The sequence below is a fragment of the Flavobacterium sp. genome (assembly GCF_047602195.1).
Lineage (GTDB): Bacteria > Bacteroidota > Bacteroidia > Flavobacteriales > Flavobacteriaceae > Flavobacterium.
In genome coordinates this window covers 288357-346027 of record NZ_JASGHW010000004.1, presented here as the reverse complement: position 1 = coordinate 346027, position 57671 = coordinate 288357, and the positions used below count along the sequence as shown (strand labels likewise).

Sequence of the window (57671 nt, the reverse complement as noted above, 5' to 3'; positions counted from 1 at the left end):
TTTGAACATTTCGCATTCCTATATCGGGGACCTGACCGTGGAACTCGAAGGTCCATTTGCCTTGGGCTTTCCGAGGATTACCTTGCTCAACGAGCCTTGTGGGGACAACCAGAACATCAACTGCACGCTCGACGATTCGGGGGGCGATTTGATCTGCAACGCTACCGCGCCGGGGATTTCCGGAACCTTGGCGCCTTATCAGGACTTGGGCTTCTTCAACAACAAACCTGCCGATGGCACCTGGACGATTTATGTCACCGACCCGCACATGGGCGATGGCGGGGCCGTTACTTTTGCCGCGCTTGATTTCTGTACCGTGCAACCGGCCTTGGGCATCAAAGAGAACAACCTGTCGCAGGATTTCAGCGTGTACCCGAACCCGACCCAAGGCATGCTGAACGTTCGCCTCAATGATGCGGTTCAAGGGACGACCAACCTGAGTTTGTTCGACATTCAGGGAAGAACGATTTTGACCCGAGCAAACATTTCGCATTCGGAGACCTTGCATATTGAAAACCTTCAGGGCGGCGTGTATTTGCTGTCGATTGAAAACGGCAAGCAGAAAACGACAAAGAAAATCGTTTTGAATAAATAAGAACCGCGATGGGACGTCCGCGTTAGGGATAGAGGCAAGCACCGTGTGCAGCCGATAGCCCGGCACGAGGCACGAGGGCAACGCCCAAACAAAAAATAACAATCGGAAGTGAAACCTGTTTTTTGCTTCCGATTTTTTTATAGGTGAAGGATTTCTTCCTCGATGAGCAGGTCTTCGCGGCGCAATCTCAGGAAAACCTGTGCCGTGGCGACGACGTCTTTTTCGCAATAGGTGACGATGCGGTCGATGTCCTTCTCGACATAGAACACGTGTCCGACCTGGCTGCCGTCGATGTCGCCTTTGGAAGACGGAATCCCGAGAATTTTAGTGAGCAGTTTGAGCGAGGTAAAATGTTTGTAGTCCCGAATTTCCAGAGATCGAGCGTGTCGAGGTGCGGGATTTCCCAAGGTTTCTTGCCAAACAGGTTGAGTTTGTCGGGAATCGCGATCTGGTTAATGATCATGCGGCGCGCGATGAACGGGATGTCAAATTCCTTGGCGTTGTGGCCGCACAACAAATGCTGCGGCTGGTTGAAATGGTTGGCGAGCAGGTTGCTGAAATCCTTGAGAATCTTGACCTCGTCGCCAAAAAAAGAAGTCACGCGGAAATGCCGGATGTCGCCCTTGAGCGTAAAATAGCCGACCGAAATGCAAACAATCTTGCCGAACTCGGCCCAGATGCCGGCGCGCTCGTAAAAGTCTTCTGGGGTGAACTCGTCACGGCGTTGGTATTGGGTTTTTTGTTCCCAAAGCTGTTTCCATTCGTCGTCGAGGTTGTGGTAGTTGTCCTCGTTGGGCACCGTTTCGATGTCGAGGAACAGGATGTTGTTGAGGGGAATTTTGTGGATCATGGCGTGTAGTTTTTGGTTATTAATTGGCTTTTAGAAGTTGCAATTTAGTGATTTTTCTTTTTCCTAGGGTGCGTCGGATTTATTAAATTGCGGCAAATTCCGGTTATGACAGGCGATGTAAAACTTTTGGTCAAGAATATGGTGTGCCCGCGGTGTATCCTGTCGGTCCAGCAGATTTTGGACGGCCAGTCGATTGTGTACGACAAAGTGGAATTGGGCGAAATCTTCCTGCCCCAGCCCATCAACGAAACCCAGACGAAAGCCTTCCGCGAGGCACTCGGCACAATCGGGTTTGAACTCATCGAGACACGCGTCAACAAGATCGTGGCCGACATGAAACTGGCCGTCTCCGATTACCTCAACACCATTGCCGACCGCAAGCAAAACCTTTCTGCCTTGATTACCGACCGTCTGGCATACGATTACAGTTACCTGAGCGATTTATTTTCGGGAATCGAGGGCAAATCGGTCGAGCAGTACTTTATCGAGCTGCGCATCGAGCGCGTCAAGGAATTGATTGTGTACGACCAGTTGACTTTTACCGAAATTGCCTTCCGCACGGGTTTTAGCAGTGTGCACCACCTTTCGTCCCAGTTCCGCAAAAATACCGGGCTGACGCCGTCGCACTTCAAGAAAGTCGGTACCCTCAAACGCCGATCGATCGACGGAATCTAAAATCCAAAAATTATATACATCTTTCCCTTTTTCGCATACGACGGCAGGCCGGTGGTGGGTCTATCTTTGCCTTATCAATTTAAACCCATACATCATGTCAACCACAAAGAATTCCTGCGGAAAGGAGAACTGCTCGTGTAAAACCTGCCGTTGCCGGTCAAACTTTTTGAGCCTGATACTGGCCAATTTCAATCGTTAAACCTTTAATTTTTAAAAAAATGAAAACAACAAAAAAACCAGGGTGCGGCAATCCGAACTGTACCTGTGAAAATTGCAACTGCGGATCGAACTGTAGCTGCGGAAACTAAACGCAACAATCATCAATCAAACAAAAGGGAGGCCAAGGTCTCTCTTTTTTATTTGGGCTGCCCGATCAGGGTTTCAATCCGTTACGCGGTAATCGATGATGAAATCTTTGGCGGACGGTTCAAAATGAATTTCTTGGAGCATCCTTTGGGATTTTTGGGTTTTGGGAATGCCGCTGCACCATTTCCTTCATTTCTGCGTATCTTTAATCGATCAAAACAAGGCCATGAAAACTAAACTGACCCTCGCCATCCTGCTGCTGGCAACCGCAACGAGCTGGAATACCATCGCCCCCAAATGGCGGATCGACCGCAACGAAAACTTCATCCTGTTCTATACCGATTCGGATGCAGACCAAAAGAGCGCCCATAAAAAGCTAATCGTCGACGGAATCATTGCGGTCAACCAATTTTTCGATTCCGGATTCAAGAAACAGTTCAAGGTCTATGTGCATCCGAGCCGCCATTCGCTGGACAGCACCTGGCGAAAAGACTGGAAAATGCCCGATTTCAAATCGGAATGTTGGATGGTGGCCAGTGGGGTCGCGACCAAACTGGATTGGCTTTCCCCGAAAGTGTGGGACCAACACGCCTGCGAACACGTCTATGCGGACACCCAAAAAACCCAACAATTGATCACACATGAGCTCGTGCATGTCTTTCACGGCCAACGCAACGCCAGTCCCGATTTTAGCCAAACCGAAGGCATCGATTGGTTTGTGGAAGGGCTGGCGACCTATGCCTCGGGCCAATGCGACGCCAATCGATTGAGTGAAGTCAAGAAAGCGCTGCAGGAAAATAAAATCCCCAATAGCCTCGACGATTTTTGGAGCGGCAAGATCAAATACGGGCTTTCGGGTTCGATGGTGATGTACATCGAACGAAAGTACGGACGCGAAAAACTGATCGGACTTTTGCCGTACAGTAAAAAATCGGAAATCCTGGCCGCGCTCCATACCTCCGAGGCCGAATTACTCGCCGATTGGAAAAGATTCATCCAAATTTTACCCTGAAAACTTCGAACCACCGCTTTTTATCCACTATTCACCGCATTTCTAACATTCTTTTAACAATTCGTCACATTTTTAATTACATTTGTTGTCCCGCCATATTCTAACCTGAATACCAACAAATTACCACACATCCATGAAATTGGTGAGATACATCTGTGCATTGGCCTTTCTGCTGGGCGGGGCCATAGAAACCACGGCGCAAAACAATTGGGACGGCGACAATCCGTTGGGCAATTTTACTTGGTGCAGCAATTGGTTTGCAGATACTTGTCCGGCGACCTGGAACAACACCACCGACCTGAACTTTAATTTCCGCAACAATGCTGCGCAAACCACGCTTTATTTCGATTTGGGCGGATGGCGCAATGTCAGGAACATCACTTTCGCCAATACCTTTGCCGCCGGACTTCCGTTCGACAGCGACGGCAACGGATTTGATTTCTACGGAAAGATTGAAAACTATACCGCCAATTACACGCAAACCTTCAACCTTCCGGTCAGCGGAAGAAGCGCGACGGCGATTGAGATCAATCCAGTCAATGGCCCAATGGTGTTCAACCAACCCATTTACAATCCGAACAACACCAACTTCCAGGTTTGGGGCAACAATGGCCGAAAACTCACGCTCAACAATTATCCTGCGGGCAATGCCGCCACACAATTGGCCATCAAGCAGTATTCGATTGTGGAAGTCAACTATAACAACGCCGCTTCGCTTTCGGGCGGTTATGTGGTCGAAAGCGGTGAGCTTTGGGTCAATTCGGCCGGCGTGATCCAAGGTCCGATACAGGTCGGCAATGGAACGGCCAACTTCAATAAGATTTACATCAGCCATGCCTCGACCGCCACGACGGTGGCCAATACGATCACAGTCCCGACCAATTCGCCGAACGCGACAATCGGATCGCTCAATACCTCGGGGATACATACCTATTCGGGCGCAATCAACCTCAACAACAATGATGTCACAATCGATCCTTTTGGCGGCGGTTTCGTTAATTTTACGGGCGCGATTTCGGGAACAGGTGGCATTAGAAAAATCAGTACGGGAACAGCAACGCTGTCGGCTTCGAATACCTATACCGGAAATACCGTCCTCAACGCAGGTACGTTGCGGTTGGGCAACGACAATGTGATTGCCGATGCCAGCAACCTCACCTTCAATGGCGGGATTTTCAATACCAGCGTCGGTTATTCCGATACGGTGGGCACCTTGGCGCTGACCGGTAACACCATTGTGGCATTGGGTCTGAGTTCGCATACCCTGAATTTTGCAGCGAGCAATGCCGTGGCATGGACGGCGGGCAGGACTTTGACGGTCACGGGTTGGATTCCGGGTTGCAGCAATGGCCGCATTTTCTTTGGCAATTCGGCTACGGCACTGACTGCCGCCCAATTGGCACAGATTACTTTTTCGGGTTATCCGGCGGGGGCGAAACTAACCGCGGCGGGTGAACTGATTCCGAACAACATTGTTTTGCAGGCCACCGGCGGCACGACCCTCGGGGCTTATGCCACATTGCGCGCGGCCTTTACGGCCATCAACTCGGGGACACATACCGGCGTGATTTCGATCCATGTGGCCGACGACACTACCGAAACACTGGTCGCCCAATTGAACAACAATGCGGCGGCGACCTCGGTGTTGATCCAACCGACCTGTGGGCCCAAAACCATCACGGGCAGTTTTGCGGGCGGGCCTTTGATCGATTTCAATGGCGCCGACAATGTGGTCGTGAACGGCATCAATTCGGGGGGCACGAGCTTGACGATTTCCAATACGAATACGTCGAATACTTCGGGCACATCGACCATCCGTTTCCAGACCGATGCGACCAACAACACCATCACCAACTGTACGGTTTTGGGGTCGTCTTCCTCGACGACAGGCACCAACGGTGGGAACATTTGGTTCGGTTCGAATTCGGCCTTGACGGGCAATGACAACAACACGGTTTCGAATTGCAACATCGGACCGGCCGGGGCCAACCGTCCGAGCAAAGGGATTTATTTTTCGGGGACGCTCACGACCGGCCTTGAAAACAACAACATCACCATCACCAACAACAAGATCTATGACGTGTTCAGCAGTACGGTCAATTCGGCCGATATTGAAATCATCAATGGTTCTACGGCCGTCACCATCACCAACAACCATTTTTACCAAACGGGTGTGCGGTCGATTGGTGCCTCGGTAGCCCATTCCTCGATCAGGATTGTCAATGCCAACGGAAACGGTTATGTCATCACAGGCAATACCATTGGGTATTCGAACAGCAGCGGGACGGGAACCAGTTCGTATGTCTACTCGGGAGGATTCAACTTTACGCTGTACGGCATCAGCATTTCTGTTGGAAGTACCACCGCAACGAGCATCCAGGGCAATACCATCGCGGGAATTTCCGAATCGGTTTCCCTAACCGCCAACGCCACTGTTTTTTCAGGGATTGCCGGTTCGGGTTATCTGAATATAGGCGATGTGACCGGAAATACAATTGGCTTGCCTGCTGCACCGATCAATGTTTCCAATACGGGCACTTTTAGCACCATCTTGAGTGGTATCAGCATCAGTTCATCGGCAGCGGCTGTAAACATACAAAACAATACACTCCAATCAATCAATTTGAGCGGCGATCCTACCACAATCCTGACCCTTAACGGGATTACGATCAGCGGTTCAGCGGTATTCAATGTAACCGGCAATACGATTGGGAACATGGCAGTCAATGGCGCGCTCTCTATAGGTTCTACGCCCGGTTCTACTGGGGTTGTCTCCTTCCGGGGCATCACTTCATCGGCCACGGGCAATGTGACCATCGGTGCAGCGGGTGCGGGCAATGCGATCCAGAATGTGCTGATTTATCCGACCGCCAACAACAACGCCCGCGGAATCGAGGCAACCGGGGCCAACGCCACAACCAACATTGGCTACAATACGATCAAAGGTTTCAATATCGCCAGTACCACGGCTACGGGTTCTCTATTTGCAGGCATTGTCAGCAGCGGGGCGGTCACCGGCGCGGTGAACATTTCGAACAACCAACTGGGGGACAGCAGCAACGGATTCATTTCGTACGGAGCCGCGTGTTCGGGGGCGTTCAACGGCATCTCGGTCTCGAGTGCCCCGAACAGCGCCACGCTGACGATGAACAACAACGATATCCGTGGCATTTCGTATGCTTCCACGGCGACCTCGGCCCACAACTACCTGAGCAATTCGGCGCCTGCCGGGGCGATTGCCATTGAAAACAATACCTTTACAAATCTGTACGCCAACACAACCGGCACCACCACATTCATCACCAACAGCGCCATTTCCCCTGCGACGGGTTCCAAGAATGTCAACAACAACCGCATTGTAGGAACTTTTGGCAAGGCGGCCGGTGGCGATCTTACGCTTTATTCCGATACGGCCAGTTCGGTACTCGGGGCAGTGGCCATCAACAACGGCAATGATTTCTCGAACATCACCGTGGCGGGTTCATCGGCCATCCTGGGTTGGCGCAACATCGAAACCAACAGCGTCAAAACCATCACCGCCAACGTGTTCAACAACTGGACCGCGGGCACCGGTGCAATCACTGCCTTCAACAGTACACAGTTCCGCGGCAATTCTTCGGTATCCAATAACACGATGTTGAACTATACCTCGGGCGGCAACGTCATCGGCATCAATGTAGGCACCACTGGAAACGCTACTTTGCTCGACGTATCGAGCAATACCATCAGCAATTTGAGCTCAGCCGCCGTCGTGTCCGGGATTGCCAATGACCAACCTGCCACCACATTGGCCGTCACGACCAACAACAACAATATTTCGGGTTTGAGCAGCAGCACGGCGAGCAACGTCTACGGCATGCGGGAGTCTGCGCTATCGGCCTCCAAGACCATTTCGGGAAATACCGTCAACAATTGTTCGAGCCTCGGTGTGCTTTGGGGAATCAACACCGGCAATGGCGGAAGCATTTCGGTGTCGAATAATACGGTTTCGAACCTTTCTACCAGTGGCGACAACAGGGTCTTGGGTATTTACGCCGGGTTATCCGCGTCGACAAATATCAGCATTACAGGAAATACGATCAGCGAAATCACCAATACTTCTACCGGATCGAGCGCGCGCGTCCATGCCCTCGAAGCCGCCGGTACGGCTCCGGCCACCATCAGCAACAACACGATTTTTAATTGTTACAGCGCCGGTGTCAATGCCACGACTTCTTTGATTGGCGTGTATTTGGGCAACACCAACGCCACTTCGACCATCCAAGGCAACACCATCCACGGCCTCAGCATCACCAACAATACCGCCACGCCGATTGGGCTTACGGCCATTTTTACCAATGCGACGAGTTCGGGCGGGACGATTGCCAAGAACCGGGTTTATGGGCTTTCCAACGCCACGACCATTGAAACCAGTTCGGTGATCGGATGTGTGCTGACGGGTGGAAACTGGACCCTGGCCAACAACATGATTTCGATTGTCAACAACGATATGGCTTCGGCCAGTGGAATTTCGGAGATCAACCTGTCCGGGACGCGCAAATATTTCTACAACAGCATCTACATCGGCGGAACCAGTCCTGGGCCGAGTCTTTCCAACGGCATCGGGTCTTTTGGGAATTCAGAATTCAAGAACAACATCCTGTACAACAACCGCAGCTCCTCCGATAAAAATTACGCGTTGGCTCTGCTCGGTATTTCTGGATTGTCGAGCAATTACAACATTTTCTACAGCCTCAATCCATCGACCGTGGTGCTCATGGGCAGTGACCGAAGTTTTCCGCAATGGCAAACACTTTCGGGAGGCGATGGCAATAGTTTTTCAGGAAATGCCATCTCATTTGTCGATGCCAACACTGCCGACCTGCATATTTTGGGCGGTTGTACCGATGCCGAATCGGGCGGGATTCCGGTGGCCGTCACCGACGATTACGATGCCCAGGCCAGACATGCATCGACACCCGACATCGGCGCGGACGAGTTCACGGGATCCAAACCCGCCGACGTGACTTGCCCCAATACGGCCGTTTGCCTGGGCAGCAGCACAGTTTTGAATGCTGCCAGTTCTGATGCAACGTATACCTATACCTGGAGTCCGGCGACGGGTCTGGACACTACGACAGGCGCCATCGTCAATGCGAACCCGACCGCAACAACAACCTATTTGATTACCGCGACTTCCCCATCGGGATGCGTCAAGACCAAATATGTGACCGTGACCGTGCATCCGTTACCGGCACCCATCAGCGTGGCGCCACCGGTCATTACGGCCTGTCTGAACACCATACAATCGTTTACCGCCAGCCCGGTAGGCAACAGCAGCATTACTGTTGGCCAACAAACCGGAACCTCGCTCGCGGCCAGTACACCTTATCGTCAAGGGATTTCCACAAGTGAATCGCGTGTGCAATACCTGATCACCAAGGCCGAAATGAATGCGATGGGAATGTTGTCTGCGGCCAAAATCACATCGATTGGTTTTACGGTTTCCTCAACCGGTTTTGGCGCGATGCCGAGTTATACCATCAGTATGGCGCATACGGCTGCGACTTCGTTGACCAATACTTATATTGCGACTGGGTTCACCACGGTATTTACGGCCACTAACCTCACACCCACCTCGGGACTCAATACGCATATCTTTTCGACCCCATTCCAATGGGACGGTGTTTCGAATATTGTCCTCAATATTTGCCATACGGGCCCGGGTGGCATCGCCAGTAATGTCTACACGACTACCTTTACCAGCCCGATGACCACTTCTGGGATTGCGACGGGCCAATGTGGGATCGCCACAGGTACGACCAACTTGGTGCGCCCGTTGATTACCATCGGTTGCGAAAACCAGATCACCTGGTCCCCGATCACCGAACTTTATACCGATGCCGCAGCGACCGTTCCTTATGTGGCCAATACGCATTATCCTACGGTTTATGTCAAGCCTTCGGCGCCACGTGTCTACACGGCAACACTTACCGCGATGGCCACGGGATGTACGGTGACCGCAACGGGAACTTTTACCACCGCTGTTTCGACTTGGGATGGAACGGCCTGGTCACCATCGGTACCGACCGGTGGTACGAGCCTTAATTTCACCGGCAGTTATTTCTCTACGGGCGATCTCTCGGGATGCAGTTGTACGGTCACCAGTGGCGACGTCATCATCAACGGACCGCATGCGATGACACTGACCGAAGGATTGACGGTCAATTCAGGACCCGGAGTCTCGATGACATTTTTAGACACCTCGAGTTTGTTGCAGACCAACGATGCGGCAGTCAATTCGGGTATAATCCGAATGGAGCGCACGACCCAACCGATGTACCGCTACGATTTTACCTATTGGGGTTCGCCAATGACGCTCGGATCCAACTTTACCTTGGGCCAATTATCGCCGTTTACCTTGGCTGATAAATATTTCAGTTGGACACCAACGGTCGGCAACAGTTTCGGAACCTGGATCCATGAAACTACTGCTACGGTCATGGTTCCGGCCAAAGGATATATCGTTCGGGCACCGCAAACTTTTTCGATGAACCCGCTCGTAAAAACTCCTTATACGGGACCATTCGAAGGGACACCCAATAACGGCATCGTGACGATTCCGATTTACCATGGCACCGTACCATCGCCGAATTACAATGACGATTACAACCTGCTTTCGAATCCATATCCGAGTGCGGTTGATGCAGAAAAATTATTAAGCGACCCGCTAAACGTTCCCGTACTCGACGGTACGATTTATTTCTGGACACACAATTCGCCTGTTGCGGCTGCGAACCCCGATCCTTTCTACGGCGATTTCATCTACAATTACAACGCAAACGACTATGCCTCGTGGAACAAGCTCGGCGGAACTGGAACGACTTCGGCCGCCGGAACCGGGGGCATGGTCCCGAACGGATTCATCGCAGCGGGCCAAGGTTTTTTCACCAGAAGTGCCGGCGCGGCTTCGGGGGCTGTGGCGACTTTCAACAATTCGATGCGTGTGGCCGGGAACAACGGACAGTTTTTCAGGAATGCCCATCCAAATGGCGATTTTGAGAAACACCGCATCTGGCTCAACTTGGTCAGCAACAATGGGTCGTTCAACCAGATTTTGGTCGGCTATGCCGAAGGTGCAACGATGGACTGGGACCGAAGCTACGACGGTGCTTATTTTTCAGAAGTCAATACCATCGAATTTTATTCGGTCATCCCGAACCACAAATTGGTCATTCAGGGCCGTGCCTTGCCGTTTAGCAATGAAGACTTGGTTCCTTTGGGATTCAAGACCGCGGCAAACAATACATTCTCGTTCCGGATCGATCATTTTGATGCGCTTTTCGAAAATCAGGACATTTATATCGAGGACCTGTTGTTGGGCATCGTACACGATTTGAAACAAAGTCCGTATACTTTTACCTCCGAAGCCGGGACCTTCGACACGCGTTTTGTACTGCGCTTCACCGACACGACTTTACAAAACAGCGAATTCCTTGCTGCCCATCCATTCACCGCATTTACCAGCAAAAGTCAACTGTATGTCGAAAGTGCCAAAGCAATCGAAAGCGTTTCCGTATTCGATATTTCGGGCAAACGCTTGATGCAATTTTCCGCCGATAAAAATAAAAAGTCCATCCAACGCGATTTTGCGATGGCCAATGGTGTTTACCTGTTGAAGATTGAATTCTCGGACGGCACGACTGCAACGGCGAAAGTGCTGCATTGAACCATCGGATAAAAAAAGAAAAAGGCACCCAAACGGTGCCTTTCTCTGTACATATCGGTTTTGATTTTACTTCAAATCGTATCGGTCGGCTTCCATGACCTTCGCCCAGGCTTTGGCAAAATCCCGGACGAATTTCTCCGCCGCATCCGAACCCGCATAGACTTCGGCGACGGCACGCAATTCAGAATTCGAGCCAAAGACCAAATCGGCACGCGTGGCCGTCCATTGGACCAGTCCCGATTGACGGTCGCGGCCTTCGTATAATTCCTTGTCGGAGGTGCGCGCCTTCCATTGTGTTCGCATGTCGAGCAGGTTCACAAAGAAATCATTGGTCAATTGTCCCGGACGACTGGTCAAAACACCGTGTTTCGATTGGTCGAAATTGGTATCGAGTACGCGCATCCCGCCGACCAAAACAGTCAGTTCGGGCGCCGACAGATTGAGCAAATTGGCTTTGTCCACGAGCATGGCTTCGGTGGCCGTAGCCGATCTGGTTTTGCGGTAATTGCGGAAACCGTCTGCTGCTGGTTCGAGATGACCGAACGATTCCAAATCGGTTTGTTCCTGGGTCGCATCCATCCGTCCGGCATGGAACGCTACCGTTACCGTGTGTCCGGCGGCTTGAGCGGCTTTTTCCACTGCGGCGTTTCCGGCCAAGACAATCAAGTCGGCCAGCGATACTTTTTTGTTTCCGGCATTGAATTCCTGTTGGATGTTGCCCAGCACCGACAAAACCTTGTGCAATTGCGCTGGATTGTTGACTTCCCAATCCTTCTGCGGTGCCAGTCGGATGCGTGCCCCGTTGGCCCCGCCGCGTTTATCCGATCCACGGAATGTAGATGCCGAAGCCCAGGCCGTAGCAACGAGCTCGGAAATGGTCAACCCCGAATCCAATACCTTGGCCTTGAGTTGGGCCGCGTCGTTTGAATCGATCAACGCATGGTTTACCGCCGGGATCGGGTCTTGCCAGATCAATTGTTCCTGTGGCACTTCGGGTCCGAGGTAACGCGCGCGCGGTCCCATGTCGCGGTGGGTGAGTTTGAACCAGGCACGTGCGAACGCATCGGCGAACGCATCGGGATTTTCGAGAAAACGACGCGAGATTTTTTCATAGGCAGGGTCCATCCGCAGGGACAAATCGGTGGTGAGCATCGTCGGCAAATGTTTTTTGTTGCTGTCGAAGGCATCGGGAATGATCGCCTCGGCATTCTTGGCGACCCATTGGTGTGCCCCGCCCGGACTTTTGGACAGTTCCCATTCAAACCCGAAAAGGTTCTCAAAAAAATTGTTGCTCCATTGGGTAGGCGTCTTGGTCCAGGTCACTTCGAGCCCGCTCGTGATCGTATCCGGCCCTTTTCCTGAACCAAAAGTATTGTGCCAACCGAAGCCTTGCAGTTCCATGTCTTCGGCTTCGGGTTCTTTTCCTACGTGGTCGGAAGGTGCGGCGCCATGCGTTTTCCCAAAGGTGTGTCCGCCTGCAATGAGCGCAACGGTTTCCTCATCGTCCATCGCCATACGGCCAAAAGTGACGCGGATGTCGTGTGCGGCCTTGATCGGGTCGGGATTGCCGTCCGGACCTTCGGGATTCACATAAATCAATCCCATGTGTGCCGCCGCGAGCGGTTCCTCGAGCCCTTTTGAATGGGTTTCGCCCGAGGCGCTTTCATCCGAGGGAACGACACCGCGTCCGGCAACTCCGGCCACACCGTCGGCATAACGCGCATCGTTGCCAAGCCAGGTGTTTTCGGCACCCCAGTACACCGATTCATCGGCTTCCCAGACATCGGCACGGCCACCGGCAAAACCGAAGGTCTTGAAGCCCATCGATTCGAGTGCGACATTTCCGGCCAGGATCATGAGATCGGCCCAAGAGATTTTGTTGCCGTATTTCTGTTTGATCGGCCACAACAACCGGCGTGCCTTGTCGAGGCTTACATTGTCGGGCCAACTGTTCAGTGGCGCGAAACGCTGCATGCCCGCACCGCCGCCACCGCGACCGTCGAACACGCGATAGGTTCCCGCGCTGTGCCACGCCATCCGGATGAACAATCCGCCGTAGTGCCCGAAATCGGCCGGCCACCAGTCTTGTGAATCGGTCATGAGCGCGTGCAGGTCTTTTTTCAATCCGTTGTAATCCAAACTGTTGAAAGCCTGGGCATAATCGAAATTTGCATCCATCGGATCAGAAGCCGGTGCATGCTGGCGCAGGATGTTCAACTTGAGTTGGTTGGGCCACCAGTCGTGGTTTTTGGTGCCGCCGCCGCCCACATTTTGTTGGTTGTGGAAGGGGCATTTAGCTTCGCTCGGTTCGGCTCCGCCTCGGGTACTGATATCGTTTCCGTTTTCCATAGGATTGGTTTTCGTTAATAGTTTAGTTCCTATAAAGTTAGCAGTTTGATTCGTTAATCCAAATCTTATGATTTTATAGTGGAATAGCCTATGCTGATTGTTGGGCTGTTTTGAATTCTATAAGAGTTCGCGAGAATTCCGTAAAGACGCGCGCTACAAATAGTTTTACCTTCGTTTGCTACCGCATCTTGCAACTCCCATTCGGACTGAACCATTAACAAAACGTAAAATGCCTGCCCATAGCCCAAATGACGAAAACCAGATCCTGATCGGCTCGGAAGCCAAACTCCAGGCTTTTGTAAGCGCGACTTCGGACATCATCTACGAGATGAGCGCCGACTGGCACCAGATGAATTTCATCAAGGGCAAGGATTTTCTAACGACCACTGTCGATCCGCGGACTGGTTGGACCGGCATTTACATTCCCGGGGAGGAGAAGCAGCGCGTCTGGGAACACATCCAAAAAGCGATTGAGACCAAAGGCATTTTCGAACTCGAGCACCGTGTGATCAAACTCGACGGCAGCATCGGCTGGACGTTTTCGCGTGCGATTCCGATTCTCGACGAGCAGGGTGAAATCGTCAAATGGTTTGGTGCCGCGAGCGATATTACCGAACGCAAGCTGGCGCAGCAGGAAATCCAGAAATCGGAGCAGAAATTCCGCACGCTGTTCGAATCGATGGAAGAAGGCTACACGATTTGTGAAGCGATCCGCGATGCCAACGGCAAAATGATCGATTACCGCTTCCTGCAGGTCAACCCGGCTTTGGAAAAACTCACCGGGCTTGACCGCAACCAAACACCCGGGAAAACTGCGCGAGAAGTATTAAAGGGATTGGACGAGAAGTGGTTCGAGATCTACCAGAAGGTCATCGATACGCGACAAACAATCAAGGCCGAGGATTACATTCCGCCCCTGAACAAATGGTATTCGCTGACCGCATTTTATTATGGCCCCGAACAATTCGCCGTCTTGTTTGACGAAATCACTGCCCGAAAACGGGTGGAAACCAACTTGGCTTTTTTGGCCGAAATCAGCCAGGATTTGACCAATCTTAAAAATATCGAAGACACGATGTCGATCATCGGCGGCAAGATTGTACGGTTTTTCAACGTGACCATCTGTGCTTTCGGTGAAATCGACGAACAACTCGAAACGGCAACAATCTTCAGCGAATGGAAACACGCAAACATGACGAGCTGGAAAGGCGCGCACCACATGGACGATTTCCACACCGAGGACTACCGCAACAGAAGCCGCGCCGGGGAAACTTATGTCGTGCGCGATGTAAAAACCGATTCGCGTACGCACGCCGAGCAGATGGCGACCTTATCGATCGGATCGCTCATATCGGTACCCTTGATCAGAAATGGCCAGTGGCGTTACCTTTTGGCCCTGGGTGATTCGCAGGCCCACGATTGGCGGGAAGACGAAATCAAACTGGTCGAGGAAATCGCCGTGCGCATCTGGGTCCGTTTTGAAAAAGCACGGGCCGAGGAGGCGTTGACCTTGTCCGAGGAAAAATACCGCACCTTGTTCAATTCGATCGACGAAGGATTCTGCACCATCGAAGTGCTGTTCGAAAACGGAAAACCAGTCGATTACCGTTTCCTCGAAATGAATCCGGCCTTTGCCCTACAAACGGGCCTTACCAACGCGGCAGGCAAGACCATCCGTGCGCTTGCCCCCAAACACGAATCTTTTTGGTTTGAAATCTATGGCAAGATTGCGCAGACGGGAAAACCACAGCGTTTTGAACACAAGGCCGAGGCGCTGAACCGATGGTTTGATGTTTTTGCCTTTAGGATCGGTGACCCGAAAGAAAGGAAACTGGCCGTACTTTTCAATGACATCGCCGTACGCAAGACTGCCGAAAAAACGTTGCAGGATTTTGCCGACACCTTGGAGCGCCAGGTTTCCGAACGTACGGCCAAACTCCAGAAAAGTGAAAACGAGCTCCAGGACCGCAACAGCCAACTCCAGCAGACCATCACCCAACTCGAGTCCTTCAACCATATCGCGAGCCACGATTTACAGGAACCGCTGCGCAAAATCCAGATTTTTGCAAGCCGGATGAACGAAGCCAATGCAACTATCGAAAAAAAAGAAGCTTATCTGGCAGGCATCAATTCGGGAACGGCCAAGATGCGCGAACTCATCGATGATCTTTTGGTCTATTCGCGGCTCGGCTCGGGAAAAAGCAATTTCCGCGAAACCAATCTCAATGAGGTACTCGATTATGTACGGGCCGAATATGAAATCCTGATCAACGAGCGAAAGGCTGTGATCATCAGTGCGGATTTGCCCATCCTCAAAGCGATTCCATTCGAAATGCGGCAATTGTTCGCCAACCTCATCTCGAACTCGATCAAGTTTTGCGAGCGACAACCCGAAATCAGAATCACGTGCAAAGTCGTTGCCGGGGAAAACCTGAGCGGTATTTTCAAGGCCAAGAAAAATGCAGATTATGTAGTGATTTCACTCACCGACAACGGCATCGGTTTCGAGAATGAAAACCGCGAAAAAATATTCGGTTTGTTCCAGCGGCTTGAAAATTCGCAAAAATTCCCGGGCACCGGCATCGGGCTCAGCATCGCCGAGAAAGTCGTCAAGGACCACAACGGATTTATCGCCGCTACAAGCGACAAAGGAAAAGGCTCGGTGTTTACGATGTATCTGCCTTACCGCCAATAAACCTATTTGCGCTGTTGGAGCATTTTAAAAGTCTCCGCTACCCAGACCAAAAAATCGTCGCTTTCGGGTCTTCCCTGCGTACTGCGTTGGGTCAGATGGCCCAGGCGTACGATGATCAAATTGTCCTGTGGAATAACGATTACGTATTGGCCGAGGTGGCCGCGCATGTAAAAGATCTGTTTCTGGTCGATTTCAGCGAGCCACCAGCCGTAGCCGTATTGTGGTGAATCCTCAAAACGCGGACGGATCGATTGGGCCACAAAAGTACTGTCGAGAAGCCGCTGGCCGTTCCACTTGCCGTACTGTTTGTACAATTTCCCGAAACGGGCAAAGTCGCGCGCATTCGAAGCGATGCAGCAGTATGCCTTGACGACGCCGTCCTTGTGGTCGGTTTGCCAGAGCGCATCATTTTCAAAACCCATCGGTTGCCAGAAATTTTTGGCGACATAACCCGACAATTCCTCGCCCGTTGCTTTCTCGATGCACATGGCAAGCAATTGGGTGTTGCCGCTCAAGTATTTATAGGATTGGCCGGGCAGGTCGATGGCCTTCTGATTGAGGATGACCGGCGAAAGTTCGGTGTCGAAATAGGCGCGCGTGGTCACCGAAAACGGACTGTAATAGGATTCATCCCAATCGAGTCCGGATGCCATCGAGGACAAATCGCCTACGGTCATATTGGCGGATTTTCCCGCGGAAAATTGCGGAAATAAATCGGAAACCCGTTGATCCAGACTCTTGATTTTCCGTTGTTGGATGGCTTTGCCGAGCGCCGCCGACACCACGCTTTTGGCCATCGAAAACGAATTGGATTTGGAATCCTTGCCATAACCGTCGTAATAACTTTCATGCCAGATGCTGTCGTTCTTGATGACCAGGAAGGCGACACTTTCGGTTTTTTTGTGCCACTGCTCCATCGTGGCCGTGGCTTTGACCGAATTGTAGTCTTTGGCAATCGGCCAAGGTTGCGGATTCGTGCTTTTGGACATTTCGCGGTTGTCGAAATAGTGGTAATCATCGAGGAAGGCTGTCTTGTGTCCGTGGAAATACACCGTACGGACGGCCTTGATCAAGTAATCGAAATTGAAAATATACAGGACGGCGATCAGCAATCCGAAGAAAAGGACAAAGCCGAGCAGGAATTTTTTGAGGAATTTCATTTAGAATATGTTAGCCACGAATTCACGAATTTAAGCAAATTTATCATTCACTCTAAAAATTCGTGAATTCGTGGCTACATTTAAAAAAGACTTTGTTGCATAGAAGGTGTTTCGTGTTCCAAAAGCCATTTCTTGCGCCAGAGCCCGCCCGCGTAACCCGTGAGCGAACCATCGGTGCCAATCACGCGGTGGCACGGGACGACGATCCACAACGGGTTTTTGCCATTGGCCGAAGCCACGGCACGTATGGCCTTGATATCGCCGAGTTTCTTGGTGATGTCCATGTAAGAAACGGTTTTTCCAAACGGGATGCTGCGCAATTCCTGCCAGACCCTCTGCTGGAATTCGGTGCCCTGCGGATTGAGCTTGAACGTGAATTCGGTGCGCTTGCCGTCGAAATATTCCGCGAGTTGTTTGGCCGCTTCCTGGAGCGTTTTGGGAATTTTTGCGGTGGGCGGCTGTTCTTCGTTGCGTACGGAAATTTCGGTCACGCCGTTCTCGTCACCGGTGATTCGGGTGATGCCGAGGGGCGAATGGATGTAGGCGGTTTGCATGTGGTAAAGATATGAATTTGTAACGTTTGTCATTTCTCCCTGCGGTCGAAATGACACAGGATATCCTAGCCCCGATGGCAACGGCATCCTTTTGCTTTTTTTCTTTAAAAAACAAAAGATACAGTGGACAGCGGGAACCAGCTCCTACTTCAAATGGCTGTAAATATAAGCCTCAAGCGCCCGTAGTTCCTCCTCACTCATGTTTTTGGTGATCGCGAAATTGGTTTTCATGACCGAAAATTGGCTCGGGTCCACGATGGGCGCTTCCTTGTCCTGAAGGAACGAGACGATGTTCCCGCCTTTTTCCTTGTAGATCTTGGCGATTTCGGCGATGCTCGGCCCGACGATTTTCTGGTCGGGTTTGTGGCAGGCAAAGCAGTTCCCGGTCGATTCGAAGATTTGCTTGCCGAGTTCCTCGGGGGTTTGTTTTTCGGTCGCGGCCGATTCGGGATAGAGCGATTCCTTTTCCTTTTTGGGGCCGCAGGACAACAGCAGAATTCCCATCAATAATAGTATCGATAATTGTTTCATAAAGACTGTAAAAATTACCTGTTCAACAACGCAGATGCTTCCTTCGCAAAATACGTCGAAATAATATTCGCACCCGCCCGTTTGATGCAATACAATTGCTCAATCATGATCTTGTCGTGGTCGAGCCAGCCACGCTCGGAAGCCGCCTTGACCATCGCGTATTCACCAGAAACCTGGTACACGGCAACAGGAACATGGACCGCATTCTTGACTTCGCGGACGATATCGAGATAAGCCATTCCGGGTTTGACCATCACGATATCGGCGCCTTCGGCCACATCGTCGAGTGCTTCCTTGATCGCTTCGATGCGGTTGGCGTAATCCATCTGGTAAGTCTTTTTGTCCTTTGGGATGTTCATCGCATCGACGGGTGCCGAATCGAGTGCTTCGCGGAACGGGCCATAAAAAGCCGACGCATATTTGGCCGTATAGCTCATGATGCCCACGTTGTGGTGCCCGTTTGCTTCCAAGGCTTTGCGAATCGCGTACACGCGGCCGTCCATCATATCGGAGGGTGCGACGAAATCGGCTCCGGCTTCGGCGTGCGAAAGGCTCATTCGCGTGAGTGCATCGACGGTGGCATCGTTGACGACATAGCCGTTTTCGATGATGCCGTCGTGGCCATAGATCGAGTACGGATCGAGCGCGACATCGGGCATGACGATCATTTCGGGAACGGCGTCCTTGATGGCGCGGATCGTTTGCTGCATGAGTCCGTTTTTGTTCCAGGCTTCGGTGCCGGCGTTGTCCTTGAGGTTTTCGGAAACCTTGACATAAATGTTGACCGCACGGATGCCCAAATCCCAAGCCTCCTTGACCTCCTTGATCGTATGGTCGAGCGAGTGGCGGTAAATGCCGGGCATCGATGGAATCGCGACCTTGACGTCTTTGCCTTCGGCGACAAACATCGGGAGCATGAAATCCTGTGGACTCAATGACGTTTCACGCACGAGGGAACGAATGGATTCGTTGGTTCTTAATCGTCTGTTTCTGTTGAACATATCGTAAATTTTAAATTTTAAAGTTGGGTTTGAAATTGTTCGAGCGCATTCCAGATGCCGTAAAAAGCATCGTTGCCCTTTTTGTCATTGATGTTGGTATTGACCATCAACAACCTGCCTATATTGGTCTTCGGGTTGAAAAACAGCATCGACGCCACGCCTGGATCTCCGCCTGTATGCCCAATGTTTCCGGTATAACTGAATCCGATGAAAACCCCGATGTTGTATTCATCGCTGTATGGATTTTTCTCATTGCGCTTGACAAAATGTACCGCGCCCAATGACGGATTGAAATATTCCCGGTAACTTTCTTTCGACAATATTTTACCGTGGCCGTTGTAACCTTTGATGAGCTCGTTCAAGTACAAACCAAGATCGTGCGCCGAGGTAATGAAGTTGCCATCGGGATAGGTGATCAACGAATAATGCGGCAATCCTTTTTCGGGCGACAGGTACAAACGCGAATACTTTGAAAAATCGACTTCCGAAAATTTCCAGCCCGACGCTTTCATTTTCAACGGTTTCAAGATGTATTTTTTGGTGAACTCGTTGAATGGCTGACCCGTCGCGCGTTCCAAAACATAAGCCGCCAATGCCGTTGCTACATTGGAATACTCGAAAATTTCGCCGGGTTTATTGGTCAGGAAATCCGCTTTTTGGTACCATTTGCCTTGGGCGGTCAGGACATTTTTGAGATAGGTTTCCATTGAAATCACCGAATCGGTAGGATTCAGGCGCTGTTCATCCTCGAGTTCCAACACCAGTCCTGCGAGATTTTGTTGCGGCTTGAGGATGTAATTTTTTTGCAGATAATATCCATTGTCGGTAATCGTAGAAGTGTGCGAAGCCAGATGCCTGATGGTGATGGGCGTTTCGGGATGGTTCGGATTGTCCACCCTGAAAGGCAAATATTGATTGATCGGATCATCCAATTTCAACCGGCCCAATTCCTGTGCCTTGAGCAAGGCGATCCCGACGAGCGTTTTGGAAACCGAACCGATGTTCTGGATGGTTTTCGAAGTGTAAGGACGCTTTAGGTTCACGTCGGCCCAACCGATTCCGTTCTCATACAGAATGCCTTTTTCATTGACCACCGCCACCGAAAAACCGTTGAACGAACCTTGCTGGTAGATTTGCTGCAATTTCAAATCCAATGAATCCTTCGCGTTCTTTTGCGCTGTGCCCAAAAACGAAACCATCAACAACAATATGGTGAAGATTCTCAAACCCATTCGATAGGATTTTGGAGTAGTTGTACGAGTTTTTCTTCCTCGCTGCCTTTCTGCGGATGATGGTCGTAAACCCACTGCACATGCGGCGGCAAGCTCATCAAAATACTTTCGATACGGCCGTTGGTCTTGAGCCCGAACAGCGTGCCTTTGTCGTGCACGAGGTTGAACTCGACATAACGCCCACGACGGATTTCCTGCCAGTTGCGGTTGGCTTCGGTATATGGTAAATTTTTTCTTTGGTCTAGAATTGGAATGTAGGCCGAGGTAAAACTGTTGCCGACTTCCGTCACGAAATCGTACCAATCTTCCATCGACATGGCCTCAGATTTCTTGCAATAATCGAAAAACAACCCGCCGATGCCACGCGCTTCGTTGCGGTGCGCGTTCCAGAAATACGCATCGCATTGCTTTTTGTATTTCGGATAGAACTCGGCATTGTGCCTGTCGCAAGCCGTTTTGCAGGTTTGGTGAAAATGCTGCGCGTCTTGTTCGAACAAGTAATACGGCGTCAAATCCTGTCCGCCACCAAACCATTGGTCGATGATGTTCCCGGCCGCATCGTACATCTCAAAATAACGCCAATTGGCATGAACTGTCGGTGCCATCGGGTTTTTGGGATGGATGACCAGCGAGAGCCCGCAGGCGAAAAAATCGGCTTCACCGACATTGAACATTTGCCGCATCGATTCGGGCAGTTTGCCATGCACGGCCGAAATATTGACGCCGCCTTTTTCAATGACTCCCGAACCGTCGGGACCATTTTCAATCACGCGTGTTCTTCCGCCGCCGCCTTCGGGACGTTGCCACAAATCTTCGCGGAATTTGGCTGTGCCGTCTGATTGTTCCAGCGCGGCGCAAATCTGGTCTTGCAGGTTTTGGATGTAGGCGTAAAATTTATCTTTCATTCCATTCCGATTTTAATAATCCGAAATACATAACGTCTTCGAGTTGGCCTTCGCCGCTTTTAAATTCCTCGCGCAAAATACCTTCATGCGAAAAGCCATGTTTGGTGGCGATGCGTTGGCTGGCCATATTGATTTTAGAGGTACAGATGAACACCTTGTTCATGCCCAGTTCCGAAAAGCAGAAATCGATGGTTTGGGAAACCGCTTGGGAAATGATGCCTTGCCCTTCAAAATCCTTATCGATGAAATAAGCCAGTTCGCACTTTTTGATTTTTGGGTCGATGTTTTTGATGCAGACGTAACCAATCAGTTGTTGCGTTTGGGTGCTTCTGAGGTAGAAATAGTAACCCGTTCCGTTTTCTTCCTTGTCGATATTCTCGCCCAAAAACTGAATTGTTTTGTCTAGGTCGAGGCAATTGTTGAGCGTAACGGGAAATGTTTTCCGAATATGATGGGCGTTTCGTTCGATCAAAACAAAAAAATCCTCGGCCGAAATATCCTGCAGCCTGTCTATTTTCCAGTTTTGAAAGACCGTTTTCATTGCTATTGCTTTACGTAAATATTCTCGCGTCCAAAACTGTACATCAGTTCATTTTCGGGATGCACCGGAATGAACGACAGTCTTTTGGTCGCCGCGCTATCGGTAATCTTGATGCGGAAATATTGGTCGAAAACGCGACTGGATTTTTCACCCGAAGTAATCGTGTGAAGGATCTCGTCCTGACCGTTTTGTACCAATTCGTATACGCCATTGAACTTCTCCCCGTCGGCCGTCAATTCCAATTTGCTGTCGGCCTTGAACGTGTAGACTTTGCCGTCGGCGATTTTTTCGACCGACAGTTTTTCACCCTTATTGCCCCCGAAGCGCTGTTCGGTTTCTTTCCATTGGCCGATTAAGGCTTGTTCTTTCGAATGGCATCCGACGAGCAAAACCAATACGAGCGCTAGAATTGTTGCTTTCATCTTATTTTCCATATTCTTTCACCGCATCGATGAACGCCTTGGCATGGTCGACCGGAATGTTGGGCAAAATGCCGTGGCCGAGGTTGACGATGTAACGGTCCTTGCCGAATTCGTCGATCATCTGGTGCACCATTTTCTTGATTGTCGGGATTGGCGAGAGCAAACGCGACGGATCGAAATTGCCCTGCAACGTGATTTGTCCGCCCGACAGATAACGCGCATTTCTAGGCGAGCACGTCCAATCGACACCGAGCGCCGACGCTTTTGACTTGCCCATTTCGTTGAGCGCAAACCAGCAGCCTTTTCCGAACACGATTACGTGCGTCATCGGGGCCAAAGCTTCGACAATCTGGTTGATGTATTTCCAAGAGAATTCGGTGTAATCGGTTGGCGAAAGCATGCCGCCCCAGGAATCGAATACCTGAACAGCATTGACGCCGGCTTCGACTTTCTTCTTGAGATAAGCAATCGTCGTGTCGGTGATTTTTTGCAGCAACACGTGCGCGGCCTCGGGATATTGGAAACAAAATCCTTTGGCGGTGTCGAAGCTTTTCGAGCCTTTGCCTTCGACGGCATAACAGAAAATCGTCCACGGCGAACCCGCAAAACCAATCAGTGGTACTTCGTCGTCGAGCATTTGCTTGGTCAATTTGATGGCGTCCATGACATAGCCGAGCGTTTCATCAATATCTGGAACGATAACTTTTTCAACGTCTTGAATCGTGCGGATCGGATTCGGCAAAAACGGCCCAACCGATTCTTTCATGAGCACTTCGATGCCCATCGCTTGCGGCACCACGAGAATATCCGAGAACAAAATCGCGGCATCGGGTGCGATACGGCGAATGGGTTGCACCGTAATTTCGGCGGCGAGTTCGGGTGTTTGGCAGCGCGTGAAAAAATCGTATTTGTCGCGCAGTTCACGGAATTCGGGCAAATAGCGGCCGGCTTGGCGCATCATCCACACGGGTGGACGTTCTACAGTTTCGCCGCGAAGGGCTTTTAAGAATAAGTCGTTTTTAATCATTGCTTTTTTGTTGGCCACGAATACTCAAATGATTTCCGAATGATTCTGTGGGTTATTTTTTAAAATAGTTGATTGCTTGGATAATCGTGTTCTCGACCGAGGGTTGATTGGCGATTACAATATTAGCGGTTGTTTTTTCCAATTCAGTTGCCGTGGTTTTACCGATACAGAAACACATCTCGTTTGTAATTTCGTTGGCCGACAAAAAGCTTTGCACGCCCGACGGGCTGAAAAATAAAATCCCATCGAATGTCCCGACTTTCTGTGGCGTCGGCTCGGTTTCGTAAACCTCAATTTCGTTGAGTTCGACGTCTGCTTCGAGCAACGCCATCGGCAATTCGTTGCGCCGAATCGTACTGGAAAAGAACGTAAACGTTTCGTCGGCATAATCCGAAACGATGACTTCGGCCAATTCCTGTGCACTGTCGGCGATTTCCTGGACGGTAAATCCATGCTCGTCGAGCAAATCGGCCGTTTTGGAACCCACGCAGAATACTGGTTTTCTCCTGACATCTTGCACTTCGGGATGTTGGGCCAATGCTTTGACGCCGTTCTGGCTCGTAATGATCAGGTTATCGGCGACCGCTTGCAATTGAAAAGGCAAATAGGTCACGCGGATAAAATCGGCTTCGACGACCGCAAATCCGGCGTTGAGCAAAAACTGCTTTTGATTGGCCTGTAATTTTTTGGTCGACAGAATCCGTATCATTTCTTCAAATCTTTACGGATCTGTTCCATGATTTCGAACCCACCATTCTGCAAGGCATTTTCGGCGCATTGCCTGCCGAAATGTTCATATTCTTGAATCGGTGTCGTTTTCTGGATATGGATTTTTTGCTTCCCGTCAACCGAACACAACAGCCCGTCAAATTTAATCATTCCGGCTTCGACTTCGGCGAAAGCGCCAATCGGTGCGGTACATCCGCCTTCGAGTGTCTTCAAGAATTCGCGTTCGATTTCGGTACAGATTTCGGTTTCGCGGTGGTTCAATTGAGCGACCGCCTCATAAATAAACGGATCGTTTTCCATCACGACCACAACCATTGCGCCTTGTGCCGGTGCGGGAATCATCCAGTCGAGACCGAGGTAATTTTCAGGCTTGAGGTTGATGCGGTCGAGCCCGGCTTCGGCGAAAACGGCCCCGTTCCAATCGTTGTCCTGCAATTTCTGCAATCGCGTGTTGACATTGCCACGCAGATCGACGACCTTGTGGTGCGGATAACGGTTGAGCCATTGGGCCTGGCGGCGTAAACTGCCGGTGGCAATCGTGGCGTTGGTATTGAAAAAATCCTTGTCGCCTTTGTAAACGAGGATGTCTTTTTGGGAAGCGCGCTGCAAAACCGCGGCCTGGACGATGCCTTTCGGGAGCGCGGTCGGGACATCTTTCATCGAATGCACGGCGATGTCGACCTGGCCATTGATCATGGCGATGTCAAGCGTCTTGGTGAAAATCCCGGTGATGCCGAGTTCGTACAACGGCTTGTTAAGAATAAGGTCGCCCTGTGATTTAACGGCGACGATTTCGGTTTGAAATCCTAATTCGTTGAGTTTTTTTTCGACGGTGTGCGCCTGCCAGAGAGCAAGTTCGCTGTCGCGTGTTCCGATGCGGATGATTTTATTTTTTTCGTTGGCCACGAATTCTCGAATTATTTTTGAACCACTTCCCCATTAAATTCGTGCATTGCTTGCGCCAATTCACTTCGTTCGGGTCGTGGCTTATTTTTATTTTACAGCGGGGTCTATTTGGAACACTTTTTCAATCCATTCGATGCTTTCGTCCACCATGGTGTTGTCGTCCTTGAGGTGGTTGGCGAAATGCGTCGTGATTTTATGGATGATGCGCGCCGAGATGATTTCGGCTTGTTCCTCATTGAAATCGGCGATTTTTTTGCTTTGGAAATCGAGCTCCGAATTCTTGATCGCGTTGAGTTTTTCCTTCAAGGCGTTGATCGTCGGGGCGAATTTGCGCGCCTTGGTCCAAGTCGTGAATTCGGCCTTGATTTCTTCGATGATCGCCTCGGCCGCCGGAATGTGTTTCTTGCGGTTTTCCAAAGTTTCATCGGTCATCTGCGAGAGATTGTCCATATGGATCAAGGTCACGCCATCGATGGTTTGAACATTGTCGTGCACGTTTTTCGGAATCGACAAATCCAAAATCAGCAAAGGTTTCTTGAGGTTCAGGATCGCCGCATCGATGGTCGGGTTTTGTGCGCCCGTGGCCACGACGACGATGTCGGCCTTTTGCAGTTCGAGCTGCAAATCGGCATAATCTTTTACGATTAAATTGAGTTTGCTCGCGAGTTTTTCGGCCTTGTCTTTGGTGCGGTTGATCAAGGTAATGTGGTCATTTTTGGTGTGCTTGACCAAATTTTCACACGTATTCCTGCCGATTTTCCCCGTTCCGAACAGCAAAATATTTTTGTTGCGGATGTCGTTGACGTTCTTGATGATGTACTGTACCGACGCAAACGAAACCGAAGTCGCGCCCGACGAGATTTCCGTCTCGTTCTTGATGCGCTTGCTCGCCTGGATCACGGCATTGGTCAAGCGGTCCATGAACGTATTGATGAGCCCGAATGATTTGGATTCGTTGTAGCCCAGCTTGATCTGGCTGATGATTTCGAAATCGCCCAAAATCTGGCTGTCCAAACCGGTCCCGACACGGAACAAATGGTTGATGGCCTCTTGGGTTTTATAGACATAGCCCACGCGTTGGAATTCGTCCACCGAGCCTTGGGTATTGTCGCAAATGAGTTTGATGAGTTGGAACGGATGTTCCGCAAAACCGTAAATTTCGGTACGGTTGCAGGTAGAAGTAACGATGAGACTTCCGATGCCTTCATTTTTCGCCTGTTCGAGCAAACGCGTTTTTCCCGCTGCGTCGAGGCTGAATTTCCCTCTCATTTCAGCATCGGCCTTTTTGTAGCTGAGTCCAACCGCATAAAAGTAGTGATGCTTCGATAAGTTATTATTTCCCATATTTACACTTTTTGCTAAAAGTTGAACAAAATTATTACTTCACCTTTTATAAAAGTAACGCTCAAAGGACTTTTTATATCGTTTCAAGATATTTTGGACCAAAATGCCTCTAACAATGTAATTTCTTTTACTTTTGCAATAAAATCGGGCTTTCCGAAATGTCTTATGTAGAACAATTCTAAATAAAAATTTCGTCCGGTTTTAAAATAACATCTCAAAAAATACCGCTATGGGTTCTCAGGAAATCATAAAAATTGAAGACGATTTTTTGCTGCTGCGTTTCCAAAACGATGGCAATGAGGTTTTTCGCGCCGAGCGACAAATCAGCCAGGGATTGATCCAGTTCCACTTTGGCATCAAGGGGCGCGCGAAATTCATCTTCAACCAGGGCAATTACGCACTCGACCTCAAGGAAGAAAAAGCGCTGTTGCTCTACAATCCACAAAGGGAATTGCCGCTCAACTTAGAATTGGCGCCCAATTCGTGGGTGATTTCGGTCATCATCTCGATCAAGAAATTCCACGGCCTGTTCTCGACCGAGGCCGAACACATCCCGTTCCTGAGCAAGGAAAACCAGGAGCGCAAATATTACGACGAGAGCGACATCAATCCGTCGATGGCCATTGTGCTGAGCCAGTTGTTTCATTTCAACCTGAATCCGTCGATCAAGAATTTGTATTACAAAGGCAAGGCGTACGAACTGCTCAGTTTGTATTTCAACCGCAGCGAAGATCCCGATGCCGAACAGTGCCCGTTTTTGATCGATGAGGAAAACGTGCTCAAAATCCGCAAGGCCAAAGACATCGTCATCGCGAACATGGCCGAACCGCCGGGTTTGCAGGAATTGGCAGACCAAGTCGGACTCAATCTCAAAAAACTCAAAATGGGTTTCAAGCAGATTTACGGCGACAGCGTCTACAGTTTCCTGTTCGATTACAAGATGGAATACGCGCGCAAATTGCTCGAAGAAGGCAACCACAATGTCAATGAGGTCGGGCTCAAGATCGGGTACAGCACCGCGAGCCACTTTATCTCGGCGTTCAAGAAAAAATTCGCCACGACACCCAAGAAATATTTAATGTCTATCACCAATTGAATTTCAGATTTTGGAATTCAGATTTTAGAATGGTCTGCCAAAGACGTTTTCGTTAAATCTGAAATCTAAAATCACCAATCTAAAATCCAAAATGAAAGGAGCACTTTTAATCAACCTCGGCTCGCCCGAAAGTCCGGACCCGAAAGACGTCAAGCCGTATCTCGATGAATTTTTAATGGACCGTTTCGTCATCGACGTGCCATTCTTGCTGCGCGCATTTCTCGTCCGCGGGCTGATTCTGCGCAAACGCCCCGAACGTTCGGCCGCGGCCTATAAAAAAATCTGGTGGGACGAAGGTTCGCCGCTGATTGTCCTTTCGAAAAGGATGTTCGAGAAAGTCAAGAAACAGACCGACATGCCCGTGTCGCTGGCGATGCGTTATGGCAAGCCGAGCATTTTGCAGGGATTGCAGGAATTACACGATCAGGGCGTCGATGAAGTCTTGCTGTTTCCGCTTTACCCACAGCATGCGATGGCCTCGACGGTGACCATTCTGGTGCTGGCCGAAGAACTGCGCCAAAAACATTTCCCGAACATGAAATTCAGTGATGTGCCGGCGTTTTACAACAAACCCGATTACATTCAAAATCTGGCCGACTCGATGAAAAGGCATTTGGATACTTTCGAATACGACCATTTGTTGTTTTCATACCACGGCATTCCCGAGCGCCACATCCGCAAGACCGACATCACCAAATCGCATTGCAAGATCGACGGCCATTGCTGCCAGACCAAATCGGAGGCGCATCAGTTTTGCTACCGTCACCAATGTTTCGAGACGACGCGCCAGGTGGTAGAATTGCTCGGAATCCCTGAAGGAAAATACAGCCAGACGTTCCAATCGAGACTCGCCGGTGACAAATGGCTCGAGCCATACACCGATGTCGAAATCAACAAAATGCCGGCAAAAGGAATTAAAAACCTGGCCGTCGTGACGCCCGCTTTCGTAGCCGATTGCCTCGAAACCTTGGAAGAAATCGCGATGGAAGCCAACCACCAGTTCAAGGAACACGGGGGCGAAAATTTCCTCGCAATCCCATGCCTCAACGATGATGACGCTTGGAGCGCTACCGTCGCCAAATGGATCAACGACTGGGCCAATAATTAAAAAATCAGCCACGACCCGCACAAAGTGAACGGGCGAAGCAATTCACAAATTTTAAAACCAAACTTTGCAATAATTCGTGAGTTCGTGGCCATAAAAAAATATGGAACTCTACAACTATCTCAAATCGCTGCACCTCATCTTTGTGGTGACCTGGTTCGCCGGGTTGTTCTACATTGTGCGTCTGTTCGTGTACCAGATTGAGGCCGCACAAAAGCCGTCGCCCGAAAAGGAGATTTTGCAAAAACAATACAAGATCATGACCTACCGGCTGTGGTACATCATCACTTGGCCGTCGGCGGTACTGGCGAGTGTTTTTGCGTTTTGGATGTTGCTCGGAACCGATTTGGGCCGTGCCTGGTTGCAGATGCCGTGGATGCACGTCAAGCTCGGATTTGTCTTTTTATTGTACCTCTATCATTTGAAATGCCACCAGATTTTCAAGCAATTGCAAAAAGATGAAGTCAAATACACTTCGAATTTCATGCGGTTGTGGAACGAAGGCGCGACGATCATTTTGTTTGCCGTCGTATTCCTGGTCGTACTCAAAAGCGCGGTCAACTGGATTTTCGGTGTGGTCGGCATCATGCTGTTTTCGATATTGATCATGCTCGGATTCAAGTTTTACAAAAGAATACGCGAAAAAAACCAAAGCTGATGGCCAAGCGGTTCCACATGTCGATGCTTTCCCTGCGAATCAGGATTTTCCTGTCGATGATCGTATTGATTTTGATCGCTTCGATTTTGATGGCTTCGATTTCAATCATCCAATTCAAGAATGAGGCGAAAGATTACCACCAGGAACGATTGGAGCGCAAGGAACTCGCTATCAAGGAACACATCAATTATGTGTTGGCCAATACGACTTATCCGCTCACGACCAATAATCTGTCGTACATTTTCAAGGACCGCATCCACGAGCTGGCACAAATCCACAACCTAGAGATCAACATTTACGGGCTCAACGGCAAACTGCTCAAATCGTCCAAGGCGGCCTTCTCGGTCGACAGCGTCTCACCGCCGATCCCGAAATACATCCTCAAGCTCGTCCAGTCTTCGATTGAAAAACGATACGTCGACATCAAGAACATCGACGGCGTCAAGAACCGTTCGTCCTACAGTTTGATCAAGGACGAAAAGTTCAAGCCGCTCGGGATTTTGAACCTGCCATACGTGGAAGACGACGGATTTTACGAAAAGGAATTGCAGAACTTCCTGATCCGATTGAGCCAGGTGTACGGTTTTATGCTCGTCATCGCGTTTGCTTTGGCGTACTTTTTATCAACCTACATCACGCAATCACTCAAGACGATTTCGGACAAACTTTCGGAAACAAGCCTGAACCAGAAGAACGAGAAGATTTTCATCCGCGCCAATTCGAAGGAAATCAATTTGCTGATCCGCGCCTACAATTCGATGGTCGACAAATTGGAACGAAGCGCAGTCAAGTTGGCCCAAAGCGAACGCGAGGAAGCCTGGCGCGAAATGGCCAAACAGGTCGCGCACGAGATCAAGAATCCGCTGACGCCGATGCGCTTGACGGTGCAGAATTTCCAACGCAAATTCGATGCGAACGACCCCGATCTGAAACAGAAATTAAAGGATTATTCCGAAACCTTGATCCAGCAGATCGATACGATGAGCTCGGTGGCGTCGGCCTTTTCGCAATTCGCCTCGATGCCGGCGCAGCAAAACGAGACGCTCAATGTGGTCGAGGTCGTCGAACTCGCGCTCGATATTTTCAACGAGGACGATGTGAGTTTCGAAAGCCAGGAACAAACGATTATTTCCAAAATGGACCGCACGCAACTCATTCGAATTATCACCAATTTGGTCAAAAACGCCATCCAGTCGATTCCGGAACACCAAGTCGAAAAACTCGTTTCGGTCTCGGTCAGAAAGGTGGACAATGAAGTGCTGATTTCGGTGCGCGACAACGGAACCGGAATCGAGGAGCACAACATCCCGCGTATTTTCGAACCCAAGTTCACCACCAAAAGCAGCGGCATGGGACTCGGCCTCGGAATTATCAAAAACATCATTGAAAATTACAAAGGAACGATTACTTTTGAAACACAATGGGGAAAAGGCACCGTGTTTACGGTTTCACTCCCAATCATCAATTCTTAAAAAATACAACCAATGGCTTACGAAAATATCCTGACCGACAAACAAAACGGCATCGCCACAATCACCATCAACCGTCCCAGCAAACTCAACGCACTCAACAAACAGACCATCCAGGAACTGCACGATGCGTTCGAATCGCTCGGACACGATGCAGAGGTGCGCGTGATCATCCTGACCGGCAGCGGCGAAAAAGCGTTTGTGGCCGGCGCCGATATTGCCGAATTTGCCAATTTCTCGGTCGAGGAAGGCGCACAGCTCGCGGCCCAAGGGCAGGAATTGCTGTTCGATTATGTGCAGAATCTCCGAACACCGGTCATTGCAGCCGTCAACGGTTTTGCGCTCGGCGGTGGATTGGAACTCGCGATGGCCTCGCATTTCCGCATCGCCTCGGACAATGCCAAAATGGGGCTGCCGGAAGTATCGCTCGGCGTCATTCCAGGCTATGGCGGAACCCAGCGTTTGCCGCAACTCGTGGGCAAAGGCCGCGCAATGGAAATGATCATGACCGCGGGGATGATTTCGGCCGAGGAAGCCAAAAATTATGGCCTCGTGAACCATGTCGTGCCGCAGGCCGAACTGCTTGATTTCGCCAACGGCATCGCGCAGAGAATCATGCGCAATTCCCCTACGGCGATCAGCCAAGCCATCAAGGCCGTCAATGCCAACTTCGAAGATGGCACCAATGGGTATAAAGTCGAGATCAAGTCGTTCGGGAAATGTTTCGGAACCGAAGATTTCAAGGAAGGAACGACGGCGTTTTTGGAGAAAAGAAAGGCGGATTTTAAAGGAAACTAATCCCTTTTTAATTCAACCGCAAAGGAACAAAGATTACGCAAAGTTCGATAAACTTTGAGGCTTTAGCGAAAAAAACTTTGCTTACTTTGCGGTGAAAAACTATCGTTGCCCATTCCATTCCGCATAAAACTGTGCGAGAAAATCCTCCATATATTGATGCCGTTGCAACGCGATTTGCTTGCCGGTTTCGGTATTCATTTTGTCTTTCAACAACAATAATTTTTCATAAAAGTGGTTCAGCGTAGGCGAATCACTTTTTTTGTATTCTTCCTTCGACATGTTCAGGTTTGGGACGATTTCTGGATTGTAGAGCGCACGGTTCTTGAAACCGCCGTAGTTGAAGCAACGTGCAATGCCGATGGCGCCCAATGCATCGAGTCGGTCGGCGTCCTGGACGATGTCGAGTTCCTTAGAAGAAAATTTTCTTTCGAAATTGCCGCCCTTGAACGAAATGTTCTCGATGATGCCAATCACGTGCAAAATGGTTTCTCCGGATACATTGTGGCTTTCGAGAAAGGTTCTGGCCGTCCTTGGCCCGATCGTTTCGTCCCCGTCGTGGAATTTGCTGTCGGCGATGTCGTGCAAGAGTGCGCCGAGCTGGACAATTTCTAGATTGCAGTTTTCACCCTGTGCAATGAGCAAGGCGTTTTTCCATACGCGTTCGATGTGGAACCAGTCGTGCCCGCCTTCGGCGTTTTCGAGTTGTTTTTTGACGAAGGCAATGGTGTGTTCGATTAATGGGGAAGTCATAATGTATGCGATTTGCGTGAGGGATGGCAGCGGCATCCTTTTGCTGCGTTTACAAAGCAAAAGATAGAGCGGACAGCCCGACAGCGCCGGAGTTTACGAAGGCGGTGGCACGCCCCAAAAATTAAAAATTCAAATTACAACGTAGCCGGTGTGACCCATTTGAAAATGTGGCCTTGTTCAGGAATGACGAGCCTTTCTGAAATCTTGGCCATGCGTGCGGGCAGTTTCATGAGGTAGTCGCGGGCTTTTTCGGCTTCATCGGTCAAATTGCTGATTTTGCCGATTTCCCAACGGTCGATCAATTTCTGCAGGATGTCTACGTAATCCTGTGCGGTATAGACGCCGATGCGTTGCGCACAATCGGAGAAATGTTCGAATGCCATGCCAATGCTTTGGCCCGATTCACGTAAAAAGTGCGCCGGCATCACGATCTTGAGTTTCATCATGTGCAAAAAGGCGAGCATCATTTCGCTTGGGTCGACCTTGAAGATTTCGTTGACGAATTCGCTGTAAGCGTTGTGGTGGCGCATTTCATCGCCGGCAATCATCTTGCACATCTTGGCCAGTCGTTTCTCGCCATGCTGTTTGGCGATTTGCGAAACCCGGTTGTGCGAAATATAAGTGGCCAATTCCTGGAAACTGGTGTAGACGAAGTTTTTATACGGATCGCTTCCGGTCCCGATGTCGAAGCCGTCGGCGATTAAATATTGGGTGGAAATCTCTACCTCGCGCATGTTGATGCGGCCGGACAGATAAAGGTATTTGTTGAGCACGTCTCCGTGGCGGTTTTCTTCGGAAGTCCAGGAGCGCACCCAGTTCGACCAGGAGTTCGGCCCGAGCTGGTCGATGCCTTCGACGGTCATGAGCCAGGATTCGTAGGTCGGCAGCGCTTCTTCGGTGATGGTATCGCCGATAAGCGTGATCCAGAAATCATAAGGTAAATCTTTGGCGAGTTCGCGCAATTCCTTGACTTCTTCGAGGAAATTATCGCTTTGCGAATCGGGCAAAAAATCGGTGGGTTGCCAGATTTTTTCGACAGGCATCAGGTATTGGTTGACTGAAGTTTCGATGTCTTTCTCGAGGAACTTCATGACCTCCAGGCGGGTATTTTGGACTGACATTTTTTTGATTTATGATTTGTGATTTTAGATTTTATAATGAATTCATGTTAAATCTGAAATCTGAAATTATTGAATTCCGTTAACGACTGCTTGTTCGGTTTGCGCAAATAGTTCGTCAAAAGGAACCTCACTCACCTTGATTGGATTGTGCACCGTAAAGGTAAGGCGATTTCCGAGACCAAGCGGAAAAAAACCGTATTTAACAATTTTCCAAGAGTTGTTAATGGTTACCGGAACGACATAAGCCGAAGGTGCCGCCTTGCACAAAATTTTGAGCCCCATGGCAGCAAACTCCTTGGGCTTGCCATTTTTGCTGCGCGTGCCTTCGGGGAAAATGACGGCCGAACGCTTGTGTTTTTCGATGTATTCGCCCAAACTGCGGATCACCGGAAGCGACTGTTTCGGGTCTTTGCGATCGATGACGACAGAGCCGCCGTGGCGCAGGTTGTAGGAAACACTCGGGATGCCTTTGGCGAGTTCGATCTTGCTCACGAATTTGGGGTGCCATCTTCTGCAAAACCAAACGAACAGGATGATGTCGTATAAACTTTGGTGGTTGGAGGCGAAAATGATCGGGGCGTCTTGCGGGATGTTTTCGCGGCCTTTTACTTCGTAGGTATTGCCAAGCAAATGTCCGATGCGCAACAAGCAAAAGTTAAGGTAATCGACGCTTTTCTTGTGTGCCTGGTAGCCCAAAACATTGAGGCAGATCCATTGGATGGGGTGAAAAATAATCAACGTCAGCATAAAGAGCACATAGGCTATGGCCGACAAAGGGTAAGAGATTATTTTTTCCATTTTTAAAATTTTAATGGCAAAAATAAGAAATTAAATCGGCGGGAAATACCATTTGGTCGAAAACCCTCAATTAAAATTTAACAATTTTTACAGAAATTCTATTGGGCGTCGTTCGCAAATTGAGATAGGTTTGACTCATCGAAAAGCAACATCCAATTGGGGCAAATTGAAATGCATCGGCTGTGTTTTCTGTTTGCCGCCTTTGCAAACCAAAAACAACCCGATCTTTTTCGATACCGATGAATACACGCCATACAACATTGGGTTGTTTTTACCGAATAAGGAAAAGTAAAATACAGATCAATACCCTGAAACCGGAATGGCCGGCATTCATAGCACCCTTTAAACGTTGGCACCACACTTTCGTTTTATGAGCTGGCCGTTCCTTTTTTCATCGGGAAAAGACCGTTGGAAATGATGCTGCCAAAGCGGCTTTCCGACCCGTCATTTTGAAATTGGAAAAGTGTGGAAAAGTATTTTGGGTTCTAAAAATCCCTTTCAAAAAAAGCATTATTTTTACGAGCATTAAGAGCAAATATAAACGAAGGAAAAAATGAGTTCAGAAAAAGAAGCGAAATTAAAAGCGCTGCAATTAACCCTTGATAAATTAGACAAAACCTACGGAAAAGGCACCGTCATGAAGATGGGCGACAAGGCTGTGGAAGAAGTGGAAACGATTTCTTCGGGTTCACTCGGCCTCGATTTGGCGCTCGGCGTCAACGGCTATCCGAAAGGCAGGATTATCGAAATATACGGCCCGGAATCTTCGGGTAAAACCACCTTGACCTTGCACGCGATTGCCGAAGCGCAAAAGGCTGGCGGAATCGCAGCTTTCATCGATGCGGAACACGCCTTCGACAGGAATTATGCCGAGAAACTCGATGTGGATGTCGAAAACCTCATCATCTCGCAACCCGACAACGGGGAGCAGGCTTTGGAAATTGCCGAAAACCTGATCCGTTCGGGGGCGATTGACATTGTCGTGATCGACTCGGTGGCGGCACTCACGCCAAAAAGTGAAATCGAGGGCGAAATGGGCGATTCAAAAATGGGATTGCACGCACGCCTCATGTCGCAGGCACTTAGAAAATTGACCGGAACGATCAGCAAGACCAACTGTACGGTATTTTTCATCAACCAGTTGCGCGAGAAAATCGGGGTGATGTTCGGGAATCCGGAAACGACCACCGGGGGTAACGCCTTGAAGTTTTATGCGTCGGTACGTCTGGACATTCGCCGTTCGTCGCAAATCAAGGAAGGCGAGAACGTAATCGGTAACCGCACGAAAGTCAAGGTTGTCAAGAATAAAGTCGCGCCACCTTTTAAGACCGCCGAATTCGACATCATGTACGGCGAAGGCGTTTCGAAAACCGGTGAGATTTTGGACCTGGCTGTCGAATTTGAAATCATCAAGAAATCGGGCTCGTGGTTCAGCTACGGCGACACCAAGCTCGGACAAGGACGTGACGCAGTCAAGGCGCTCATCAAGGACAATCCGGAACTGGCCGACGAACTCGAACAAAAAATCAAGGAAACGATCAAAGAAAACGTTGCCTAAACCACAAACCCGAAAATTTTCGGGTTTTTTTATTTCCGTACGCAACCATTTTAAAACACCGGTATCTACCGGGTATTGAAAACCCTTTTCAAGATGAAAAAACTATTGCTGCTTTTGCTTGTCGTGTTCGCGTTGAACGGCTGTTCGACCGATGGCGACAATCAACCCAAGGTGTATTATGAACTGGTGCCCATCGACCGGTGCCAGATGCCGTATCGGATGTCTTCTGGGGAAACTTACGAACTGGATATGTTTTTCAACATGCCGACCACTTGCCACGCTTACAAAGGGATTTATTTCGAAGGGGAAGGAAATGTCAAGACCGTAGCCATACAGGCAACCGTTTTTGAACGAAACGATTGTACGGTCATTCCAACCTCCAACAACGGATCGCCATCCTTTACCACAGCAAAATACAATTTTACGGCAGGTGCCCCAGGAACCATGTATACCTTTAAAATCTGGACAGGAAAAAACGAACAAGGAGAAAACACTTTTTATGAAGTAGAAGTACCGGTAACCAATTAACAGATAACCCTAACGCGTTGAATTTAGAGCAGCTTATACTAGATTGCCAAAAAAAGAATATCAAGGCACAGGAACAGTTATTTAGACTCTTTTCGTCTAAGCTGTTCGCTGTCTGCCTCAAGTATTCCCGCAACTATGAAGAAGCGCAGGACAATTTGCAGGACGGCTTTATGATCATTTATGAAAAGATCGGGCAGTTCTCGTTCAAGGGTTCGTTTGAAGGCTGGGCCAAGCGCCTGATGATCAACAACGCGTTGCAGTATTACCGCAAGGAAAATTCGCTGCGGCTGATCAACGAGGACATCGCCGATGAGGAAATGGTCGAAATCGAGGACAACAACATCTCGATGGACTATTTGCTCAAGATCATCCAGGAATTGCCCGACCGTTACCGATTGGTTTTCAACCTGTACGTCATTGACAATTATGCCCACAAGGAAATCGCCGAGATGCTCGACATCAGCATCGGCACCTCAAAATCGAACCTGTCGCGTGCGCGCATGATTTTGAAGGAAAAAATTGAAGCACTGAACACGACTAATACTTTACCATCCGCAAAATGAGTGAAAGAAAAAATATAGACAAACTCTTTCAGGAAAAGTTCAAGGACTTTGAAGCCGAAGCGCCCGAAACCGCTTGGCCGGAACTTGAAAGAAGATTGAAAAAGAAGAAAGACCGAAAAGTGATCCCAATCTGGTGGCGCTTATCGGGTGTGGCCGCGGCTTTGCTGCTCGGATGGCTCGTGGCCAACAAATTGGGATTGTTCAGCAACGGCAATCACCTGGAAAATGAAGTGGTGATTGAAGAGGCACCGAAAGGAAAACCCGAAACCAACGGCAACGCCATTGATTCGAACAATGGGAATCCAACCTCAAATGAAGCCGTTGCGGAAAAAGATTCGGCGACTTCAGTGACTGTTCCCAATGAAAATGCCGTCGCAGAATCTTCTGAAAACAAGGCCAACACAAACGACAAATCTGGAAATACAAATTCAAATAACGAACAAAAACAAAATAAAAAAACGGCGCCGTTTAACGAATACCAAAAATCGAATTCGAATCGTGCGTTTGTCAATGCTTCGGCAGATGAAACAAATTCACGAACAAACCGTTCGAAACAACAGCGAACAAAGAAGAAAATTTCGGACAGCAAACCAAGCGAAAGTTTAAACGACACGCCGAATAACCGAACCGCCGTTGCCCAAAACGACAAGCAAAATCCTGAAGAATCGACGGTCCGCAATAACGGCCATTCGGTGAAAAAAGAAGCGGTTGAAAATCAGAACAACAAAACCAATCCAACCGCAATTGTCCAGAATGATGCACAGAATTCCGGAAACAAGACGGCTTCTGGTGACAAAACTAGCGTGAAAAAAGACGCGGTTCCACAAAATCCAAACCACGGCGAGGCACAAAATACCGCCATCGCCCATAAAAATACAACCGATCAAAAATCTTCCGAAGCGGCAACAGTCAATCAAAAGACACAGCGCAATCAGAACAACAACACGACTGACAAACCAATCAATCAAGTTGCCGCTGCAGAAGATCAAAAACAGGTAAAGAAATTAGATTCGACAGCAATTGCTATGACTGTCCCTAATGCGTTGGAAGAATTGTTAAATGAAAAAGAAAACAAGGTTACCAAAGAACCCAAATTAAATAGGTGGCAAATCACTTCGAATATTGCCCCTATTTATTTCGGGTCGACTTCCAGCGGTTCCCCGATCGATTCGACTTTCGCGGGCAAATCGAAAGATTACAACACGCAGGTCAGTTATGGTCTCGGTGTCAATTATGCGGTGAACAAACGTTTGACCATCCGTGCGGGCGTGAACAAGGTTTCACTCGATTACGATACCAACAACGTCGAATTGTATGCGAGCCTCGACGAAGGTGGGCTAGGCAACCTCGATGGTCCGGCACAGAACAATTACCTCAATTTCGGAAAAATGTTGGCTGCCCGTTCGGCAGCAATGACCAGCGGTACGCGTGCCGAAATGGCGGCGCTCAATACCGGGCCACTGACTACCGATAAGTTCACGGGAACGATTTCCCAGAAAATGGGCTACATCGAAGTCCCGGTCGAGGTGTCGTATGCGGTCATCAACAGAAAACTAGGCGTCAATGTGATTGCGGGCGTCAGTACGTTGTTCCTCAACGAAAACGAAGTGAGCTTGTCCTCCGAAGGCTTATCGACGAATCTCGGCGAAGCGAACAATTTGAACCAGACGCATTTCAGTACGAACGTCGGGCTCGGCGTCAAATATGGTTTCCTCAAATCGTTCGAGGCGCGTTTCGAACCGATTTTCAAGTACCAGTTGAACACATTCAGCAAAGACAGCGGCGACTTCAAACCGTACTTCTTCGGTTTGTACACCGGCGTAAGTTTCCGCTTCTAGATATTAGTTAGATTTGTTAGGGTGTTGTTGCCTGCGGGCAACGACGGAAAAGAGCGCTTGCCGAGGCGCTCTTTTTTATTTTCGGTATTCGAGCAGTTGTTGGTGGATGATCTGCCAGACCTGCTCCTTGACGTCCTTGATTGTCTTCTTGTCGTCTATCGGCATTCCTTGGGTTTGCACAAATGGATGGATCTTGGCACGCATCAATCCCGGGCTGCCGCTCATGAACGTATACGAAAGCCGCTCTTTGTTGTCGCCGAAAGTCATCGGCACGATAGGGATTTGGTGCTCGATGGCCAATCGGAAAGCGCCGTCCTTAAACGCATCGAGTTCGATGGATTCGTCATCGGGCACACCGCCTTCGGGAAAGATGCAGATGCTGAGTCCCTGATTGAGTCGTTTTTCGGCCCGGTTGAACACTTCCATCCTGCTCTTGGAACTTTTTCGGTCGACCAAAATGCAAGTCCGTTTGTAAAAGAATCCGAACAACGGGATCTTGGCCAGCTCCTTCTTGCCTACAAAAACAAATGGGTTGCGGATGACGGCCAGCATGAGCATGATGTCGGCCATAGACGTATGATTGGCCACAAACATATAGCTTTTCCCGGGTTGTGGTTCCTGTTCGCGTTCGACCTTGTAATAAAAGCCCATCCCGAACAGGATGAACTTGGCCCAAATCCTGGCCATGATAAAAAAATACGGATACCATTTCTCCTTGGTGATCGAAACCACCAGGAACGGCAGCATCACCAAGATGGGAATCGCGATGAGCACGTAAAACCATACGCGCCACAATATCCAGAAAAGGTATTTGAGCATTTTCATGTACCCAAAAATACATAATCGGCTTTAATAAAATGTCAATGTATCGCCAATCCCAAATAAAACCTTGAAATCTTTTATATTTGCAATTCAAATTTTTCATTATGTCACGAATACTCACAGGAATTCAAAGCACCGGAACACCGCACCTGGGCAACCTGCTCGGCGCGATTATTCCCGCGATTGAATTGTCCAAAAAACCCGAAAACGATTCGTTCCTCTTTATCGCCGATTTGCATTCGGCCACACAAATCAAAGATGGGGACACTTTGCGCGCCAACACCTTGAGTACGGCCGCAACCTGGCTCGCGTTCGGGCTTGACATTGAGAAAGTGATTTTTTACCGCCAGTCGGATGTACCGCAAACCGCCGAACTGTCTTGGTATTTGAGCTGTTTTTTCCCGTTCCAACGGTTGACTTTGGCACATTCGTTCAAGGACAAGGCCGACCGCCTGTCTGATGTCAATGCCGGATTGTTTACCTATCCGATGCTTATGGCGGCCGATATCTTGTTGTATGATGTCAATTTTGTCCCGGTCGGCAAAGACCAGTTGCAGCACATCGAAATCACACGCGACGTGGCTTCGCGTTTCAACAACCAGATGGGGGAGACTTTTGTATTGCCCGAGCCGTTTATCGACAACAATACGATGCTTGTACCGGGAACCAACGGTGGAAAAATGAGCAAGTCGGCCAACAACTACATCAATATTTTCCTCGATGACAAGGCGCTGCGCAAACAGGTCATGTCGATCGAAACCGACAGCACCCCTTTGGAAGAACCCAAAAACACCGAAACCTGCAAGATTTTCGCAATCTATAAATTGCTCGCCAACGAAAACCAGTTGGCGCAAATGATTGAGAAATACAAAAACGTCAACCGCGATTTTGGTTGGGGACATGCCAAACAGGAATTGTTTGAACTCATCTGTGAGAAATTCAAGACCGAGCGCGAAAAATACAACCATTACATCGACAACCCACAGGAAGTCGAGCAAGCATTGATGCTCGGTGCGGCCAAGGCGGCCAAGGTTGCCGATGGCGTTTTGTCTCGTGTTCGGGAAAAATTAGGTTACCGACCATAAAAGCGCCCTAACTGAATTTTTTTTAGCCACGGATACACGAATTTTTAGATTAATTCGTGTATTCGTGGCTTATACTTTTCAGACCGCTTCAAACCATTTTCCGGGCAACGGCCGAATCACACCCTTAAGTTCCATATTGAGCAAAATCCCCGACAGTTTGTGGATCGGAAAATCACATTGCAGCGCAATCATGTCGAGCATTTCCTTGCCTTTGGACAATAGAAAATCGTAGACTTTTTGTTCGTCAGCATCGAGCGAGACAAACAATTGTTTTTGCACAGGCTTGTTTTCTTGTTGCAAATCCCAATTGAGCAGGTACACCAGGTCAGCCGCAGAAGTGAGCAAATGGGCCCGTTGTGTTTTGATCAAATTGTTGCAACCCTGGCTGTACTTGTCGGTATTTCTGCCCGGGAATGCAAACACTTCGCGGTTGTAATCGTTGGCCAGGTTGGCCGTGATCAGTGAACCGCCTTTTTCTGCCGATTCGATCACGATCGTCGCTTCGGAAATTCCCGCGACGATGCGGTTGCGCCGCACAAAATTTTCGGGCGCCGGATGCGAATCGCTCCAAAATTCGGTCATAAAACCGCCGTTCTGATCCATTTGGGAAACGTAGCGCTTGTGGGCCTTGGGGTAAACCTGGTTGAGTCCGTGGGCCACGACGCCGATGGTTTGCAACTGGTGTTCCATCGCGGCCAAATGGGCGGTGATGTCAACGCCATAGGCAAATCCGCTGACGATGACCGGATCGAGCGGTGCGAGTTCGGCGATGAGGTTTTTGCAGCAATCGATTCCGTAGGCGGTAATTTGGCGCGTGCCGACGACGCTGATGATTTTGCGGTTTTTGAGGTCGATGTTGCCCGATGTGAACAGCAAAATCGGTCCGTCGGGGCAATGCTTGAGCCGTTCGGGGTAATTTTCATCAAGAAAATACGTACAATTGATTTTTTGGCGTTGGAGAAATTCGAGTTCGGCTTCCGCTTGACGGAACACTTTTTTATCCCTCAAATTCCGCAGCCTGTAATTCCCGATTCCGTCGATCGAAGCGAGTTGCGACGTTTTCGTTTTGAAAATTTCTTCAGCGTTTCCGCAGTGTGCGAGCAGTTTTTTGGCGTTGATGTCACCGACACCTTCCACCTGCTGCAAGGCTAGTACATAAAATAATTCTTCGTGGCGCATAGTAAATCATTGAGCCTGAAAAGTATAAATTTTTATCGGTATTGTTAATAAAAATTGTGGATAAAATTTTGGATTGTTAACACATTGTATAACTTTGTTTCTATGAAGATCGAACAATACATTTCGCAGCTTTTGTACAGGCACCAATGTGTGACGGTTCCGGGATTCGGTGCTTTCCTGACCGAAATCCAGTCGGCACACCTGCACGAAAATACGCATTCTTTTTATCCCCCGAAAAAATTAATTTCGTTCAATTCGCATCTTAAAAACAATGACGGATTGCTCGCCAACCATATCGCACAATCTGAGAAAACTTCCTACAACGATGCCGTGGCTTCGATTGAAAGCGAAGTGGTCATCTGGAACAGCATTCTGCAGGTCAACGAACGTTTTACGTTGAAAAATGTCGGGGAGTTGTACCTGAATTCCGAAAAGAACATTGTATTCACCCCTTCCGAAAACATCAATTACCTCAAGGAATCATTCGGTCTCAATTCGTTTGTATCGCCGGCGGTCAAGCGCGAAGTGTACAAGGAAGAAGTGGAGGCGCTCGAAGAAGAAGTGCCGACCATTGCCTTTACACCAGAGAAAAGGGAAAGCCGTTCGTACCTCAAGTATGCGGCCGTTTTCGTTTTGGCGCTGGGTGTGGCGGGAACCATCGGTTTCAAATTGTTCCAGAACCATGTCGAGGAGCAAACCTTGGTGGTTGAGAATGCGGTTCAAAAACAAGTTCAAAATAAAATCCAGGAAGCGACTTTCCTGATTGACAACCCGATGCCGACCGTTACCCTTACCGTAAAGGAAGAAAAACTGGCCTATCATGTGGTGGCCGGGGTGTTCAGAAGCGATGCCAATGCCCAAAAGGGATATGAAGAATTGCTCGCTGCTGGCTTCAAGGCTCGCCGACTCAAAGCCAACCGTCACGGCAACTTCCCGGTATTGTATGGCAGTTACGCCACTTATGCCGAAGCCCAACAGGCCATGAAAGACATCCACCAATCGACCAATAAGGAAGCTTGGTTGTTGGTACGCGAACTTTAACCGGTTATAGATTTACCTTATAGACACCTTTCAAAAAAATACTTTTGGAAGGTGTTTTTTTATGCGCTGTTGTTACCTTTGCAAAAAAATTACGCCATGCATCCAAAATTTCCTTCCGAGTCCCTGACGATCTTAACCGATTTGGTTTTGCCGAGCGAAACCAATCCGCTCAACAACCTTTTTGGAGGTGAACTGTTGGCACGTATGGACCGTGCCGCGAGCATTGCCGCCAGAAGACATTCACGCCGGATTGTGGTGACGGCTTCGGTGAACCATGTCGCCTTTAACCGATCAATTGCGCTCGGAAGCGTGGTGACAATCGAGGCCAAAGTGTCGCGCAGTTTCAACACCTCGATGGAAATCTTTATCGATGTCTGGATAGAGGACCGCGAATCGGGGGTGCGTGCCAAGGCGAATGAAGCCATTTATTCGTTTGTGGCGGTGGATGAACAGGGAAGACCTGTTTCGGTGCCGCCGGTGATTCCAGAAACCGAACTCGAAAAAGAGCGTTACGATGCCGCTTTGCGCAGGAAACAACTCAGCTTGGTGCTGGCCGGAAAAATGAAACCGGCGGAAGCCACCGAATTGAAGGCGTTGTTTTTCTAAACGTCAATCTTAAAATAGTGCGCCACGAAAATTCTCGAATTAGAAAATAAAATTCGAGAATTCGTGGCTTATTTTTTTATAGTGGGGTTTGCGTGAGGGATGGCAGTGGAAATCCTTTTGCATTTGAAATTAAACGGAGGACTGCCGATGGCAGTCAGGTATTTTTTGATTATTAAATTTCCTCTTTACGAAGCAAAAGATTGTAGCGTACAGCCCGACGGCGACAACGAAACTTCTTTGGAACGGGTAACGTCCTCCGCCGGCACGCCCTGATCAAAAACTACATATTCGACAACCAACTTGCCGGGTTATTGTAGGTCGTGTTTTGCGAAATCGTGAATTTGAGGACGGTTTTTCCGGTGTCTCCGTTGGTACGGATTTTTCCGATGGTTTCTTTCATCGAGACCTTGTCGCCTTTGGTCACGCTCACGCTGCTGAGGTTTTGGTAAACCGTAAAATAATCCCCGTGCTGGATCATGACCGCCTTGTTGACCGGCGACAATACCATGACCTTGATGACTTCCCCGCCGAAAACGGCACGCGCGCTGGCTCCGGCATCCGTCGTGATTTCGACGCCGGAATTGTGCACGACGAGCGATTTGTAGACCGGGTGCGCCTGGTCGCCATAACCCAAGGAAACAAATCCTTTTTCGACCGGCCACGGCAATCGGCCTTTGTTGGCGCGGAAATTATCGGCGATGACTTTGCCTTCGGGCGTCAGTACGATCTTGTCGGCAGTTTCGGCTTCACGCGTTTTGGCCGGTGTGGTCGGCGCTTTTGCTTTCGGGTTGGCCTTTTTGGCTGCGGCAGCGGTTTTCTTGTTGGCCGCGGCGATGGCTTCTTTCAATAACTTGTCGATCTGTCGGTCGATGTTTCGCGTTTCCTGCTGTTTCTTCTTGATCTCGGCGGCGATCTGGTTTTTGGATTTCTTGATGGCCTTGGCGATTTCTTCCTGCTCCTGCTTTTCCTTTTTCGAGCACGACTTTTTCCTTTTCGTTTTCGGCCAGCAGTTTTTGCTTTTCTTCTTTCTGGACGACGATTTTCTGCGTTCGGTCTTCGAGCTCTTGGGTCTTGGCTACGATTTCCTCGCCCTGCGTTTTGCGGTAGCTCGCGTATTGCTTCATGTACTGCGCGCGCTTGTAGGCTTGGAGGAAGTTTTGTGAAGACAACAGGAACATCACACGGCTGCGTTCCGAACGTGCTTTATAGGATTTTAGGATCATCTCGGCGTAATCTTCCTTGAGCAACACCAATTCTTTCTTGAGTCGGTTGACGTTGACCTGGTTGATGTAAATGTCGTTGTTGAGCACTTTGGTCTGCTTCTCGGTCGTATTGATGAGCTTCTGTTTGAGCTGGATTTTCTCTTTCTGCAATTGCAATTGCGTCGTCACCGATTTCTCCTTCGATTTGACTTCCTGGAGCATGGCTTCCTTTTCCTGGATTTCCTTTAAAATCTGGGCTTTTCTTTTTTCCAGTTTCTCCTGCGTTTGCTGGCTCCACGACACGGCGGCCACGCAGAGGAAAATGAGGGTTAATAGCTTTTTTGCCATAAGGGGTTGGTGCAAATTAGTTATTGATGTGTATTCTTTCGTAACCATCCGGAACGCTGTACGGGAACGTCATCGCTTCGTTGAAGGTCACCGAATTGTATTCGATGTTGATGTTGGTTTTTCCTTTTTTCTGCACGGCATCGATAATGAGCGCGGTGGGCAAAACGGCTTCCGGGCGGTGGGCGTAATTGGGATACAATACCTGCATCATGCGCTGTTGCTGGGCTTGTGCGATTTCCTGTTTGCGCAACAGAAATTGGTCGGGCTCGAAATAAAATGTCTTGCTTGTATTGCCTTCGCTTTTCAATTGGTATAAATTGTCTTCGGTCGATGCGGTATAACTTCCGGTTTTCAAATCGTCCAATGCCTGCCCGATCAACAAATTCTGGACTTTCTGGAAATCGAGATCGGTGCCGAGCCATTGGCTCAATGCCGCGTAATCGCCCTCGAAATAATTGCCGTTGATCTTTTCGTAATACTTGACCTGCGTGGGCGTGATGAGCGCCTTGGCCATCGTAATGCCGAGCAAACGTACGCTGACCAGAATCATTTCGTTCTTCTTGATGCGAATCTCGGCCGAAACGTTCTGCGTATTCTTGTCGTCCTGGTAACGCACGCTCGACTTGATGTAGGCCGTGACAAAATCGCGTTTGTTGGCATAATGTCCGTCGATGATTTGCGCGTTGGCTATTTTTTTATCTGTACTGGTATTGCTTTCTGCGACAACGGGTTTGGCCGCTTTACACGAACACAAAAACGCCACGAGCAGCAGTCCTAAAAATTTGTTCATTACTTTTTGTTTATGAGCTTTTCCGCTTTCTGGAAATGGCTCTCTTTCTTTTTCATATCGCCCAATCCGGCATACGCTTCCCCAAGCTGGATGTTGAAATTAATCTCCAGCGGGGTGTCGTTGACCAGGTAATCGAGCCCCATTTCTAATAAATCCTTGGCTTTCTTGAAATTCTTTTGCTGGTTGTAGGCCAGTCCGGCGTAATAGTAAAACTGCGGCTGCATCGGATAGAGTTCGATCATGCCTTCTGCCCTTTTGGCCATCGGTTCGAATTGCGACAACTCGGTGTAGGCTTGGAACAACAACAAGGTCGCTTCCACATCATCCGAATTGGTCTTGAGGTGCATTTCGTAATACTTTGCCGCCTTCTCCCAGTTCTTCTTGGTATGGTAAAACTTGCCGATTTCCTTGGCGACCAATACCTCGCGGTCGTTCTTGAAATACGAGATTGCGTTGTCGAGGTCGGCTTCGAACTGCGGTTTGTCCTTGACGAAAAGCAGAAACTCGTTGAGCATGCGGTGCTTGATCTTTTGGTCGATTTTTGGGCTTGCGAGCGCCATGTTCATCGCTTTCGAAGCTTTGGCCCCATCGCCACTGTTGAGGTGTTCCTTGAAAAGGCTTACCTGTGCAAAATCGGAATTCGGGATTTGCTTTTCGAGTTGCTTGGCGATTTCAACCGCCTTGTCTTCCTGGTTGCTTTCAGAATACAGGTAAATCAACGCGATGTAACTGGCCTCGTCTTTCGGGTTTTTCTTGATCTGCGCCAAAAGATTGTCCTTTTCGGTACCCTGGTATTTCGAGTCCTTGAGGATTTGAATCTTGTAGTTGTCGCGCAAATCCGACTTGCCGACGGTATCGTTGAGTTCGTTGATTAGCGCGAGCGCCTTGTCGAATTGCTGGGTGTTCATGTACAGCGACACGAGGTCTTCCTTGTATTCCTTCTTGAACGTGATCAGTTTGTTGACGATGACAATCGCTTGGTCCCAATCTCGGGTTTCGTAGCAAACATCATACATGCCGACCCAAAACCACTTGTTTTTTGGATCGATTTGGGTGGCTTTTTCGAACGAATCGTAGGCTTTCTTGTAATCCTTGAGCGCAAGGTAATTCTTGCCGAGTTCGAACAAGACCGTGGCGTTGTTGGGTTCGAGCCGCTGGCATTTCTCGAGCGCGATGATGGCCTTGTCGTAATTTTCGATGCCTTTCTGCTTGAGCGATTCATAGAACGAATCCTGGAATTCATTCTGCGCCAAGGCGATGTCCTCGGGTTCGGTTTGCGCCAATAGCGGCGCAGGAACACTGAGGATTCCGGCAAAAATTAGGATGTAGGCCAGTTGCTTCATTTCAAAAATTTATTCCAAAACCGAATAGTCCCCAATGCTGATGCTCGTAAAGTTGCCGTCGAATGTGGCGTGGCTGCCGATCATCGCGTTGTCGAGTTTGGCATTGCGGATGTGCGAATGCGTTTGCACCAAACTGTTTTTCACCGTCGAATCGATCACATGGCAGGCTTTGCCGAGCGACACGTTCGGGCCTACGGTCGAGTTGATCAAAATCACATCATCGCCGATGAAACAAGGCGGGATGATCGTAGAGTTCTCCAACTTGGCATTGGCCGAAACGAGGTTTTCGCCATCGCTGTGCAAAAAACCGAGCAGGCGCGAATTGGTTTCTACCGTGACGTTCTTGTTGCCGCAGTCCATCCATTCATCGACTTTGCCTGGAACGAACTTGAGCCCTTTGACTTTCATGTTCTCGAGACCGTCGGTCAATTGGTATTCACCTCCTTTAACAACGTTGTTATCCAATAAGTATTGTAATTCGGCACGCAATGTCTCGCCCGACTTGAAATAATAGATCCCGATGATCGCCAAATCGGAAACAAATTCCTTTGGTTTTTCGACGAAATCGATAATCTGGTTGTTCTCGTTCAATTGGACCACACCAAAAGCGCTCGGGTCGTCGACTTGTTTGACCCAAATCACGCTGTCTGCCGAAGTGTCGAGCGTGAAGTCGGCGCGAAATAAGGTGTCGGCATAGGCCACGACAATCGGCCCGTCCATCGAATCCTTGGCACACATGATCGCGTGGGCCGTTCCCAAAGCCTGGTTTTGGTAATAGATTTTTCCTTTCGAACCGAGTTTCTCGGCAATCGCGATCAAGTCTTTCTCGACCTGCGAGCCAAAATCCTGGTGGATGATGAATGCGATTTCGTCGATTTTCTGGTTGATGACACCGGCGATGTCTTCTACCAAACGGTGCACGATGGGTTTTCCGGCGATTGGAATCAATGGTTTTGGAACAGTGAGTGTATGTGGTCTTAAGCGGGAACCACGTCCGGCCATGGGTACGATTATTTTCATTTTTTCTATTTTACCGCAAAGTTCACGAAGTTTCCCGCAAAGTTCACGAAGTTTTTATTTAGTTATTGACAGTTTATTTCACACCTGTCGAGCCAAATCCGCCTGCACCACGCGAAGTTTCAGACAATTCCGAGACTTCGTTCCATTCGGCGCGTTCGTGTTGGGCGATGACAAGCTGGGCGATGCGTTCGCCATTCTCGACGACAAAAGTTTCAGCCGATAAATTTACTAAAATCACCCCAATTTCGCCACGGTAATCGGCATCTACGGTGCCCGGCGAATTGAGGACGGTGATGCCTTTCTTGGCGGCCAATCCGGAGCGCGGACGTACCTGCGCCTCGTAACCGATGGGCAATTCGATGAACAATCCGGTCTTGATGATCGCGCGTTCGAGCGGTTTCAAGGTCACGGGTTCGGAAAGGTTGGCGCGCAAATCCATACCGGCCGAGGCGATGGTTTCGTAATTCGGGAGCGCGTGTTGCGATTGGTTGATGATGTTGATGGTCATGGTTTTATGATGATATTGTTTTATAGTTCGATGCCCTAGCCCTGATAGTAGCGGCATCCTTTTATTGCTTCCCGAAGCATCGGGAAGCAATAAAAGATAAAGCGGATAGCAGGATAAAGCTCCTGAAAACTACACTTCTGTCTTGGGCGGCTGGGCGGGTAATTTTTCTTTTCGTTTGATGATTTTATGTAAAACGTCTTTTTCGTTGTGGTATATGAAGTACAGGAACAGCACCAGCAGCGCAATCCCGACGAAATAATTCTCTCGGAACTTATAGAACGACACGCACGAAAACACGATCGACAATCCGAGATAGGCGCCAATTTTCTTACGGTCGTACGGAATCGGGTATTGGTTGCGGCCCAGTAGGTAGGACAATAGCATCATGCTGCCATAGGCCGCCAGGGTTGCAATGGCCGAGCCCATGTAGCCGTTGTGGCCATTTTGTTCCATCACCGGAATGAGCAGGAAATTGAGCACCAACGTGACGGCTGCACCTACCAGTGAAATCCAGGCCCCGATGTAGGTCTTGTCGATGAGTTTATACCAAACCGACAAGTTGGTGTAGATGCCGAGGAAAAAATTCGCTAGGATGATCAGCGGGACGACCTTCATCGCTTCCCAATACGATTGGTCACGGATCATGAGTTGCTTGAACAGATCGGCGAACACGATCACGCCGAGCATGATGAAAGAACCGAAAATGACGAAATATTTGGTCACGGTCGCGTAGGTTTCTTTGGCGTTGTCGCTCGCAGCATGGCTGAAAAAGAACGGTTCGATTCCGAGTGTATAAGCCGTGCGGAACAACACCATGAACAAACCGAGTTTGTAGCAGGCGGCATAAATCCCGACTTCGGCATCGGCGACGTCGGCGGGCAATAATTGTCCGAGCAGGATTTTATCGAATTGCTCGTTGATCGCAAAGGCGATTCCGGCCACGAGAATCGGCAGGCCATATTGCATCATGCGTTTCCACAAATCAAAGTCGAAATGCCATTTGATCTTGAGGTAATCGGGAAACAATACGATAAAAGTGAGCAGGCTCGCGATGATGTTCGAAATGAAAATATAACCAATCTGGAAATTCTCGAAATACAGCAGGCTGAAAAAATCATCGGGATTGGGCGTCGCAAGTTCGGGCAATACAATCAGGAAGAAAATGTTGAGCAGCAAATTGACCGAGACGTTGCCGATCTTGATGGCCGCATAAAACATCGGGCGTTGGTTGGCGCGCAATTTCGAAAACGGGATCACGACGAGCGCATCGAGGACTAAAATCCAAATCGTATAGGTGACGTATTGCACATCGATTTCGGACCAAACCGCGAGCGTATTGCGGAACAACAATCCGATACCGAGAAATGCCAGCGAGGTCCAAAAAATGGAGACGGTCGAGGTTTCGACGACATTGCGCTTGTCGGTTTCTTTGTTGTAGAAACGGAAAAATGCGGTTTCCATCCCGTAGGCCAAGACCACGTTAAAGAAAATAAGGTAGGCAAAAATAACGGTGACTTTTCCGTATTCTTCCTTGGGAAGCAAATCGGTGTAGAGCGGCACCAGGAAAAAACTGATCATGCGCGGGAACACCGTGGCGAGTCCGTAGATGGCAGTTTGTTGGAAAAGTTTCTTGTAAATGCTCAAAACGTGGGCTTAATGTGTAGCGCAAAAATAACTATTTCTTTCTATGCTTTCCCATCCGGCATTGACATTCTATCGGTATATTTGCAGCGACAACAACACTATGAAAAACTTTATCCCATTCCTGCTCTTGCTGCTGCCGTTGGTTGGCTTTTCGCAATCGGCTTCCGCCATCAAGAAAACCCCGCAAAATACAACCAAATTTGGCCAAGTCATTACCGACGATTACACCTGGCTAGAGAAATTCGACTCGAAGGAAGTCAAGGATTGGGTCGCAGCGCAGAACCAGACGACCGCAGCGCAGATGAAAACCGCAACCGATGAATATTCGCTTGTTTCGAAGCTCAAGGAATACGACCGGTTGTCATCGAACCCGTTGCCGATCAAGAAGGGGCGGTATTATTACAGTCTTTACCGCATCGACAAATCGAAACCGGGTGTGCTGTATTTCCGCAAAAGCCTGCGCGAAAACCCGATAGAGATTGCCAATCCGTACAAAGTCTACAAGAGCTCGAATGCTTATTTAGTCGATTACGCGCCGTCGCGCAATTCCAAATATTTGGCTGTCGAGCTTAGTAAAAATGGAAGCGATTTGCACCAGATTCGGTTCGCCGACATCGACAAGATCGCCTATCTCGAAGATTCATTGACCAACATCAAGTTTTCGAATATTTCCTGGAATGGCGACAAGGGAATTTTCTACAAGAAAAATGCAAATGCGGCGGTCTTTGCGCGCGATTCGTCGTACCAATTGTTTTACCACAAGATCGGCAAGCCGCAGTCGGAGGACCAATTGGTCTTTGACGCGACCCAGCGCGATGGGCGTTTCAGCTTCTTTACCAAGCAGAACAAGCTGTTTGTCATCGAATCCAACAAGGAAGAAACCGCGCAGACCTATTACCAGAGTTCCATCGACACCGAGAACTTCCACCTCGAAAAACTGATCGACAGCGACACGACCGGGTTCAAGTTCCTGCATTATGCCAACAACAAGGTTTACTTTTCCGCTACCGATTACGACTGGGGCGAAGTACGCTGTTTCGACCTCAATGACCGATCGAAACAAACCGTGGTCATTCCGCAGATCTATTCACATTTGCTCGTCGATACCGACTTCCTGGATGATTATATTGTGTGCAAATACAAAACATTGGGCAAGAACTACCTCAGTGTTTACAGCAAGGATGGGGTTTTCATCCGCAAGTTTGAGGCACCGTTCGGCATGGATTATACCGTGCGTTTCTACGACCCTGAAACCAAATGCCTTTTCGTGAGTTTTTATTCGTATACGTTGTCGTTCCACAATTTCAAGCTCAATATCGAGACCGGCGAGGCGCACCCGTTCTATACCGATTTTGTGCCGCCCAAACCGACGCTGTTCCCGCTCGATTATTTCGAGACCAAAATCCTCACCTACAAAAGCCGCGACGGCAAGGACATCCCGATCACGATCGTACACAAAAAAGGCATCGCACTCGACGGCAACAACCCGACCCTGCTCAAAGGCTATGGCGGTTTTGGCACGATAAGCCATCCGCGATTCGATACAGGTTTGCTGTATTTCCTCGAGAAAGGCGGCGTATTTGCCTATGCCGAAATCCGCGGTGGTGGCGACAAAGGACTCAAATGGCATACCGAGGGCAAGGGCTTGAAAAAGATGAACACGTTCAATGATTTCATCGATGCGGCCGAATTCCTGATCCGCGAGAAATACACCTCGCCTCCCAAATTGGGCATTTCAGGCGGCTCGCAAGGCGGAACGCTCGTGGGGGTTGCCGTGACACAAAGACCCGAATTATTCAAGGTGGCCATTCCGATGATGGGCGCTTACGATATGTTGAAATTCAAGGATTATACGGTGGGGAAATTCCATCTGGATGAATACGGCGATTCCGACACCCAGTCCGGTTTCCGTTCGCTGATGGGGTTTTCACCTTACCACAACATCAAGGAAGATGTCAATTACCCAACGATGCTGATCATCACTTCGGAGAACGACGACCGCGTGCCGCCGATCCATTCGTATAAATTTGCGGCCAGGTTGCAGAACCGCGCTGCACAAAAAAACCCGATCTTGCTCAAGACGCTGGCTGGATCCGGCCACTACGGCAAGGCAAATTACCAAAGTGCGGTCGAAGAAAATGCGGAGTTTTATGCCTTCCTATTGTACCATCTCAATCGATAAACAGCTCTTTTAACAATGAAAAATTGGTTGACTTTTTTATGCCTAATTGCCTTTTTCTGTGGGCAGGCCCAGAACAAGAAACAGGTTTACAAACGGTTTTCGGGAACAATCACGGTCGTCGATGAAGATGTTATCAAGTATGACGACGAATTGCTGCTCATTTACAAAACCGACAAATACCTCAAGATGGTCTTCGAGTCTGGGTTGCTGTATCCGGGCATGTTCAAATATCCCGGCATCCTCTACCAGAAAAAAGATGCGCTCAATGCCGTGGTCCACAATTTTACGGTGGAAAGCTGTCAGTGGATCAATTCGAAGTCGGGTAAAAGCCGTTTGTTCAAATTGATGTTGAAACCCAAGAAAGACAGCCAATCGACGGCCTATTATATCGAAATCTACAATGCGAAAGGAACCGCAAGAAGCGATTTCAGCAATTTTGTACAGGGCGCCGAACTAAAGTCGATTCGGCGCGGATGAAACCAATAAAAAAAGGCGCCGAAATCAGCGCCTTTTCTATATTTAAAAGAATAAATCTTTATCCGTTCAAAGCTTCCGCTCCACCAACAATCTCGAGGATTTCGCTCGTGATGGCTGCCTGACGGGCTTTGTTGTAGGTCAACTTCAATTGGTTTCTGAGTGCCGTTGCGTTATCGGTCGCTTTGTGCATGGCCGTCATACGCGCGCCGTGCTCAGAGGCAAATGAATCGCGGATGGCTTTGTACAACTGTGTCTTGAGCATTTTCGGGATCAATTCGAGGACGATTTCCTCTTTCGATGGCTCGAAAATATAGTCTACCGTTGAAGCCGCCTTGTCCGATGCAATCGGGGCCAAAGGCAGGAATTGCTCGGCCTGGATGATTTGCGTCGCCGCGTTTTTGAACTGGTTGTACACCAACACCACCTTGTCGTATTTTCCTTGGAGGAACAACGCGGTGATTTCATCGGCGATTTCGGAAACGTTCTCGAAAGTCAGGCTGTCGAACACCGAGTTGTTGTTGAAAACCACGGTATTTCCTTTGCGGATCCCGTCGTTTCCTTTCTTACCGATGGTCACGAAATCGACTTGCTTGCCCGCATAGACATTCTCGGTCAGGTTGCGCGCTTCTTTGAGTACGTTCGAGTTGAACGCACCAGCCAATCCGCGGTTTGAGGTAATGGCTACGATCAGCACTTTCTTTACCTCGCGTTGCACGGTGAATTCTCCTCCTGCATCGCCGTCGAGCGTAGCGGAAAGGTTCTGCAACAATTCGGTCAGTTTTTCGGCATAAGGGCGCATCGCGGTGATCGCATCCTGTGCTTTTTTGAGCTTCGCGGCAGAAACCATTTTCATCGCCGAGGTAATCTGCATCGTCGATGAAACGGAGGTAATTCTGTTACGGATTTCCTTTAAGTTTGCCATTTTTCAATTAGAAAATGTGACAATTAGAAAATTAGATAATTAGATCGTGCCGGGCATTTTCTAATTCTCTAATTCTCTAATTCTCTAATTAGTTATATTTTGCTGAAACTTCTTTCGCTACTTTCTCGATCACATCGGTGATTTCGTCAGTCAATTTTCCTGCTTTCAAGGCATCGAGTGTATCTCTGTGCTTGTTGTTGAGGAATTCCAAGAAATCTTTCTCGAATTCTTTCACTTTGTCTACAGGAACGTTACGCAAGAGGTTTTTAGAACCGGCGTAGATGATCGCTACTTGGTCTTCAACGGTAAACGGAGAGTTCAAACCTTGCTTGAGGATTTCTACGTTACGCTTTCCTTTTTCGATTACGTTCAAGGTAACCGCATCGAGGTCAGAACCGAATTTCGCAAACGCTTCCAATTCGCGGAACTGCGCCTGGTCGAGTTTCAACGTACCGGCTACTTTCTTCATCGACTTGATCTGGGCGTTACCACCTACACGCGATACCGAGATACCTACGTTGATCGCCGGACGTACCCCCGAGTTGAACAAGTCAGACTCCAAGAAGATCTGTCCGTCGGTGATCGAGATTACGTTGGTTGGGATATACGCAGAAACGTCACCCGCCTGAGTTTCGATGATTGGCAAAGCCGTCAATGATCCGCCTCCTTTTACGATTGGCTTCAGGTTTTCTGGCAAGTCGTTCATGTTCTTGGCGATCTCGTCGTTGTTGATCACTTTACAAGCACGCTCGAGCAAACGGCTGTGGAGGTAGAAAACGTCCCCTGGATAAGCCTCACGTCCTGGTGGACGACGGAGCAAGAGCGACACCTCACGGTAAGCTACCGCTTGTTTCGACAAATCATCGTACACGATGAGTGCAGGACGACCTGTGTCACGGAAATACTCACCGATTGCAGCTCCGGCCATTGGCGCGTAAACCTGCATTGGTGCTGGATCTGAAGCATTAGCGGCCACGATTACGGTGTAAGCCATCGCGCCTTTTTCTTCCAAAGTTTTAGCGATACCCGCTACGGTTGAAGCTTTCTGTCCGATCGCTACATAGATACAGAATACTGGTTGTCCAGCATCGTAGAATTCTTTTTGGTTCAGGATGGTATCCAAACAAACGGTTGATTTACCAGTTTGACGGTCACCGATCACGAGCTCACGTTGGCCACGACCCACTGGGATCATCGCGTCAACGGCTTTTACACCGGTTTGCAATGGCTCGGTTACAGGTTGACGGAAGATAACTCCTGGTGCTTTTCTTTCGAGTGGCATTTCATACAATTCGCCGCCGATTGGGCCTTTGCCATCGATCGGGAAACCCAATGTATTGACCACACGGCCTACCATCTGCTCGCCTACTTTAAGCGAAGCGATACGCTGTGTTCTTTTGGCTGTTGAACCTTCTTTGATTCCGGTTGACGGTCCGAGCAATACGACACCCACGTTGTCTTCTTCCAGGTTCAAAACGATTCCTTCGAGACCGCTTTCAAACTGAACCAACTCGCCGTATTGTGCATTCGACAATCCGTAAACACGTGCAATACCATCACCAACCTGGAGTACGGTTCCCACTTCTTCGAGTGTAGCCCCAGATTCAAACCCTTCAACTTGTTTCTTCAATATTGCTGAAATCTCAGCAGGTTTAATTTCCGCCATAATTATTTATATAATAACTAGTTACTTAATTCTCTTTTTAATACTTGCAATCTGTTGGCCACCGAAGCGTTGTACTGCTGATCGCCTATTCTTAAGATAAACCCACCGATGATCGCCGGATCTACGATATTCTTGATGTTGATTTTCTTGTTCGAAAACGTGAGGATTTTAGTCATCACTTTTCCTTCGAGTTCCGCGTCCATTGGGACGGCTGTCGTAACCGTTGCGGTTTCCATACCGTTCATTTCCTCGAACAGGCGGTTGTATTCCGATGCGATCGTTCCGAGGATCTCGAAACGCTTGTTCTCGTTCAACAACTGGAAAAGTCCTTTGGTCACGCCGTTGACGCCCGAAAAGATTTCATTGACCGCGCCGCTTTTCACCTTGAGGCTCTTGGTCTCATCGGTCAAAAACGCCGACAGTTCGGCATTGCCGTTCACCGTCGAAGCGATGGTCGTCATGTCGTTGCCCACTTCGGTCGCCACGCCTTTGGAGTGTGCGATGTCGAGGATGGCTTTTGCGTAACGAATGGCTGCTCTTGTTGACATAATTAGTTCAATTTAGCGTCGCCCAACATTTTCTCTACCAGTTTCACCTGGGCTTCTTTGTTGGAAAGTTCGTCTTTCAATAATTTTTCAGCGATTTCGAGTGACAAAGAAGAAACCTGTGCCTTCAAATCGGCCATGGCTGCATTCTTTTCGCTTTCGATGGCGGCTTTGGCCTGCTCGATCATTTTCTGTCCGGCAGTTTGTGCTTCGGTCTTGGCGTCGGCGATCATTTTCTCTTTCATTTCACGTGCTTCCTTGAGCATGGTATCGCGCTCGGCTCTGGCCTCGTTCAAGATTCTTTGGTTGTCGGCCTGAAGGTTTTCCATTTCCTTTCTGGCGTTCTCAGCAGAAAGCAAGGCATTCTTGATTCCGTCTTCTCTTTCGTTTACGGCATCGAGAATCGGTTTCCAGGCAAATTTCTTCAACAAGAAAATGAGTCCGAGGAACAACACGGTCTGCATGATAAACAACCCTAACGAAAACTGTCCAAATAATTCTTCCATTATATATATGTCTTAAGTGTTAATTTTAATAGTAAACAAAAGCTGCAACCAACCGTTACAGCTTTTTGTCTTTTTGATTTACGATGCAAAGATTGCAGCGAAACCGATACCTTCAATAAGAGCGGCAGCGATCAACATAGCTGTCTGGATTTTTCCAGTAGCTTCTGGTTGACGAGCGATAGCGTCCATTGCAGATCCACCGATTCTTCCGATACCGATACCTGCACCGATTACTACCAAACCAGCTCCGATAATTCTAGGGATTTCCATAAAATATGTATTAAAAATTAAACATTCAAATTAGTGATTTCAGATTGCTGATTTCAGATTTCAGATTCAATCTAAAATCTAAAATCCCAAATCTAAAATATTAATGGTGCGCCTCATCATGGTGATGTTCCTCAACGGCTGCACCGAAATACAATGCAGCAAGCATCGTAAAAATATACGCCTGGAGCAAAGCTACCAAAACTTCAAGCAACATCAGGACAAACGACAACAGGAAAGCCAATGGACTTCCGATGGCGCTGTTGGCCTTGTACATGAGCGCCACCAAACTCATCAATACCACGTGACCTGCCAAGATGTTGGCATAGAGACGAATCATGAGCGAGAATGGCTTGATGATGGTTCCGAGCAATTCGATTGGCGCCAGGACAAACTTCATCGGCACCGGTACGCCCGGCATCCAGAAAATGTGTCCCCAATAATCTTTCTTCGCAGTGAAAGTCGTGATCAAGTAAGTAATGACCGCGAGTGCTGCGGTAATCGCGATGTTTCCGGTTACGTTAATCCCCAGTGGCGTGAGTCCGAAAATGTTCAGGAACCACACAAAGAAGAAAACGGTCAACAAGAAACTCATGTATTTTTTATAGTGCTTTTCACCGATGTTCGGGATCGCGATTTCGTCACGGACGTACAAAATAAGCGGCTCAAAAAATCTTCCGGCGCCTTTGGCGAT

At 49.0% G+C, this 57671-nt stretch carries 49 protein-coding genes and 2 pseudogenes (2 of these 51 cut by a window edge); 20 read left to right on the top strand and 31 right to left on the bottom strand.

Features of this window, described 5'->3' with window-relative positions; translation table 11 throughout:
* Positions 1-595, top strand: the 3' portion of a protein-coding gene (locus tag QM717_RS07920; protein WP_415036584.1) for a S8 family serine peptidase. The gene continues 2351 nt to the left of window position 1, outside the view; the window shows 595 of its 2946 coding nt (coding positions 2352-2946); its start codon lies beyond the left edge, outside the window; it ends in the stop codon at positions 593-595.
* A 137-nt stretch (positions 596-732) separates the two neighbouring features.
* Here QM717_RS07920 and QM717_RS07915 read toward each other — a convergent pair.
* Positions 733-1445, bottom strand: a pseudogene (locus QM717_RS07915) (3'-5' exonuclease).
* Between the two features lie 105 nt (positions 1446-1550).
* Here QM717_RS07915 and QM717_RS07910 point away from each other — a divergent pair.
* From QM717_RS07910 to QM717_RS07895, 4 genes are all read left to right on the top strand, one after another.
* On the top strand, positions 1551-2120 hold the full coding sequence (locus QM717_RS07910; RefSeq protein ID WP_415036582.1) for a helix-turn-helix domain-containing protein: 570 nt from the start codon (positions 1551-1553) through the stop codon (positions 2118-2120).
* Positions 2121-2384: 264 nt separating this feature from the next.
* Positions 2385-2663, top strand: a complete 279-nt coding sequence (locus QM717_RS07905) for a hypothetical protein (protein WP_415036580.1) — start codon at positions 2385-2387, stop codon at positions 2661-2663.
* Positions 2653-3438: a hypothetical protein gene (locus QM717_RS07900; protein WP_415036578.1), complete on the top strand. Its 786-nt coding sequence runs from the start codon at positions 2653-2655 to the stop codon at positions 3436-3438. The genes QM717_RS07905 and QM717_RS07900 overlap by 11 nt, the downstream gene beginning before the upstream one ends.
* 133 nt (positions 3439-3571) lie before the next feature.
* Complete coding sequence (locus QM717_RS07895) at positions 3572-11146, top strand: autotransporter-associated beta strand repeat-containing protein (RefSeq protein ID WP_415036576.1); 7575 nt, start codon at positions 3572-3574, stop codon at positions 11144-11146.
* A gap of 66 nt (positions 11147-11212) precedes the next feature.
* Here QM717_RS07895 and katG read toward each other — a convergent pair whose 3' ends face one another.
* Positions 11213-13495 (bottom strand): catalase/peroxidase HPI, encoded by a 2283-nt coding sequence (katG, locus tag QM717_RS07890; protein WP_415036574.1) that lies wholly within the window; start codon positions 13493-13495, stop codon positions 11213-11215.
* Between the two features lie 229 nt (positions 13496-13724).
* Here katG and QM717_RS07885 point away from each other — a divergent pair, with 229 nt between their 5' ends.
* The gene (locus QM717_RS07885; protein ID WP_415036572.1) at positions 13725-16190 is read left to right on the top strand and encodes an ATP-binding protein; all 2466 of its coding nucleotides are present in this window, start codon (positions 13725-13727) and stop codon (positions 16188-16190) included.
* 2 nt (positions 16191-16192) lie between these two features.
* On the opposite strand, the gene QM717_RS07880 is transcribed toward QM717_RS07885, so the two are convergent.
* The 12 genes from QM717_RS07880 to hemA form a co-directional block, all read right to left on the bottom strand.
* Positions 16193-17350: a serine hydrolase domain-containing protein gene (locus tag QM717_RS07880; protein ID WP_415036570.1), complete on the bottom strand. Its 1158-nt coding sequence runs from the start codon at positions 17348-17350 to the stop codon at positions 16193-16195.
* Between the two features lie 80 nt (positions 17351-17430).
* Positions 17431-17904: a methylated-DNA--[protein]-cysteine S-methyltransferase gene (locus QM717_RS07875; RefSeq protein WP_415036568.1), complete on the bottom strand. Its 474-nt coding sequence runs from the start codon at positions 17902-17904 to the stop codon at positions 17431-17433.
* 144 nt (positions 17905-18048) lie between these two features.
* A complete protein-coding gene (locus tag QM717_RS07870; protein ID WP_415036566.1) occupies positions 18049-18435 on the bottom strand; it encodes a c-type cytochrome in 387 nt (128 codons plus the stop codon).
* Positions 18436-18449: 14 nt separating this feature from the next.
* Complete coding sequence (hemB, locus tag QM717_RS07865; RefSeq protein ID WP_415036564.1) at positions 18450-19436, bottom strand: porphobilinogen synthase; 987 nt, start codon at positions 19434-19436, stop codon at positions 18450-18452.
* Positions 19437-19453: 17 nt separating this feature from the next.
* Positions 19454-20668 carry a serine hydrolase domain-containing protein gene (locus tag QM717_RS07860; RefSeq protein WP_415036562.1) on the bottom strand — a complete coding sequence of 405 codons (1215 nt, stop codon included), beginning with the start codon at positions 20666-20668 and terminating at the stop codon, positions 19454-19456.
* A complete protein-coding gene (gene hemF, locus QM717_RS07855) occupies positions 20659-21573 on the bottom strand; it encodes an oxygen-dependent coproporphyrinogen oxidase (protein WP_415036560.1) in 915 nt (304 codons plus the stop codon). The genes QM717_RS07860 and hemF overlap by 10 nt, the downstream gene beginning before the upstream one ends.
* A complete protein-coding gene (locus QM717_RS07850; protein ID WP_415036558.1) occupies positions 21563-22114 on the bottom strand; it encodes a GNAT family N-acetyltransferase in 552 nt (183 codons plus the stop codon). The genes hemF and QM717_RS07850 overlap by 11 nt, the downstream gene beginning before the upstream one ends.
* 2 nt (positions 22115-22116) lie before the next feature.
* On the bottom strand, positions 22117-22536 hold the full coding sequence (locus QM717_RS07845) for a hypothetical protein (protein ID WP_415036556.1): 420 nt from the start codon (positions 22534-22536) through the stop codon (positions 22117-22119).
* 1 nt (position 22537) lies between these two features.
* Positions 22538-23563: a uroporphyrinogen decarboxylase gene (gene hemE / locus QM717_RS07840; protein ID WP_415036554.1), complete on the bottom strand. Its 1026-nt coding sequence runs from the start codon at positions 23561-23563 to the stop codon at positions 22538-22540.
* Positions 23564-23615: 52 nt separating this feature from the next.
* Positions 23616-24272, bottom strand: a complete 657-nt coding sequence (locus QM717_RS07835; protein WP_415036552.1) for a uroporphyrinogen-III synthase — start codon at positions 24270-24272, stop codon at positions 23616-23618.
* Positions 24269-25198, bottom strand: coding sequence for a hydroxymethylbilane synthase (hemC, locus tag QM717_RS07830; protein WP_415036550.1), 930 nt, complete (start codon positions 25196-25198; stop codon positions 24269-24271). Before hemC ends, QM717_RS07835 begins: the two co-directional genes overlap by 4 nt.
* A gap of 87 nt (positions 25199-25285) precedes the next feature.
* Positions 25286-26542, bottom strand: a complete 1257-nt coding sequence (gene hemA / locus QM717_RS07825) for a glutamyl-tRNA reductase (protein ID WP_415036548.1) — start codon at positions 26540-26542, stop codon at positions 25286-25288.
* A gap of 229 nt (positions 26543-26771) precedes the next feature.
* Here hemA and QM717_RS07820 point away from each other — a divergent pair, with 229 nt between their 5' ends.
* The 5 genes from QM717_RS07820 (at position 26772) to QM717_RS07800 (ending at position 31668) form a co-directional block, all read left to right on the top strand.
* Positions 26772-27638, top strand: coding sequence for a helix-turn-helix transcriptional regulator (locus QM717_RS07820; protein ID WP_415036546.1), 867 nt, complete (start codon positions 26772-26774; stop codon positions 27636-27638).
* Positions 27639-27729: 91 nt separating this feature from the next.
* Positions 27730-28746 (top strand): ferrochelatase, encoded by a 1017-nt coding sequence (gene hemH / locus QM717_RS07815; RefSeq protein WP_415036544.1) that lies wholly within the window; start codon positions 27730-27732, stop codon positions 28744-28746.
* 100 nt (positions 28747-28846) lie between these two features.
* Positions 28847-29401, top strand: coding sequence for a CopD family protein (locus QM717_RS07810; RefSeq protein ID WP_415036542.1), 555 nt, complete (start codon positions 28847-28849; stop codon positions 29399-29401).
* Positions 29401-30873 (top strand): sensor histidine kinase, encoded by a 1473-nt coding sequence (locus QM717_RS07805; RefSeq protein WP_415036540.1) that lies wholly within the window; start codon positions 29401-29403, stop codon positions 30871-30873. Before QM717_RS07810 ends, QM717_RS07805 begins: the two co-directional genes overlap by 1 nt.
* 12 nt (positions 30874-30885) lie before the next feature.
* Entirely contained in the window at positions 30886-31668 is a 783-nt protein-coding gene (locus QM717_RS07800) for an enoyl-CoA hydratase/isomerase family protein (RefSeq protein WP_415036538.1), read from the top strand.
* 99 nt (positions 31669-31767) lie between these two features.
* Here the strand turns inward: QM717_RS07800 and QM717_RS07795 are convergent, their stop codons facing one another.
* The 3 genes from QM717_RS07795 to QM717_RS07785 form a co-directional block, all read right to left on the bottom strand.
* A complete protein-coding gene (locus tag QM717_RS07795) occupies positions 31768-32418 on the bottom strand; it encodes an HD domain-containing protein (RefSeq protein ID WP_415036536.1) in 651 nt (216 codons plus the stop codon).
* Positions 32419-32552: 134 nt separating this feature from the next.
* The gene (locus QM717_RS07790; RefSeq protein ID WP_415036534.1) at positions 32553-33539 is read right to left on the bottom strand and encodes an acyl-ACP desaturase; all 987 of its coding nucleotides are present in this window, start codon (positions 33537-33539) and stop codon (positions 32553-32555) included.
* A gap of 66 nt (positions 33540-33605) precedes the next feature.
* Positions 33606-34337, bottom strand: coding sequence for a lysophospholipid acyltransferase family protein (locus QM717_RS07785; RefSeq protein WP_415036532.1), 732 nt, complete (start codon positions 34335-34337; stop codon positions 33606-33608).
* Positions 34338-34890: 553 nt separating this feature from the next.
* On the opposite strand from QM717_RS07785, the gene recA reads away from it, so the two are divergent.
* The 4 genes from recA to QM717_RS07765 all read left to right on the top strand — a co-directional run bounded on the left by recA (position 34891) and on the right by QM717_RS07765 (position 38824).
* Positions 34891-35895, top strand: a complete 1005-nt coding sequence (gene recA / locus QM717_RS07780) for a recombinase RecA (RefSeq protein WP_415036530.1) — start codon at positions 34891-34893, stop codon at positions 35893-35895.
* A 93-nt stretch (positions 35896-35988) separates the two neighbouring features.
* Positions 35989-36423, top strand: coding sequence for a hypothetical protein (locus QM717_RS07775; protein ID WP_415036528.1), 435 nt, complete (start codon positions 35989-35991; stop codon positions 36421-36423).
* Between the two features lie 17 nt (positions 36424-36440).
* Positions 36441-36986: an RNA polymerase sigma factor gene (locus QM717_RS07770; protein WP_415036526.1), complete on the top strand. Its 546-nt coding sequence runs from the start codon at positions 36441-36443 to the stop codon at positions 36984-36986.
* Positions 36983-38824, top strand: coding sequence for a hypothetical protein (locus QM717_RS07765; RefSeq protein WP_415036524.1), 1842 nt, complete (start codon positions 36983-36985; stop codon positions 38822-38824). Before QM717_RS07770 ends, QM717_RS07765 begins: the two co-directional genes overlap by 4 nt.
* Before the next feature lie 75 nt (positions 38825-38899).
* Here the strand turns inward: QM717_RS07765 and QM717_RS07760 are convergent, their stop codons facing one another.
* Positions 38900-39649, bottom strand: coding sequence for a lysophospholipid acyltransferase family protein (locus QM717_RS07760; RefSeq protein WP_415036522.1), 750 nt, complete (start codon positions 39647-39649; stop codon positions 38900-38902).
* 101 nt (positions 39650-39750) lie between these two features.
* Between QM717_RS07760 and trpS the strand changes: the two genes are divergently transcribed.
* The gene (trpS, locus tag QM717_RS07755) at positions 39751-40731 is read left to right on the top strand and encodes a tryptophan--tRNA ligase (protein WP_415036520.1); all 981 of its coding nucleotides are present in this window, start codon (positions 39751-39753) and stop codon (positions 40729-40731) included.
* 78 nt (positions 40732-40809) lie between these two features.
* Here the strand turns inward: trpS and dprA are convergent, their stop codons facing one another.
* Entirely contained in the window at positions 40810-41910 is a 1101-nt protein-coding gene (gene dprA / locus QM717_RS07750) for a DNA-processing protein DprA (protein ID WP_415036518.1), read from the bottom strand.
* Positions 41911-42012: 102 nt separating this feature from the next.
* Here dprA and QM717_RS07745 point away from each other — a divergent pair, with 102 nt between their 5' ends.
* Positions 42013-42951 carry an SPOR domain-containing protein gene (locus tag QM717_RS07745; protein ID WP_415036516.1) on the top strand — a complete coding sequence of 313 codons (939 nt, stop codon included), beginning with the start codon at positions 42013-42015 and terminating at the stop codon, positions 42949-42951.
* A 96-nt stretch (positions 42952-43047) separates the two neighbouring features.
* Complete coding sequence (locus QM717_RS07740; RefSeq protein ID WP_415036514.1) at positions 43048-43557, top strand: acyl-CoA thioesterase; 510 nt, start codon at positions 43048-43050, stop codon at positions 43555-43557.
* 280 nt (positions 43558-43837) lie between these two features.
* Here QM717_RS07740 and QM717_RS07735 read toward each other — a convergent pair.
* The 6 genes and pseudogenes from QM717_RS07735 to QM717_RS07710 all read right to left on the bottom strand — a co-directional run bounded on the left by QM717_RS07735 (position 43838) and on the right by QM717_RS07710 (position 50412).
* Positions 43838-45107, bottom strand: a pseudogene (locus QM717_RS07735) (murein hydrolase activator EnvC family protein).
* A gap of 16 nt (positions 45108-45123) precedes the next feature.
* A complete protein-coding gene (locus QM717_RS07730; RefSeq protein ID WP_415036512.1) occupies positions 45124-45897 on the bottom strand; it encodes a DUF4292 domain-containing protein in 774 nt (257 codons plus the stop codon).
* Positions 45897-47240, bottom strand: a complete 1344-nt coding sequence (locus QM717_RS07725) for a tetratricopeptide repeat protein (RefSeq protein ID WP_415036510.1) — start codon at positions 47238-47240, stop codon at positions 45897-45899. Before QM717_RS07725 ends, QM717_RS07730 begins: the two co-directional genes overlap by 1 nt.
* A gap of 9 nt (positions 47241-47249) precedes the next feature.
* Positions 47250-48260: a sugar phosphate nucleotidyltransferase gene (locus QM717_RS07720; RefSeq protein WP_415036508.1), complete on the bottom strand. Its 1011-nt coding sequence runs from the start codon at positions 48258-48260 to the stop codon at positions 47250-47252.
* A 73-nt stretch (positions 48261-48333) separates the two neighbouring features.
* Positions 48334-48768, bottom strand: a complete 435-nt coding sequence (gene dut, locus QM717_RS07715; RefSeq protein WP_415036506.1) for a dUTP diphosphatase — start codon at positions 48766-48768, stop codon at positions 48334-48336.
* A 129-nt stretch (positions 48769-48897) separates the two neighbouring features.
* Positions 48898-50412: a lipopolysaccharide biosynthesis protein gene (locus QM717_RS07710; RefSeq protein WP_415036504.1), complete on the bottom strand. Its 1515-nt coding sequence runs from the start codon at positions 50410-50412 to the stop codon at positions 48898-48900.
* A gap of 100 nt (positions 50413-50512) precedes the next feature.
* Here QM717_RS07710 and QM717_RS07705 point away from each other — a divergent pair, with 100 nt between their 5' ends.
* Both QM717_RS07705 and QM717_RS07700 read left to right on the top strand, forming a co-directional pair.
* On the top strand, positions 50513-52594 hold the full coding sequence (locus QM717_RS07705) for a prolyl oligopeptidase family serine peptidase (RefSeq protein WP_415036502.1): 2082 nt from the start codon (positions 50513-50515) through the stop codon (positions 52592-52594).
* A 15-nt stretch (positions 52595-52609) separates the two neighbouring features.
* Positions 52610-53071: a hypothetical protein gene (locus QM717_RS07700; protein WP_415036500.1), complete on the top strand. Its 462-nt coding sequence runs from the start codon at positions 52610-52612 to the stop codon at positions 53069-53071.
* A 58-nt stretch (positions 53072-53129) separates the two neighbouring features.
* Here the strand turns inward: QM717_RS07700 and atpG are convergent, their stop codons facing one another.
* The 6 genes from atpG to atpB form a co-directional block, all read right to left on the bottom strand.
* Positions 53130-53993 carry an ATP synthase F1 subunit gamma gene (atpG, locus tag QM717_RS07695; protein ID WP_415036498.1) on the bottom strand — a complete coding sequence of 288 codons (864 nt, stop codon included), beginning with the start codon at positions 53991-53993 and terminating at the stop codon, positions 53130-53132.
* Between the two features lie 88 nt (positions 53994-54081).
* Entirely contained in the window at positions 54082-55659 is a 1578-nt protein-coding gene (gene atpA, locus QM717_RS07690; protein ID WP_415036496.1) for a F0F1 ATP synthase subunit alpha, read from the bottom strand.
* Between the two features lie 17 nt (positions 55660-55676).
* Positions 55677-56210 carry an ATP synthase F1 subunit delta gene (gene atpH, locus QM717_RS07685; RefSeq protein WP_415040095.1) on the bottom strand — a complete coding sequence of 178 codons (534 nt, stop codon included), beginning with the start codon at positions 56208-56210 and terminating at the stop codon, positions 55677-55679.
* On the bottom strand, positions 56210-56710 hold the full coding sequence (locus tag QM717_RS07680) for a F0F1 ATP synthase subunit B (RefSeq protein WP_415036494.1): 501 nt from the start codon (positions 56708-56710) through the stop codon (positions 56210-56212). Before QM717_RS07680 ends, atpH begins: the two co-directional genes overlap by 1 nt.
* 78 nt (positions 56711-56788) lie before the next feature.
* Complete coding sequence (gene atpE / locus QM717_RS07675; RefSeq protein ID WP_108369812.1) at positions 56789-56980, bottom strand: ATP synthase F0 subunit C; 192 nt, start codon at positions 56978-56980, stop codon at positions 56789-56791.
* Between the two features lie 100 nt (positions 56981-57080).
* A protein-coding gene (gene atpB / locus QM717_RS07670) for a F0F1 ATP synthase subunit A (protein ID WP_415036492.1) crosses the window boundary here: on the bottom strand, positions 57081-57671 show its end. 597 nt of this gene lie beyond the right edge of the window; 591 of the gene's 1188 nt are visible here — the last part of the coding sequence; its start codon lies beyond the right edge, outside the window — the gene reads right to left on this strand; the stop codon is at positions 57081-57083.

Bases quoted from the DNA above. Each gene is read 5' to 3' on its own strand.
- atpA (WP_415036496.1), bottom strand. From the start codon at position 55,659: ATGGCGGAAATTAAACCTGCTGAGATTTCAGCAATATTGAAGAAACAA.
- katG (WP_415036574.1), bottom strand. From the start codon at position 13,495: ATGGAAAACGGAAACGATATCAGTACCCGAGGCGGAGCCGAACCGAGC.
- QM717_RS07805 (WP_415036540.1), top strand. From the start codon at position 29,401: ATGGCCAAGCGGTTCCACATGTCGATGCTTTCCCTGCGAATCAGGATT.
- QM717_RS07885 (WP_415036572.1), top strand. From the start codon at position 13,725: ATGCCTGCCCATAGCCCAAATGACGAAAACCAGATCCTGATCGGCTCG.
- QM717_RS07760 (WP_415036522.1), bottom strand. From the start codon at position 39,649: ATGAAAATGCTCAAATACCTTTTCTGGATATTGTGGCGCGTATGGTTT.
- hemA (WP_415036548.1), bottom strand. From the start codon at position 26,542: ATGGGAAATAATAACTTATCGAAGCATCACTACTTTTATGCGGTTGGA.
- QM717_RS07850 (WP_415036558.1), bottom strand. From the start codon at position 22,114: ATGAAAACGGTCTTTCAAAACTGGAAAATAGACAGGCTGCAGGATATT.
- QM717_RS07870 (WP_415036566.1), bottom strand. From the start codon at position 18,435: ATGAAACAATTATCGATACTATTATTGATGGGAATTCTGCTGTTGTCC.
- QM717_RS07785 (WP_415036532.1), bottom strand. From the start codon at position 34,337: ATGGAAAAAATAATCTCTTACCCTTTGTCGGCCATAGCCTATGTGCTC.
- QM717_RS07730 (WP_415036512.1), bottom strand. From the start codon at position 45,897: ATGAACAAATTTTTAGGACTGCTGCTCGTGGCGTTTTTGTGTTCGTGT.
- QM717_RS07910 (WP_415036582.1), top strand. From the start codon at position 1,551: ATGACAGGCGATGTAAAACTTTTGGTCAAGAATATGGTGTGCCCGCGG.
- QM717_RS07745 (WP_415036516.1), top strand. From the start codon at position 42,013: ATGAAGATCGAACAATACATTTCGCAGCTTTTGTACAGGCACCAATGT.
- atpG (WP_415036498.1), bottom strand. From the start codon at position 53,993: ATGGCAAACTTAAAGGAAATCCGTAACAGAATTACCTCCGTTTCATCG.
- QM717_RS07725 (WP_415036510.1), bottom strand. From the start codon at position 47,240: ATGAAGCAACTGGCCTACATCCTAATTTTTGCCGGAATCCTCAGTGTT.
- hemH (WP_415036544.1), top strand. From the start codon at position 27,730: ATGAAAGGAGCACTTTTAATCAACCTCGGCTCGCCCGAAAGTCCGGAC.
- QM717_RS07820 (WP_415036546.1), top strand. From the start codon at position 26,772: ATGGGTTCTCAGGAAATCATAAAAATTGAAGACGATTTTTTGCTGCTG.
- QM717_RS07765 (WP_415036524.1), top strand. From the start codon at position 36,983: ATGAGTGAAAGAAAAAATATAGACAAACTCTTTCAGGAAAAGTTCAAG.
- dprA (WP_415036518.1), bottom strand. From the start codon at position 41,910: ATGCGCCACGAAGAATTATTTTATGTACTAGCCTTGCAGCAGGTGGAA.
- QM717_RS07680 (WP_415036494.1), bottom strand. From the start codon at position 56,710: ATGGAAGAATTATTTGGACAGTTTTCGTTAGGGTTGTTTATCATGCAG.
- QM717_RS07720 (WP_415036508.1), bottom strand. From the start codon at position 48,260: ATGAAAATAATCGTACCCATGGCCGGACGTGGTTCCCGCTTAAGACCA.
- QM717_RS07775 (WP_415036528.1), top strand. From the start codon at position 35,989: ATGAAAAAACTATTGCTGCTTTTGCTTGTCGTGTTCGCGTTGAACGGC.
- atpE (WP_108369812.1), bottom strand. From the start codon at position 56,980: ATGGAAATCCCTAGAATTATCGGAGCTGGTTTGGTAGTAATCGGTGCA.
- hemF (WP_415036560.1), bottom strand. From the start codon at position 21,573: ATGAAAGATAAATTTTACGCCTACATCCAAAACCTGCAAGACCAGATT.
- QM717_RS07795 (WP_415036536.1), bottom strand. From the start codon at position 32,418: ATGACTTCCCCATTAATCGAACACACCATTGCCTTCGTCAAAAAACAA.
- QM717_RS07860 (WP_415036562.1), bottom strand. From the start codon at position 20,668: ATGGGTTTGAGAATCTTCACCATATTGTTGTTGATGGTTTCGTTTTTG.
- QM717_RS07810 (WP_415036542.1), top strand. From the start codon at position 28,847: ATGGAACTCTACAACTATCTCAAATCGCTGCACCTCATCTTTGTGGTG.
- QM717_RS07845 (WP_415036556.1), bottom strand. From the start codon at position 22,536: ATGAAAGCAACAATTCTAGCGCTCGTATTGGTTTTGCTCGTCGGATGC.
- QM717_RS07875 (WP_415036568.1), bottom strand. From the start codon at position 17,904: ATGCAAACCGCCTACATCCATTCGCCCCTCGGCATCACCCGAATCACC.
- QM717_RS07800 (WP_415036538.1), top strand. From the start codon at position 30,886: ATGGCTTACGAAAATATCCTGACCGACAAACAAAACGGCATCGCCACA.
- QM717_RS07880 (WP_415036570.1), bottom strand. From the start codon at position 17,350: ATGAAATTCCTCAAAAAATTCCTGCTCGGCTTTGTCCTTTTCTTCGGA.
- QM717_RS07900 (WP_415036578.1), top strand. From the start codon at position 2,653: ATGAAAACTAAACTGACCCTCGCCATCCTGCTGCTGGCAACCGCAACG.
- dut (WP_415036506.1), bottom strand. From the start codon at position 48,768: ATGACCATCAACATCATCAACCAATCGCAACACGCGCTCCCGAATTAC.
- hemB (WP_415036564.1), bottom strand. From the start codon at position 19,436: ATGTTCAACAGAAACAGACGATTAAGAACCAACGAATCCATTCGTTCC.
- QM717_RS07790 (WP_415036534.1), bottom strand. From the start codon at position 33,539: ATGTCAGTCCAAAATACCCGCCTGGAGGTCATGAAGTTCCTCGAGAAA.
- hemE (WP_415036554.1), bottom strand. From the start codon at position 23,563: ATGATTAAAAACGACTTATTCTTAAAAGCCCTTCGCGGCGAAACTGTA.
- QM717_RS07700 (WP_415036500.1), top strand. From the start codon at position 52,610: ATGAAAAATTGGTTGACTTTTTTATGCCTAATTGCCTTTTTCTGTGGG.
- recA (WP_415036530.1), top strand. From the start codon at position 34,891: ATGAGTTCAGAAAAAGAAGCGAAATTAAAAGCGCTGCAATTAACCCTT.
- QM717_RS07705 (WP_415036502.1), top strand. From the start codon at position 50,513: ATGAAAAACTTTATCCCATTCCTGCTCTTGCTGCTGCCGTTGGTTGGC.
- QM717_RS07740 (WP_415036514.1), top strand. From the start codon at position 43,048: ATGCATCCAAAATTTCCTTCCGAGTCCCTGACGATCTTAACCGATTTG.
- QM717_RS07895 (WP_415036576.1), top strand. From the start codon at position 3,572: ATGAAATTGGTGAGATACATCTGTGCATTGGCCTTTCTGCTGGGCGGG.
- QM717_RS07835 (WP_415036552.1), bottom strand. From the start codon at position 24,272: ATGATACGGATTCTGTCGACCAAAAAATTACAGGCCAATCAAAAGCAG.
- trpS (WP_415036520.1), top strand. From the start codon at position 39,751: ATGTCACGAATACTCACAGGAATTCAAAGCACCGGAACACCGCACCTG.